We start from the raw sequence: 56,140 nt of genomic DNA, 5'->3' as shown, positions 1-56,140 counted from the left end.
CTTCGCACCGTCGATCACGTACTCGTCACCATGGCGTACCGCGCGGGTCCGCATCGCCGCCGGGTCCGAACCGGCGTGCGCCTCCGACAAGCAGTACGCACCCAGCAGCTCGCCTCCGAGCATGTCGGGCAGCCACTGCTGCTTCTGTCCCTCGGTGCCTGCGGTGAACAGGCCGAAGCACGACAACGCATGCACGCTCGTGCCGACCCCCACCGACGCCCACGCCGACGCGATCTCCTCGACGACCTGCAGATACACCTCGTACGGCTGACCACCACCGCCGTACTCCTCCGGATACGGCAACCCCAGCAGGCCCGCCCGACCCAGAGTCCGGAACACCTCACGCGGGAACGATGCCGTGCGCTCCGCCTCGTCCACCCGCGGACGCAGCTCCCGCGCCACGATGTCACGCGTCAACGCGATCAGGTCTGCCGACTCCTCCGTCGGCATCAACCGCTCAACAGGCATGACGTCCTCCACGGTGGTGTACCAGATCGGATAACTTGGTACAGTCTAGAGTATGGCCAAACCTGCTGTCACCCGCGGCCGCCGTCGCGAGGCGGTCATGGACGGCCTCGTGGACCTGTTCCTTGCCGAGGGATTCCTCGGGTTCAACATCGGTGATCTCGCCAGCCGGCTCCAGTGCTCGAAGTCCACGCTGTACGAGATCGCTCCGAGCAAGGAGCAGCTGATCACTGCGGTGGTTCGAGCCTTCTTCAAGCGCGCCACGGCGCGGGTGGAGGCCGAGGTCGCACAAGAGTCCGATCCGGTCGCCAGGATCGGCACCTATCTCGACGCGATCGCGCGCGAGCTGGCACCCGCAACGGACGAGTTCTTCGCCAACCTCCAGCAGTTCGCTCCGGCACGCGACCTCTACTCAGAGAACACTGCGATCGCCGCTCGGCGCGTCCAGGGTCTCGTCCGGGAGGCCACGGTGCCCGACACACCGGTCAACGCTGCCTTCGTCGGGATGGTGACCGCACAAGTCATGGAGAGCATCCAGCGAGGCGAGATGGAGGCCATGACCGGACTTGACGACGCGACCGCCTACCACCTCCTTGCCGACCTGATCGTCAAGGGCATCGCGGCTCAGCCCGACCGGAAGTCACGGTGACCCGAGTCCGGAACGCAGCACGCCGGCCATCACGAACGTCGAGAGCTCGTCGACCACCTCCGCCGTCGCCTCCGCCGAGCGGAGCCGGAACCACTCCGGGACGTAGGCAAGGACGCCGATGATCGAGTACTGGATCATCGTGACGTCCATCTCCCGCAGCTCTCCTGCGACGGCCCCTTCGCTCAGCAACCCCTCGGTGATGTCGCGATAGGTGTCGATCCGCTGACGAAGGTCCTTGACCTGTTCGTCCGAGAGGTTCTTCTCGATCCACGGAATCTCGTGAAAGAAGACCGCCAGCTCGTCAGAGACACCTGCCACGCGCTCAACCTGCAGCCGGATGAGCTCGCGCAGGCGCTCGTACGGCCGCGCGTCGGAGGACACTCGGGCAGCGAGGGCGATCGTCTCGTCGACCTGATCAGACAGCAGCTCGTAGAGGATCGCACTCTTCGACGGGTAGTAGTGGTAGAGCGTGCCCTTGTTCAGGCCCACGGCGTCAGCGATCAGGTCCATGGTCGCGGAGCTGTAGCCGTACTCGCGAAAGATCCGGGCAGCGGTCGCGCGCACGTCGTCACGCCGGGAGATCCTGGGCATCTGCTTGCACCTGGTCGTCTGGTGACGGGCAGGTCCACCGCGCCACTCCGTGAAACCAACCGACTGTTCGGCTGGTACAAATACCCTACCAAGACTTGAGACCAGGATGGGCGGCGTCAGACTGTCGAGACGACGGCTCCCCAATCCGGCGATACGATCGCGGACGGCGGCGACGCGGCCAACCCGCGCAACGTGGCAGCTCGCACATCCGCAGTGACCCCGAGGAAAGGAACGACATGCCGAGAGTTTCACGACGTGCCGATGTGCGCTCGACCGCTGCCCAGCTGTTTCGTGAGCACGGCTACAGCTCCGCGACCATGGACCTGATCGCCGACACGGTCGGGCTGAACAAGGGCACGCTCTACCACTACTACCCCTCGAAGAGCGCGATTCTGTTCGAGCTGCTGGCCGACCAGCTCGACACGACGATGGAGCTGCTCGCGAAGGTCCCCGCGACAGGCACGCCGACGGAGCGGTTCCGCGAGCTCATCCGGCTGGAGGTGACTCAAGCGGCAGGAGCGTCGGACGAGCTCGTGGTGTTCTTCCAAGAGCTGCCCTGGGTGGAGCGGAATCTCCCTGCCGAGCAAGCGAGCGACGTCCTCCGGCGGGTCGACAAGTACCGCAGCTTCTCCCAGAAGCTTCTGAAGGAGGGCATCGACGCGGGCGAGTTCCGGCCCGTCAACGTCAGCATCGTGCACTACTCGATCGTCGGCGTGCTGGCCTACATCCCCAACTGGTTCCGCCCGCGCTCCGGACGAGGCAAGGCCGCGCTCGTCGAGGAGCTGACCGAGTTCGTCCTGGCCGGGGTGCTCGCGACCCGAGACTGACCGGCTGACCGCGCAACCTCAGAGAGTCTCGCCGCCGTCGATCGCGATCACCTCGCCGGTGACGAAGCCGGCCGTCTCGCTGCACAGGTAGGCGACGAGGTCAGCGAACTCCTCCAGCTCGCCGGTCCGCCGCACGGCGACCCGTTGGATCATCTTCTCGTGAGCACGTACGTTCTCGAACTGCTCGCGGGTCATCTCGGTCTTGAAGTGCCCGGCGGCCACCGCGTTGACGGTGACGCCATATCGCCCCCACTCTCGCGCGAGCGAACGCGTCAGCTGGACGAGCGCACCCTTCGCGGTGTCGTACCCGACCGTGAACGGCACGGATCGACGCACGACGTTGCTGACGACGTTGACGACCCGCCCAGTCCTTCGTTCGAGCATCCCCGGGCCGAACGCACGAAGCATCCGCATCGCGCCGCCCAGGTGGACCTCCATGACGCTCGCCCACTCGTCATCGCCGATCGGCGAGTCGAATCCGGGGTATGCCCCCTCTTGGCCCGGAAGCGGGACGAAAGGTTTGTAGAGCAGGTTGCCCGCGTTGTTCACGAGGATGACGACCCGGCCGAGATCGCGTTCGATCTCGTCGCGCGCAGCGTCGACCGCCTCCGTCGACGTGACGTCGACGGACAGACCACGAGCCCGCACGCCGCAGGACTTCGCTTCGTCGGCCACCGCCGAGACCTCGTCGAGCGAGCGGGCGACCACGGCGACGTCGATCCCTTCGCGCGCAAGCCGGAGGGCCGTGGCTCGACCGAGTCCTCTGCCGCCTCCCGTGACCACGGCCACGCGCGCAGTCGTCACCACAAGCTCCCTTCGACGCCTTCTTTGCGCACGACCAGTGCATGGTGAAGCTCCCGCAGGCGAGCAGACCGCTGACCCGACCGCAGCTGCATCGCCTTTGCGCGCCTGAAGTGGTGGTGAAGGATGTGCTCGACGGTCGTCCCGACGCCGCCGTGCACCTGCGCTGCTGTCAGCACCACGTCGACGTACGCCCTGCCGGCAGCAAAGACCGCCGCCTGCGCGATGGCCGTCTCGTCAGCCCCAGGCTGCGCCCGGTCCAACGCATCGTCGCAGAGCAGCTGAGCACCGTCGGCGGCGATCACCATCCGCGCGAGGTGGTGGCGAACCGCCTGGAACCTGCCGAGCGGCTGACCGAACTGGTGACGCTCGAGCGCGTACTTCGCCGTACGCTCGACGACGTCCTGCGCACCGCCGACCATCGCACTGGCCCGCAGCAGGTCCGCACGCGCGAGAGCGTACGCGGCCTCCGTCGCCGAGACGTTCGTCGACCGCACGACATCCTCCGGGAGCTCCAGTCCGTCGAGGTCGAGCCTGACGATCCGCTCGTTGTCGATGCTCGGGACTTCGACGGCTCGGTCGCCGAGGAAGTCCGCCGGCACGACTGCGCCGATACAGTCCTGCCCGACGGTCGGGAGTACGAGCACGACCCAGTCCGCCTGCGCGAGCCACTCGACGACAACCGGACGCCCACTGAGGACGAAGCCGCCTGCGGCCACGTCAGCGACGACCGCCCGGTCAGGGGGCGCGACCAAAGTCGCGATCTCTCCGTCGCCGATGCGCGACAGCACGTCGTCGTACGTCTTGTCAGCGCCGAGGGCGGACATGGTGGTCGCCGCACGCAGCGTCTGGAGCAGCGGGCTCGCGTACGCGGCCCTGCCGCACTCGCGAGTGATGAGCGCCGCATCGACGAGGCTGCCGTCGGCGCCACCGACACGGTCGGGCAGATGCACACTGCTCCAACCCAGGTCGCGCATCCGGACCCACCGGAGCGGCTCGAATCCCGTCGCGGACTCCTCCTGCTCGTTCAGGTAGCTGTTGTCGACGAAGTCGCGCAGGAAGGCACGCGCGGTCGCCTGGACCTGAGCCTCCTCCGGCGAGAGCGTGAACGCGGTCATCGCGGCATCCCCAGCCCGTGGTTGGCAATGATGTCGAGCTGGATCTCGTTGGTCCCGCCCCCGAAGCGCCACACCGGCGACGACTGGAGGCCGTGCTCGAGGTGGCCACCCGCGGGCGCGTAGGGCGAGCCCGTCGCGATCGTCCCGTCCTCCCCGACGAGGTCCAGTCCGGTGTTGCAGATCCGCTGCCGCAGCTCGCCCCACCAGATCTTGTTGGCCGAAGCCTCGGCTCTCGGCACCTGGCCTGCGGCAAGCATGCCTGCGCCCCGCAGCGCGAACAGCCGGCAGATCTCCACGTCGACGGCGTGCTCACCCATCCGCTCCTGCAGGGCGTACGCCTGCGGGGTCTCGCCTTCCAGCAGCCCTTGCGCGTCCGCCCAGCCCGCGAGCTGCTCGAGCTCCCAGCGGGGCTCGTTGTGAAAGAACATCCGCTCGAAGTTGAGCGCGCAGACGATCGCCGCCCAGCCTTCGTTCTCCTCGCCGATGCGCTGGCTGGCGGGGATGCGAACGTCGTCGAGGAAGACCGAGGTGGTCCGCTCGCCTCCCTGGGTGATGATCGGTGTGATGGAGATTCCGGGCGCGTCCATCGGGACGATGAAGAGGCTGACGCCGCGGTGCTTGTCCTCGGGCCTGCCCGTGCGAGCCGCCAGCCAGTAGTGCGTGGCGACGTCGCCCCCGGTCGTCCAGATCTTCTGCCCGTTCACCACGTACTCGTCGCCGTCGCGCACGGCTCGCGTCCGCAACGACGCGAGATCGCTCCCTGCGTCGGGCTCGCTGTAGCCGATCGCGAACACCTGATCGCCGTTGATGATCCTGGGGAGATAGTCCGCCTTCTGCGCCTCGCTCCCCATCAGCATCAGCGTCGGACCGATCACGTTGAGGGTGAGGAGGCCGTTCGGCAGCCGGCGGCTGTAGAGCTCCTCGGCGAAGAGCCAGTGCTCGATCTCGGTACGACCCTGGCCGCCGTACTCGGTGGGCCAGGACACCCCGAGCCATCCGTCTGCGGCGAGCCGGCGCAGGAACCGACGGCCGTTCTCGCGCGGCTGCATGGGGTCTTCGATGTTCTCCGCCCGCGTGGCCGCGACCAGCTCTGGGTCGAGCCCGTCGAGATAGGACCTGAGGTCAGCGAGGAACTGCCGCTGCGTCGGACCGATGACCGTCTTCAAGTGCGCCTCCACGACTGCTCGATACACGTCAGGCTAGAGGGGGGATGCAGCCCTAGTCAACCAACTGGTCGGTTGTGTAGCCTCGGCCGCGTGAGAGACCGCGGGTTCCACCACATCACTCCAGCCGAGATCGCCTGGCAGCTCGACCTCGGAGCGAACGACCCCGACTTCGTCGAACTGTTCTGGCTCGATGCGGCCCTGGACAACGGCTGGCAGGTCGGCATCGGCTTCTACCGCAGCCGACCTCACGACGACGGCCGGCCGGCGATCACCGTCAACGTCGTACGGCCGGGCAAGGAGTACGTGGAGGTCCATGAGACGTACGACGCAGGCGCCTTCACACCGACGGAGTTCGGCGGGCAGTGGGGCGACGGCAACGTCCTGGTGGGTGAGCTCGACTCCCTCGGGAGGCCCGAGTCCGTACGCCTGTCGGTCGCGATCGACGGCGTACAGATCGAGCTCGCCGGCCCGGTGGTCTGCTCTGGCGTGAAGTTCACGTCCGCGACGCCTGGCTACACGCACCACCGCGCGGAGACCGGCACGGCGGTCGGCTGGTGGCCCGTCGCACCTCGTACCGACGTCACCGGGCGGCTCGCCGTCGGCGGCGAGGAGGTGGAGGTGACCGGCGCCGCCCACCTGGAGAAGCAGCTGTCGTCGCTGCCGCTGGCGGGCAGGCCGGGCGCCCCCTCAGCCCAGTCCGTATGGACGTGGGGCCACTTCACCTGCGGTGACTACACGGGGATCTGGACGGACTCGGCGGCCTCGGCCCAGCTCGGCTACCGGCACTTCACACCCTTCGTTCTTTACCGCGGGAGCGAGCCCGTCCTGAGCACGTTCGCGTTCTCCAGCAGCGTCGAGCGCTTCGTGACGCAGCCGAGCACGGGGCTCCCGCTCCCGCAGGTCGTGACTCTGAAGGCGTCGGACGGACAGCGCGACTTCTTCGCACGCCTCGTCGACGGCCAGGTCAGCGACCAGTTCGAGCTGAACGGCGTCGCCGGGGCGTACTACTGCCGCCAGGCCGGACGCATCGAGGCAGAGATCCACCACTGGGGCGCGCTCACCCGCCTCGAGGGCGAGGCCGTCCACGAGTGGGGAACCCAGGCAGGCAACTTCCCGTTCGTACGACTGTGAGCGCGATCACACACTGATATTGACCATCCAGTTGGTTGGTTGTACGGTCGCGCCAGGCATCGCGCGAGCGGTTCGACGCACGACTGGAGGCGGGATCAGAGATGACGGCCGTACGACCGGAACAGCGAGACTCCTACGACGACATCGTCTGGGACGGAGTCCAGCACAGCTACCGGCCCGCCCCGGACTGGCAGACCCGGGTCTCCCCCTCCCTCGTCTTCGACACCCGGGTGGACGAGGACCTCGACCCGGTGACGTTCGAGGTCCTCCGCAACCGGCTATGGACGATCAACCTCGCCCACGCTGACACCCTCACACGGATGTCGGGGTCCCCGATCTTCCAGGCGTACGACTTCAACATGTCGATCCTCACCGAGGACGGCGAGAACCTGATGAGCGGGCCGTTCATCCAGTACCTGAACACGGGCTCCCCACTCCTCGTGCGCTACCTCATGGAGCGGCTGAGCGACAGCCCCGGGATCGAGGAGGGCGACATCTTCCTCGCGAGCGACCCCTGGATCGGCGCGTCGCACCAGATGGACGTGTGCATCGCAGCGCCGGTGTTCGTCGACGGGAAGCTGTTCGCCTGGGTGTCGAACGCGGCGCAGCAGTACGACCTCGGCGGCATCGTGCCCGGCGGCTGGCCGCAGAACGCTCCGGACATCTTCAGCGACCCGATCATCTTCCGACCGTTCAAGCTCGTCGAGCGCGGCGTCCTGCGCCCCGACCTCGAGGAGATGTACCGGCGGCAGTCGCGCCTGCCCGACATGGTGGCGCTGGACCTGCGTGCGCAGCTCGCCGGGTGCCGGTTCGCGGCCCAGCGTCTCCAGGAGACCTGCGAGGAGTTCGGTGCGCCGACGGTCAAGGCCGCCATGCGCAAGATCCTGGACAACGCCCAGTCCGCGTTCGCGCGCAAGCTGGAGCGGATCCCGGACTGCACGTTGAGCGATGTCCTGTACTTCGACGAGAAGCTGCCGGGTGACCGGACGACCCACCGCGTGCAGTTCAACATCACCAAGCAGGGCTCTCGCCTGATCATCGACAACGTCGGCACGGAGGACCAGAGCGAGGGCCCGAACGGGTTCACCTACATGAACTTCGCCGGGATCGTGCTGGGGGTGATCGCCCAGACGACGCTCTACGAGCAGACGTTCGCCATCGGCGGCGCCGAGCGCCAGATCGACTTCCGCCCGATCCCCGGCACGCTCAGCTGTTGCGACTACCCCGCGGCTGTCAGCGGCAGCGTCCTCAACGTCAGCAGCGCCTACATGCGACTGATGAACATGTTCTCCCGCCTCATGGCCTGCGACCCCGACCTCGTGGGCGACGTCGTCGTGTCCGGCCCTGACATCCCGTTGACGGTCATCTCGGGCAGCGACGAACGCGGCTACCCGTTCGGCACGGCCCTGACGGAGGCGTCCGGCTTCGGTGGCGGCGCCCGGTCGTACACCGACGGGGTCGAGACCAGCGGCGCGTCGTACATCCCGCTCATCCGCATGCCCAACATCGAGTCGAGCGAGCAGTTCTACCCGTTCCTCGTGATGTACCGGAAGGAGGCGCCCGACACCGGTGGTGCCGGGCGGTGGCGCGGCGGCGTCGGCATGGAGGTCGCGATCACGCCGTACCGGTCGCACGCGATCGACATCGTGACGAACGCCGGCGGCCAGGGAGTCTCGACCAATCAGGCGGTCGGGGTCTTCGGTGGCCTTCCGTCGCCGACGGCCTCCTACCAGGTACTCGTCGGCACGGACGTCCGTGACCACTGGGCGCAGCAGCAGGTGCCGAGAGACGTCGCCGACCTGTCCCGTCGCGAGACCCTCCGCCTGCGCGGCAAGTCCAACGGCACGCCGCTGAACGCCGAAGACGTGCTCCTGCTCATCGTCTGCGGCGGCGGTGGCTACGGCGACCCGCTCGACCGCGAGCCCGAACGCGTCGCCGACGACGTGGCTCAGGGATACGTGTCCCGGGCCGCGGCGTCCGAGCTGTACGGCGTCGCAGTCGATGACAGCGCGGCGCTCGACGCCGCCGCGACGGCGGCTCGGCGCGAGGCGATCCGGGCGGAGCGGGCGCGGTGGCGGACGGTCGCGGACGTCTTCGGCCCCGGGACGAGCGCAGACACCTCGCCGTCGACCGGGGAGCCGACCAGGCTCGTCCACGAGTCCGTCGCCGTACGCGACGAGGGCGAACGGCGGGTGCTGGCCTGCGCGAGGTGCGATCGCGTCCTCACCGACTACCGCGACAACTACAAGCTGGGGCTGCTGGTCGACCAGGCCGAGCTCACGACGCTTCCGCGGGTCGAGGACCCACGGGTGCTGCTCGACGAGGACATGGTCCTGCGTCGGTACTGCTGCCCGGGATGCCAGACCCTGATGACCGTCGAGGTCGCGCGCGCGACCGAGCCGGTGCTGGCCGAGATGGTGTTCACCCAGGAGGGATCACGATGAAGGACCGCTATGTGATCGGCGTCGACATCGGCGGCACGTTCACCGACTGCGTCGTCGTCGACGACGACGGCCGGATCACGATCGGCAAGGCGGCGTCCACGCCTCCGGACTTCCACGAGGGCTTCATCAACGCCATCGGCGTCGCGGCGACGCGCATCGGGATCAGCGCCGACGAGCTGATCGCGCGTGCCCGAGCGATCGTGCACGGATGCACGGTCGCCACGAACGCGCTGGTCGAGAAGCGGACGTCGAAGACCGCGCTCCTGACGACGGCAGGCCACGGCGACACGCTCTTCTTCATGCAGGCAGGTCATCGCCTCGCGAGCCTCGACGCCCGCGAGATCGCGCACCTCGCGGGCCACACCAAGCCCGAGTCCCTCGTCCCGAAGTCGTTGGTGGTCGAGGTCGACGAGCGCGTCGCCGCCGACGGCACGGTCGTCGTCGAGCTCGACGAGTCACGCGCGAGAGAGCTCGTCCGCGACCTGGTCGCCCAGGGCGTCGAGTCGTTCGCCGTCACGCTCCTGTGGGCGACGGCCAACGACCGGCACGAACGGCTCCTCGGGCAGATCATCGCCGAGGAGGCGCCGGACGCGTTCCTGTCGCTCAGCTGCGACGTCAGTCCCCGCCCCGGCGAGTACCAGCGCACTGTCGCGACGGTGATCAACGCCATGATCGGTCCTGTCACAAGCACCTATCTCAAGCAGCTCGACGCGCGCCTGCAGGCGCACGGGTACGACGGCGCACTGTCGGTGATGAGCTGCACGGGCGGCCTGATCGACGCCGACCTGGCAAGCTCCCTGCCCCTGCTCACGATCGGATCGGGGCCCGTGGCCGGGCTGATCGGAGCCGGCCGTCTGGCCCGCGCCTCGGCCGACGGTCGGGACGAGAGCCAGATCAACGTCATCACCGGCGACATGGGCGGCACCACCTTCGACGTCGGCGTCATCCGCCGAGGCCAGCCCGTCAGCCGGGCGGAGACCCGCCACGGCCAGTACGAGTACTTCGTGCCCACGCTGGACGTCCGCTCGGTCGGCTCGGGCGGGGGCAGCATCGTCGCGTTCGACGACGCCACGCAGAGCCTGCGCGTCGGTCCGCAGAGCGCCGGCGCCGTCCCCGGGCCCGCCGCGTACCTCCGCGGCGGGGAACAGGCCACGGTCACGGATGCGGACCTGGTGCTCGGCTACCTCAACCCCGAGTACTTCCTCGGAGGTGATCTCGCGCTGGGGGTGCAGGCGGCACGCGACGCACTCGAGAGCGCCGGCCGACCGCTCGGCTTCTCCGTCGAGCAGACGGCCGCGGCGGCCGCCCGCATCGTCGACGACCAGATGGCCGACGCGATCCGGCTGTCTAGCATCCAGCAGGGATACGATCCGCGCTCCTGCGTGATGTACGCGTACGGCGGAGCCGGCGCCGTCCACGGTCCGCAGGTCGCCCGCAGCCTCGGGATCCGTACGTTGGTGGTCCCGCTGGGCGACCTGGCTGCCGGCTGGTCGGCGTTCGGGGTCGCCGCCTCCGACGCCGTGCTCGTTCAGGACATGCCCCTGACGCTCGCGTCGCCGTTCGACCCCGACGCCCTGAACAAGGCGTGGAAGCAGCTCGAGGACGACGTCCGCTCAGCGATGCCGGCGGCGATGCGGGAGTCGGACCCGATCCTCGAACGCTCGGTCGAGCTGCGCTTCACGATGCAGGTCAACCAGCTGCGCATCCCGGCGCCCGACGGCGTCTACGGCCCGGACGAGGTCGCCCAGGTGCTGAGGACGTTCGAGGAGGAGTACGAGCGGCTCTACGGTCAGGGAAGCGGATATCCCCTCGCCGGCTTCATGATCACTTCCCTGCGCGTGAGCGCGAGGGCCCGGCTCACCGCGGTCGAGCTGACCGCGGCAGAGGCGGGTACGCCGCACGACGCGGCGCCGGAGGGCGTACGCGACGTCATCTGGTACGAGCTCGGTCCGCAGCCGGTCCCGACGCCGGTCTATCGCGGCGACGCCCTCGTGAAGGGGTCGTGCGTCACCGGGCCGGCGATCGTGGAGTTCGTCGACACGACGCTCGTCCTCCGCCAGGGTCAGCGGGCGATGGTCGACCCGTACGACAGCATCGTCATCGCGACGTGAGCAGGGCGGCCGCCCTCTCACGCCTGCCAGCGTGGAGGGCGCCGCTCCGCGAACGCGACCGGACCCTCGCTGGAGTCCGGGTGGTCCCAGTGGGCCTGTACGGCGGTCCACCCGCGTTCCATGAACGGCCCCAGGAGCGCGGCCTCGACGTCGCGGATCGCGCGCCGCGTCGCGGCGACGGCCGCGGGCGACGCTGCGACGATCTGCGCGGCGAGCTCGCGCGCGCGGACGTCCAGGTCGTCGGCCGCGACGACCTCGGTGACCAGGTCGATGCTCAGCGCGTCCTTCGCGGTGAGCCGCTCGGTCTTGCCCAGGAGCGCCAGCCGTAGCAGCCGCGGGACCGGCACCCGGAACGCGAGGGAGACGGGCTCGAGGGCGCTGACCTGGCCGACGCTGACGTGGGGGTCGACGAACGACGCCGCTTCGCTCGCGATCACGATGTCCCCGTCCGCGACGAAGTGCAGACCGCCACCCGCGCACACGCCGTTCACGGCGACGATCACCGGGACGTCGAGGTGCGGCCCGGGAAGGAACGCCAGCTCGTCGCCGACGCCGTCGCCGCGCGGTCGCCGCGCACCGGCGAGGTCGGAGACGTCCGCGCCGGCGCAGAACGCGCGCCCCGCCCCGGTCAGGACCACCACGCGCACCGAACGGTCCTGCGCCGTCTGCTTCCACAGCTCAGTCAGCTCGCCGGTCATCTCCCAGTCGAACGCGTTCAGCTGCGCCGGCCGGTTCAGCCGCACCTCCAGCACCGCACCGTCGCGTACGACCTCCATCGTCTGCCAGGTCACCCGTCGCCCTCTCGTCGTCCGAACGTGCTCAGCGGTCACGCGGAAGCCCGAGCACGCGCTCGCCGATGATGTTGCGCTGCACCTCGGAGGTGCCGCCGTAGATCGTCGCGGCCAGCGACTCGATCCTGTCCTCCATCAGCTGCGGCTCGCACAGTCCCGCGAGACCGGACGTCTCCATCGCGAACCGCGTCGCCCGCTGCGCCGCCTCGGATCCGAGCAGCTTCAGGAGGAAGAACTCGGCCGGTTCGTTGCCCTCGAGCCGCTCGAACACCGTGCGCAGGCCGGTGAAGCGTACGGCCTCGGCGTCGGCCAGGAGCCGGCCCAACGCCGTCATCTCCTCGTCGTCGAGATCGGTCCGCCGCAGCGATGGATCGACCACCTGAGCGATCTCGACCCAGTTGTTCACCCAGATCATGTCGCGCTCGTGCTCCAGGCTCTCCGACGCGACCCGCCAGCCGCCGTTCAGCGGACCGAGCAGGTTCTCGACGGGGATCTCGACGTCGTCGAGGAAGACCTCGCAGAAGGCGTCGACCGACTCCGCGGCACGCCTGATCGGGCGGACCTCGACCCCGGGACTCTGCAGGTCCAGGATCAGGCAGGAGATGCCGGCATGGCGGCGCGCCTCGGGGTCGGTCCGCACGTACAGCGTCGCCCAGCGGGACTCCTTCGCCTGCGTCGTCCAGATCTTCGACCCGTTGACGATGAACCGGTCACCGTCTCGTCGGGCCTGCGTCCGCAGCGAGGCGAGGTCGGACCCCGCGCCGGGCTCGGACATCCCGAGCGCCCACCACTCGTCTCCGCGCAGCACAGGCCGGAGCAAGCGGTCCTGCTGAGCGGGCGTACCGAACCGGCGCAGGCCCGGCGCGACGACGCCGACGCCCTGCACGTTGTGGATCACGGGGACACGTCGGCGCGCACCCTCGATGCGCACCGCCAGAGAGTCACCGGCGGACAGGCTCTGCCCGCCCAGCCCCGGCTCCCAGTCGGGGACGAGCCAGCCCGCCTCGAAGGCCGCGACCTGGAAGTCGGTACGCAGTCGGTCGTCGTGCCGATAGTGGTTCGTACGGCCGGCGTAGTCCTCGGGGAGCACGTTCCGGAGGAACGCGTCGTACGCCTGGAGCACGTCGTTCATCGCAGTGCCTCTCGCCGGGTGGCCGCCGCGCGGCGGTAGCAGGCGGCAGCCGATCCCAGGACCGGCGCGGTCTGCTGCGCCCGCCGGAAGTAGAGATGGGCGTCGGCCTCGAACGTCATCCCCATCGCCCCGAGCACCTGCACGTACGCCCGCGTGGCCTCGACCGCTGCGTCCGTGGCTGCGGCCTTGGCGAGCAGGGAGAGCTCGGCGCCCGAGACGTCGTCGGCGGCCCCGTCCGCGAGCGTCACGGCGGCCGCTCTCGTCAATGAGCGCGCCCGCTCTACGGCGACGTACACGTCGGCGAGCCGGTGCTTGACACCCTGGAAGGCACCGATCTTCTTGCCGAACTGCTCACGCTCCACCGCGTGCTCGACTGCCCGGTCGAGCGCTGCCGCAGCCACGCCGGTCAGGTCGGCGCCGAGCACCGTCCGAGCACGCGCCAGGACGTCGTCGGTGGGGATCGCCAGCTCGGTGACGACCTCCACCGCCACGTCGTCGCGACGGAATACCGCCAGCGGACGGCTCGGGTCGACGTGGCGGTGAGCGACGGCGGCGTGGGCCGTGAGGTCGCCGCGTGCGACCACGACCCCGGCTCCCGTGACGTCGACGAGCACGAGGTCTTGAGCGACGACGCCGTCCAAGACGGTCACCGTGCGGTCGGCAGCCCGCTCGAGGGTCGGGTCGCCGACGACGGCCAGCGCGGCCATCCGCTCGCGGTTGATCTCGCCTGCGCCGGCGGCTGCGAGCGTCTGCCACGCCATCACCGTGCTCAGCAACGGCAGCGGAAGCAGCTCACGGCCGGCCGCCTCCATCAAGGCCACGGTGTCGACGAAGGTGCCCGCTCCGCCCATGGACTCGGGCAGTCCGATGAGCGGGTAGTCCGCCCCCGCGAGCTCCTTCCACGACGTGATCGGCTGCTCCGCGTCGTAGCAGGCACGGACGGAGTCGAGGCCGAACCGCGACGAGAGGTGCCCACGAGCCGCCGCCACGAACTCACGCCGGTCCGAAGAGTGCACGAGCTCGTGCCACCGGCTCGGGTCGGCGACGTCGGGCGACGACGCGACGGCCGCGCTCACCGGGTCAACCTCTCGGCCAGTCGACCGAGCGCCGCATGCGTCTCGGGATGATCGAACAGCACGAGGTGCGTGGCGTGCTCGGCCCGCAGCTGTTCTGCCATCAGGCTCGTCATCGATCGCCGTAGGAGACGCTTGGTCGCCCTGAGCCCCATCGGCGGCATCGCCGCCACCCGGTCGGCGAGCTCGAGCGTACGGTCGAGCAACGTGTCCTCGGGCGCGACCTCGTTGACCAGGCCGAGAGAGAGAGCCTCGTCGGCGCCGACCACGCGTCCCGTGTACAGGAGGTCTGACGCGGCCGACAGCCCCACGAGCCTCGGAAGGAGCAGGCTGATGCCGAGCTCGGGGGCCAGCCCGAGAGGGGCGAAGCCGGCACCCAGACGCGCCTGCTGCGACGCGACCCTCAGGTCGTGCAGCAGTGCGATGCCGAACCCACCGCCGACCGCGGCACCGTTGACGGCTGCGATCGTGGGCTTCTCCAGCCGCCACATCAGGTCGGTCCAGCGTCCGGCGTTGCCCAGATCGTCCAGGTCTCGCTCGTACGCCGTCAGCTGCGGCAGGCCCTTCTTGCCGCCGAGCTCGGTGCCGGAGAGGAGCTCGCGAGCACCCGTCTCACCCATGTCACCGAGATCGGCCGCATCGGCACCGACACAGAAGCTCGCTCCTGTGGCCGCGGTGACGACCACGTGCACCGAGTCGTCGTTCGCCGCCTCCGTGAACGCGGCCGCCAGCTCCTGGAGCATCGTCCCGCCGATCGCGTTGTGCCGCTCGGGGCGATTGAGCGTGAGCAGCATGATCGACCCGCGCCGTTCGACCAGGACGTCACCGTGCGTGCTCACGAACCCACCTGCTCCCGGCGCCCGCGGCGGGTCGCCACCAGCCCTCGGGCGTGCAGGTCCCACATCGCGTCCGTCACCCCTTCGTCGCGCAGCACGTGCTTCATCACGCGGCTCAGCGCGTTGACGGGGAGGTCGGTGCGCAGGTCGACGTAGCGAGGCACAGCGAAGTACGGCAGCTTGGAGGTCGCGAAGGCGAAGAACTCCTCGGGCGTGAGCGTCGCCTCGTCCTCGAGGACGAGGCTCGCCTTGATCTCGTCGTCACCCACGTCGGCGGGGACCCCGGAGATGGCGACGTCCCTGACGGCTGGATGGCTCCGGAAGACTCCTTCGAGTGCGAGGGCGGACACGTTCTCTCCCCGCCGACGCAGGACGTCCTTCTTCCGGTCGACGAAGGTCACACATCCGTTCTCGTCCAGGCGACCGTGGTCTCCGGTGTGGTGCCACAGGTTCGCCCAGGTGCTGACGGTGATCTCGGGCTTGTTCCAGTAGCCGCTGTACATCGCGTGGGGCACGCGCGGTCGTACCGCGATCTCACCGGCCTCACCGAGTGGCACCTCGTTGTCGTCGTCGTCGACGATGCGGACCTCCAGGAGGGGTGAGACCTGGCCGGACGTCGCCCTGTCACGGAAACCGTCCGGTGCGCTGTTCGTGATCGGGACGCACTCGGTCTGCCCGTACCCCTCTGACATGACCGGGGTCGCGAACCGCTGCTCGAACGCACGCTGCTCCGACTCTCCCAGCGGCACCCACACCGCCAGCCGGAACGGGTGAGCCGCGTCCTCGGGCCGCTCAGGCTGCGCGAGAAGCATGTGCGCCATCGGGCCGACGCCGACGAGCATCGATGCGTCGTCGGCAGCCGCCTCGGCGATGAAGGTCGAGGGGTGGAACTCTGGCGCGATGCTGATCGACGCGTCGTTGACCAGCACGGACATGAACGCGACCATCTGGCCGCTGGTGTGGAACATCGGAAAACCGGTGAACATCCGGTCGCCTGGAACGACCCAGCCACGCATGCCGTACGCCTGCCCGACCGACACGTAGTAGCCGGTGCTGAGCATGCAACCCTTTGCCGCAGCCGTGGTTCCGGAGGTGTACATGATCGAGACGAGGTCGCCGGGCGTCGAAGGCGCACGCGTGACCTCGCGCCTGCCGAACAGCTCCTCGTACGCGACCGTCCCCGTCCGTGCGTCGTCGACGAGCACCTGGTGTCTGACGGGCGTCGCGTCCAGCAGGCTGCGCGCCGCCTCGTCGCCGCTCGCGTCGGCGACGAGCACCTCGGCACCGCAGTCGGCCAGCTGGTACTCGAGGAAGTCGCCCTTGAGGTAGTAGTTCAGCGGCACCTGGACGGCGCCGAGCTTCGCGACCGCGAGCAGGATCTCCACCGTCTCGATCCGGTTCGGCAGGATCGTGGCGACCTTGTCTCCTCGCCCGATCCCCAGGTCCGCGAAGCCGGCCGCCAGCCGATCGGTCCTGTCGTCAAGACTGGCGAGACTCATCCACGCGCCACCGCACCGGACGAATTCGGCGTCGGGGTCAGCGTCCAGCCGCCGCTGGAATGCCTCGACCACGGTCATCGGTGTCGTCATGCCACGTCCCCTGTCGCCTTCAACCTGAAGATCTCCTCAGGGGCAACGCCCCATTCGGTGAGCACGGTCTCGGTGTGCTCCCCCGGCTGGGGCGGCGGTCCGGCGATGCGTGCGGGTGTCCGCCCGAACCGTGGTGCGGGGCTCGGCTGCACCACGCCGAAGCTCTCCGTGAACGTCTCGCGTGCGACGTGGTGCGGATGGTTCGGCGCCTCCCACGGCGAGAGCACTGGCGCGAAGCATGCTTCGGCAGACTCGAGGACCTTGCACCACTCATCACGCGCACGCGTGATGAACGTGGCGGCGAGGTCCGCCCGCAGGCCTGTCCAGGTCTGCTCGTCCGCCTGGTCGCTGGGGTCGAAGTCGAGGCCCAGCGCCGCGACGAGGTTGGCGAAGAACTTCGGTTCCATCGCGCCGACGGCGATCCACTTCCCGTCCGCGGTCTCGTACGCCTCGTAGTACGGCGTACCCGTGTCGAGCAGGTTGTTGCCCCGCTCCTCGCCCCAGAGGCCCGCCGCACGCATCCCGTACAGGAACGCGTTGAGCGTCGCGGATCCGTCGATCATCGCCGCGTCGACCACCTGCCCCCGTCCGGAGGCAGCACGTTCGGTCAGGGCGGCGCAGACCCCGAGTGCGAGGAACATGCCACCGCCGCCGAAGTCTCCGACGTACGTCAGCGGCGGCACGGGCGCCTCGCCGTCACGTCCGATCGACCACAGCGCCCCGGACAGTGCGATGTAGTTGATGTCGTGGCCGGCGTACGACGCCCAGGGGCCCTCCTGTCCGTAGCCCGTGACCCGGCCGTACACGAGGCGCGGGTTGCGCGCGAGACACACGTCGGGTCCGAGACCGAGGCGCTCCATCACGCCGGGCCGGAAGCCCTCGATCAGCACGTCGGCCTGCTCGACCATCTTCAGGACGAGCGCGACGCCTTCGTCGCTCTTGAGATTCACCCCGACCGAGCGCCGGCCCCGGCTCAGCACGTCGACGGCGGCCGATGGCGGGGTCTCGGACGTCACGTTCTCGACCCGCTCGACCCGCACGACGTCGGCGCCGAAGTCGCTGAGGATCATCCCGCAGAACGGCCCCGGACCAAGACCCTGGACCTCCAGGACCTTGACTCCGCCCAGCGGGCCCGCTGCAACGGCGCTCATCGCCGATCACCCCGGCCGAGCGTCAAGCCGAGGGCATCGAAGTCGATCGTCGCCTCGGTGTCCCACTCCTCACGCAGCTTGTGCTTGAGGATGCGGCCCACAGCGTTGACCGGGAGGGCGTCGATCACCTCCACGTAGCGCGGGATGGCGTAGTACGGCAGGTGCTCGCGCAGGTACGCGAACAGCTCTGCCGCGTCGAGGTCGTAGCCGTCGGCGAGGACCAGACAGGCCTTGATGTCGTCTTCCGAAAGGGCGGAGGGGACAGCGTGGACCGCGACCTGGGCGATGCCCGGGTGCGCCACGATCGCCAGCTCGAGCTCGACCGACGAGACGTTCTCACCACGCCGGCGCAGGGCGTCCTTCTTGCGGTCGACGAAGTAGAGCATCCCGTCATCGTCGAAACGCCCCAGGTCACCGGTGTGGTGCCACAGGTTGCGCCATGCGTGGAGAGTCTCTGCCTCCTTGCGCCAGTAGCCGGAGAACAGCGAGTACGGCTCCCGCGGACGCACGACGATCTCACCGGACTCGCCCGCCGGGAGCACCGTGTCGGTGTCGTCGACGACCTCGACGTCGAGCCACGGGAGTCCCTTGCCGCAGCTCGGCTGGTCGCGACCTGGACGAACGCCCCCCATCGTCGCCGGGAGCACCTCGGTCTGACCGTAGCCCTCGGCAAGGACGTCCACGCCGAAGCGCTGCTCGAACGCGTGCTGTGCCTGAGGTGCCATCGGGATGAACACGGCCCGCTCCAGCCGGTGACGGCGGTCGTCCTCGCTCGGCGGCGTGGCCAGCAGGGCTGCACCGATCGCGCCGACCGCCCACAGCTGAGTCGCCTCGATCTCACGTGCACGAGCGATCAGCGTCGAGGCACTGAACGCAGCCTCGAAGTTCACGCGGCACTCGGCGACGAGCGCGTCCATGAGCGCGCTCATGCCGAACCCGTGGTAGATCGGAAGGGTCGTGATCGAGGTGTCGGTCGGCTTGAACCAGTCGAACATCATGTGGGCCTTGGGCATGTGCAGGAAGTAGCCCTGGTTGATCATGCAGCCCTTCGGCAGGCCCGTCGTGCCGGAGGTGTAGAGGATGCTCAGCAACGAGTCGGGAGTCGGGCTGTCCCAACGTCGGTCACCGTCGGTGTAGAGCTCAGTCAGTCGCGCGACGTCGGCGTCGGTCTCGTCGAGCGCCACGACGGTGGTCGACATCCCCGAGTCCGCGATGAGCTTGCGCGCCATCTCGAAGGCGGCGGCATCGACGACCAGGACCGACGGGTCGGCGTCGGTGAGCTGGTAGCGCAGGAACTCTCCCTTGAGAAAGACGTTCAGCGGCACCTGGATCGCCCCGAGCTCGGCGCACGCGAAGAAGAGGTCGATCGCCTCGGCACGGTTGGCCATGATCGAGGCCACGCGGTCGCCCGCCCGGACGCCCAGGCCGTACAACCCGTTCGCCAGCCGCTGGGCGTTGGTCTGCACCTGGCCGACCGAGATCCACCGGCCGTCGATCCCCACCAGGTGGGCAGCGGGATCGGCGTCGACCCGCTCCGACAGTCGCGCTGCGACGATGCCCGCTCCGGAATGACTCACAGATCCTCCTCGTACACCAACCGGTTGGTGGGGTACGCTACCGCAACCGGCGAGATCAGCCAACCAGCCAGCCCGGAAAGAGGCGCCCATGGACGTCCGGCACACCGGCAGGGTCGCCCTCGTGACCGGCGGATCGCGAGGGATCGGCCGCGCCGTCGCGCAAGAGCTCGTCACGAGCGGCGCACACGTCACCATCACGGGCCGCAGACCAGAGGCGCTCCAGGAGACCGCGGACGCCCTCGGCGAGGACTGCACCGCGATTGTGTGCCATGTGGCGGACCAGGGTGCGGCGCAGGAATGCGTCCGCTCGGTGGTTGCGCAGCACGGACGCATCGACCTGCTGGTCAACAACGTGGCCGTCAACCCGCAGTGGGGGCCGACGCTGGGCGTCGACGTCGGCATGGCCGCGAAGATGGCCGAGGTCAACCTGTGGGCACCGCTGTGGTGGTCCCGGCTCGTCCACGAGGCGAGCATGCGCGAGCACGGCGGAGCCATCGTCAACGTGACGTCGCTCGGTGCACTCGTCACCACACCGAGCACCGGCTACTACAACGCCACCAAGGCGGCGCTCAACCATCTCTCCGATGCACTCGCCGTCGAGATGTCACCGAAGGTCCGTGTCAACGCGGTGGCGCCTGGGCTGATCGACACCGAGATGGCAAGCCGGATCCCGGCCGACGACCGAGCCGCGCTGACGGGCCAGGTCCCGCTCGGTCGGCTGGGACGACCGGAGGACGTCGCGGCCGCGGTGTCGTTCCTGCTGTCGGAGAGCGCCGCGTGGATCACCGGGACGATGCTTGTCGTCGACGGCGGCGCACGCCACTACCGGGGAGGCGCCCCGTGAGGTTCGGACTCGCGCCGCCGAACTACGCGCGCTGGTTCGACCGGACCGCGATCGCCGACGTCTGCACCCACGCGGAGCAGGTCGGCTTCGACAGTCTCTGGTTCGGCGACCACGTCGTCCTGCCGCGGGCCGAAGCCGACGTCTTCGGAAACGCCTACCTCGACGTCTTCCCCCTCCTCGGCCACGTGGCCGCGCTCACCGACCGGATCACCCTCGGCACCAACGTCCTCGTGACCCCGTACCGGAACCCGATCGTGACGGCGAAGGAGGTCGCGACCGTGGACCAGCTGTCGGCCGGACGGCTCGTCCTGGGCATCGGTGTCGGGCACGTCCGCGGTGAGTTCGACGCGCTCGGCGTCCCGTTCGACGAACGCGGACGACGCACCGACGAGTACCTGGAGGCGATGCGTGTCCTGTGGGAGCAGGACTGCGCCACCTACCAGGGCAGATGGGTCAGCTTCCGCGACGTCTGCCCGCTGACCCGCCCCGTCCAGCAGCCCCTTCCCATCCTCGTCGGCGGTGACGGGCCTCGTTCGATGCGGCGCGCGCTCCAGCACGGAGCCGGTTGGGCGCCCGGGCAAGGCACGGTCGACCAGCTCGAGCACAAGATCGACCAGCTTCGCGCCATGGCGAGCGACGCCGGCGCACCGTGTCCCCCGGTCGTCGCGCGATGGCTGATCCACCCGATCGTGGCCGGTGCCCCACGCCCGCCGATCCCGCACCGCGGCGAGCTGCGCCGACCTCGGCTGGATCCCGCCGAGGCGCGTGAGCAGCTCGACCGCATCAATGCCCTCGGTGTCAGCGAGGTGATCGTGGACATTCCCGCGCACCGCGAGTCCTACCGAGCAACCATCGATCTGCTCGCCGAGCAGATCCTCCGCTGAGAGCACCGTCGAGAGAGAGCGAGACCGCTCATGGCCCGCACCGATCCGTACCGCGTGGTGGTCTGGGGACCCGGATACACCGGCTCTCAGGCGCTGCGTGAGATCTCGCGCCGCCCAGAGCTGGAGCTCGTCGGATGCCTCGGCTACTCCGCGTCGAAGGTGGGCAAGGACGCGATGGCCTACATCGGGGAGGAGCCGTGCGGCATCACCATCACCGACGACAAGGAAGCGGTGTACGCCCTCGATGCCGACATCGTCCTGTACGCGGGCGCCTCGCTGCCCGACCAGTCGTCCCTCCACGACGAGATCACCCGGCTTCTGCGTTCGGGCAAGAACGTCGTCACCACCACCGCGTTCTTCTTTCCCTGGCAGCACGGCGAGGAGTACGTCCGCCCGCTGGAGGAGGCGTGCACACAGAGCGGCACGACACTGCACGGCACTGGCGTCCACCCCGGGTGGTTCGTCGAACGCTTCGCGCTCACCAGCGCCAGCCTCTGCACCTCGGTCTCGTCGATCAGCGTGCGGGAGATCTGCGACCTGAGCCACCACGCCGGGGAGATCATCGCCGCCATCGGGTTCGGCCGAGACCCGCGCACGTTGGGCTCGCGCACGCGCAAGGAGATCCTGAGCCGCTACTACTTCGAGTGCATCGCAGGTCTCGCCCACCAGCTCGGTCTCGCGCTCGACCAGCTCACTGCCGACATCTCGTACGTCCCCAGCACCCGCGCGTTCGAGACCGCGGGAGTCGTCGTAGCCGAGGGCACCGTCGGCGCGGTCGACGGCACGTGGGCCGGCGTGGTCGACGGGGAGCCCGTGATCTCGATCCGCGAGCTCTGGTACCTCGACCCGGCGCTGGTCGATCCGGACATCACGCTGGTGTCGCCCGACATGTACGAGGTGGAGGTGAAGGGCCTTCCTGTCGACGTCCGAACCAGGGCCGACCTGTTCACCTCCGAGCTTCACGACGTCTTCGGGGTCGACGACCGCCAGTCTGCGGCCAACCTGGCCACCGCGGTCCAGCTGGTTCAGGCCGTCCCTTCGGTGGTCGAGGCGCCACCTGGGATTCTGCTGGCACCGGGGTTCGCCTACCCGGCGGCAGACCTCCGCACGATCAGCGACCCGCTCGCGCGTCGACCGCGCCCGGTTCCTACCAGCATCAGGTGACGAGCTGTCAGTACGACCGTGGCAGGCCGAGCGTGTGTTGCGCGACGTAGTTCAGCACCATCTCGCGGCTCACCGGCGCCGAGCGCATGAGCCGCGTCAGGCCCCAGAGGTCGGCGATGCCGTACTCGCTGGCGAAGGCGTTGCCGCCGTGGACCTGCACCGCCTGGTCGAAGGCGAAGAGCACGGCGTCAGCCGCGGCGAGCTTCGCGACCGAGGCCGACTCGCCCACGCTCGCCTCGCCGTTGTCGAACTCCCAGGCCGCCTTGTACGCCATCAGGCGCGAGAGCTCGAGGCCGATCTTGGCCTCGGCCAGTGGGTGGGACACGCCCTGGTGCGCGCCGATCGGCTGCCCCCACACCTCGCGACCCTTCGCGTACGCGACGGCCTTGCCCATGAAGTAACGGCCCAGCCCGACCGCCTGCGCAGCCACGTTGATCCGCTCGGGGTTGAGACCGGAGAAGATCTGGAGCATCCCGCGCCCGGGCTCGCCTCCGACGATGCTCTGCTCGGGGACCTCTACGGAGTCGAGGAGCACCGAGAACTGGCGATCAGGTTCCTTGATCTCCATCGGGATCGGCTGGTACTCCAGACCCGGCCGATCGGTCTCCACGATGAAGAGGCCGAGCTCTGCTCGCCCATTCGCACCGGTCCCGGTCCGTGCGACGACCAGCACGGCGTCAGCGACGTCGATGCCGGTGATGTACTGCTTCTCCCCCGACAACCGCCAGGAGCCGCCTTCGAGCCGTGCTGTGGTCGCGAGGTTCGGAGCGTTCGATCCCGATCCGGACTCGGTGATCGCGAACGACATCTTCTCTCTGCCCGAGGCGAGTGTGGGCAACCAGCGGGCCTTCTGTGCGTCGGTCCCGAAGTCGTTGATGATCGGACCGCACATCCCGGCGACGATCAGGAAGATCAACGGGCATCCCTGGGCAGCCAGCTCCTCGATGACGATCGCCATCTCATAGATGCCACCACCACCGCCGCCGTACTCCTCGGGCAGGTTGACACCGCCGAAGCCCTGTCCGAAGACGGTGTCCCACAGCTCGTCGACGAACACTCCCTTCGTGCTGCACTCGACGAAGTAGTCGTGGCCGAAGCTCGCGCCGATCTCCGACACCGCCTGACGGATCGCTGCGTGCTCCTGTGATTCCCGGAAGTCCATGTCCACCTCTTCTGACCGGCGTTGACGCCCTCCACCTTGCCAGCCAACCAGTCGGTTGACTAGGGTGTCACGAGAGGGATTGCTCACGGAGGGCGGGAGAAGCCATGAGTGACATCGCATTCGCCCTCGAGAACCACGTCGCGACCATCACGCTGTCGCGTCCCGACCGGCTCAACGCGCTGACCGACACGATGATCGACGACATCGTCGCGGCCTTCGACCGGTGCGACGCCGACGACGAGGTGCGCTGCGTCGTGATCACGGGTGCCGGTCGGGCGTTCTGCGCCGGCGCGGACCTCAGCGCGGGAGCAGACACGTTCGCGGACTGGTTCGGCACGAGTGGCGCGTCCCGGCCGGATGCGGCTCCTCCGGCCCCTCCACGTCGAGACGCGAACGGGATCCTCGCGCTGCGGATCTACGACTCTCTCAAGCCCGTGATCGTCGCCCTCAACGGCCACGCCGTCGGTGGAGGCATCTCGTTCACGTTGGCGGCGGATCTCCGCCTGTCGACGGACACCGCACAGATCGGTTTCGTCTTCACCGCCCGCGGGCTTGTCCCAGAAGCGTGCTCGAGCTGGTTCCTGCCCCGGCTCGTCGGCATGTCCACCGCCCAGGAGTGGGTGCTCACAGCACGCATGATCACCGCGCAGGAAGCCCAGGCCAAGGGACTGCTGCACGCCGTGCACCCCGCAGACCGACTGATGGAGGAGACGTACGCGATCGCCCGTCGTCTCAGTGCGAGCGTGGCCCCCGTCTCCGTCGCACTCTCGCGCCGCATGCTGTGGCGGTCGCTCGAGCTCGCCCACCCGATGCAGGCGCACGAGATCGAGACGCATGCCCTCGCGTCTCGCAGCGCGAGCCTGGACGTCCAGGAAGGCGTCGCCTCGTTCTTCGAGAAGCGCGCTCCACAGTTCCCGGACCGCGTGAGCACCGACCTCCCCGACGTCTTCGCCGCCGTGCCGGCACCGGCCTACGCGGCCCCGACGATCACAGGACGCTGAGGCGGCGATGTCCAGCAAGGTGATGTCAGCGGAGGACGCCGTCGGTCTCATCCGTGACGGCGACGTCGTCGGTCTCCAGTCCGGGCCCACCCAGTGCGCCCCGATGAGTCTGGTGCGTGCGGTCATCGCCGCGGGCCTGCGCAACCTGCAGGTCGTCTCGCTCAGCGGTTCGATGGCGCTGGACTGGTTGGCGACCGCCGGCGCCCTCGACCGGGCCACCTTCGCCGCGGCCACCATGGAGAGCCATGGGATGTGCCAGAGGTTCCGGCGTGCTGTCGAGGCCGGCGACATCACGGTCGAGGAGCTGTCCGAGACAGCGTTGCTCGCACGGCTCGGCGCCGCTGCGCGAGGGCTGCCGTTCCTGCCGACGCGCGGCATGCTCGGTACGGACCTGCTGAAGGTCGGCAACCCCAACGTCGCCGTGATCGAGGATCCCTTCGGCGGCGGCCCCGTGGTCGCGTGCAAGGCGCTTCGTCCCGATGTCGCGATCCTTCACGCGCACCGCGGGGACGTACGAGGCAACATCGCGGTCGAGCACGGACCACGGCATCCGATGACGGTCCTGCTGCCGCGTGCCTCGCAGCGCGTCGTCGTGAGTGTCGAAGAGATCGTCGACACCGAGCAGCTCCGGCGCACGCCCCAGCAGACGATCTTGCCGAGCTTCGCGGTCGACGCCGTCGTCGAGGCCCCGAACGGGGCTCATCCGACCTCGCTGTTCCCGGTCTACGACTACGACACCGCGTTCTTCGAGTCGTGGACCGCGGCCGCGTCCGACCAGGCGAGCGCCGCGGAGTTTCTCGCGCGCTGGGTGATCTCACCGGCGTCCCACGACGACTACCTGGCCCTCGTCGGTGAGCGCCGCCTCGCCGACCTCACCATCGGGCGGTGAATCGATGACCACTCTCGTGCCCGATCCGGCCGACTACACCGTCGACGAGCTCGTGGTGAGCAGGATGGCGGCCGAGTTCCGCAACGACGACCAGGTGCTCAACGGGCTCTCGTCGTTCGTACCGGTGTGTGCCATCGAGCTCGCCCGGCGAACGCATGCACCGGATCTTGCGTGGGTCGCCGGCGGATCGGGCGTGGACCCTTCGAGTCCACGCCTGACGGCGTCAACCTTCGAGTGGCCCATGTGGGACAGCGCGCTGATGTACGTCGATGTCGCCGACGAGCTGTGGGACTGGGTCTCCGACGTACGGCGGTTCCGTACGTTCTGTGTCGGTGCGGCACAGCTCGATGCGTTCGGCAACGCCAACAGCTCAGTCATCGGCGACTTCCATCAACCCCGCGTACGGCTGCCCGGCTCGGCGGGTCTGGCCGACATGGGGTCTCTGAGCAAGCGGTTGATCTACTTCGTGCCCGACCACTCTCCCCGCAGCCTCGTCGAGCGCGTCGACTTCCGGTCAGCGATCGGCTATCTCGACGGGCACGGCGAGCGCGCCCAGCTCGGGCTCGCGGGCGGACCCGAGATCGTGATCACCAACCTCGCAGTGTTCGACTTCGAGCCGACCTCGCAGCGGATGCGGCTGCGCACCCTCCATCCTGGGGTCGGGCTCGAGGACGTCCTCGACGCGACCGGGTTCGAGCCAGTGGTCGCGGCCGATCTGGGTGAGACTCCCCCGCCCTCATCCGCAGAGGTCAGCCTGCTCCGGACCACCATCGACCCGCACGGCTACCGCAAGCGCGGCTTCCGGTAGCCGGCGAGTCTCACTCCTCGGCGGCCGCCTCGCGAAGCAGGAACCGGCGAACCTTGCCCGAGGCCGTCATCGGGAACTCGTCGACGAACCTCCACGACGTCGGGATCTTGAACCGCGCCAGCTCGCCAGCGAGATACTCCGACAGCGCCTCGCCGGTCACCGAGCTCCCTGGACGGCGTACGACGACGCCGACCGGGCGCTCTCCGTACCGCTCGTCAGGTGCTCCGACGACCACGACACCTGCCACGTCGGGATGCTGCGCGACGATCTCCTCCACCTCGGCGGGATAGATGTTCTCGCCGCCTCGGATGATCACGTCTCGCGCGCGACCGCGGAACGAGATGTTGCCGAACTCGTCCATCGAGGCGAGGTCGCCGGTCTTGAGGTAGCCGTCCGCCGTGGACGCAGCGGCAGTCTGCTCGGGCATGTCCCAGTACCCCATCATCACGTACGGCGACTTCACGACGATCTCTCCCGGCTCGCCCACGGGGACGACCTCACCGCTGTCAGGGGCGACGATCCTGAGGCTGACTCCACCTGCGGGCCGCCCCACCGTCGTCGAGATGATCGAAGCCTCGTCGGTCGACGACGTGGTGGTGATCATCGGGCTCTCCGACTGCGCGTAGGTGTTCACGACCGGAGCTCCGAACAGCTGGGCGACCTCCTCGATGAGGTACTCCGGGACCTGGGCGCCCCCCACCGAGACAGATGCCAGGCCGTACTGCTGCCCGCCACCCTCCTTCAGTCGCGCGACAAGGTCGATCATCATCGTCGGCACGCCGCCGACCCGGGTGGCGACTCCTGACTCGAGGAGCCGTACGACGTCCTCGGGGATCCAACGCTGGAGCAGGACGATCGCTCCGCCGTCCGAGACGCCGCCCAGGATCACCGAGCACGAGCCGCCGACGTGGTGGTACGGCACCGGGTTGCAGTAGCAGTCGTCGTCGACGATCACCTCGGCACGGTTCCGCTGATAGGCGCAGTTGAGGGCGGACCGCTGCGAGAGCACCGCGCCCTTGGCGCGGCCAGTCGTCCCCGAGGTGAACTGGATCAGGAACGGATCCTCGGCAGAGACCTCGGGAAGCGGGTGCTCCGGCTGGCCGGCTACCCACTCGTCCAGCTCGCCCATGGCGACGACGTCGATGCCTCCGGCGAGCGGCTTGACGCGCTCCGAAAGGTCGTCACCGCGCGCATCTGTCCCCGCGAAGACGAGGGTCGGGGTCGTCAAGGCGATCGCGTGGCGCACCTCGCCGTCCGACCATGCAGTGTTGAACGGCGTGAGGATGACACCAGCGAGTGCAGCCGCGTACTCGAGAACGATCCACGAGAGCTCGTTGCGAGACCAGATCGCCATCCGCTCGCCCTTGTCGACGCACCCGGCGATCGCATGGGCGGCCCGGGTCGCCTGCGCAGCGAGATCGGCATAGCTGAGCGAGCGCACCTGGCCGTCGACGAGCCAGTGCACAGCCGGGCGTTCACCCTGTTCGGCCGCACGGCGCAGGAGAATCTCACCGATCGACTCCTCGAGAAGGTCCGGGCTCTCGTCGGCGTCCCATTGCGAGAGCGGCCCCACGCGTCGCCGCTCCGACTGCATCGTTCCCGTCATCGTCGTCTCCCTGGTCGTGTGACTCGTCAGCGCCCGCTGAAGACAGCGGAGCGCTTCTGGGCAAATGCTGCAAACGCCTCGGCGACGTCGGCGGTGCCGGTCGCCACCGCGGCCGCGCTCGCCTCGGCATCGAGCTGGTCGTCGAACCCCCTGCTGAACGAGGCGTTCAGGAGCTGCTTGGTCAGCCGTTGCGCGATCGGCGGGCCGGCGGCCAGCTGTCGCGCGAGCGCGCGTGCCCTTTCGAGGAGCTCGCTCTCGTCGAGCACCTCCGTGGCGATGCCGAGATCCAGCGCCGCGACCGCGTCGACGGGCTCGCCGAGCAGCGCAAGCCGCTTGGCGGCGTGAAGGCCGACGATCCGCGGCAGCAGCCACGAGCTGCCGAAGTCCGGAACGAGCCCACGCTTCACGAAGACCTGGCAGAACGTGGCCCGGCTTGACGCCAGCACCAGGTCAGCAGCGAGCGCGATGCTCATCCCGGCGCCGTACGCAGGCCCGTCGACTGCGGCGACCACGGGCTGCGGAATTCGGTGGAGCGCGAGCGCGGCCTCATGGATCCGACCCATGATCGCCACCGTGGACTCGTCCGGCACCTCCTCGGCGAGGTACGCGCCCGCGCAGAAGGCACCGCCAGCCCCGGTGATCAGTACCGCACGATCGGCTGAGGTGCTGGCGATCCGTCGCAGGACCTCACCCAGGTCGGCGAACTCCGCCGGCGAGAGGGCGTTGCGCCGCTCGGGCGCGCTGAGAGTGATCTCGACGAGACCATCGTCCCTCACCACTTCGACACTCATGGTGCTTCCTCCTCGGCGGTCAGGACGATCTCGCCGCCCGTCAGCGCCGGTGCGTCGTCCCGGCTGGCGACCTTGGTCGCGAACAGTATCCGGTCCGACTGCACCCAGACCGCCGTTCGCAGAGTCTCGCCGGGAAAGACGACACCTGCGAAGCGCGCTTCCATCGAGCGCACGGACGCGACGCGTCCGCCAAGCACTCGATCGACGATCGCGCGACAGACCAGTCCATAGGTGCACAAGCCGTGCAGGATCGGCTGCGGGAACCCTGCCGCCGCGGCGACAGCCGGGACGCTGTGCAGGGGATTGCGGTCGCCGAGCAGGCGGTACAGCAGCGCCTGCTGTGGCAAGGTGCTCGTCTCGATGCACTGGTCAGGCGCGCGGTCCGGCGGTCCGGGGGGCCCCGAGGGCCCGCGATCGCCACCGAACCCACCCTCGCCTCGCGAGTACATCCGCATGCTCGAGGTCCACAGCGGCTCGCCTTCGGCGTCGACGGCCTGGCTGTCGACGACGATGACCGCGGCCGAACCCTTGTCGTGCAGAGCCGTCACGCCGGTCGACACCTCAGCCTTGCCGTCGCGCGGGATCGGGTGATGGACTTCCACACGCTGGCTCGCGTGCAGGATCGTACGCAGATCCACGTCGACCCCAGGGAACCGAATCAACGGTGGAGCGGTGGCTCGCAAGGTGGGCGCCACGACGGCGAACGTCGGGAGCACCGCGTCCCCGCTCTCGGTCGCGTACGCGAGCTGACGCTCGTCAGTCGGGTCCGACCCGGCTCCGAGGGCGAGATGGTAGAGCAGGACGTCGGACTCCTGCCAGCTGATCTGTTCGACCGTGGGTGCAGCGTCGAGGGCTGCGGCGGGGTCGATCGGCATGCGCTTGGCTCCTTGGGTGGATCGGATCAGGGGGTGGGTGCAGCTTCTGACGCAGCGGAGTTCGTCTCCTGCCGGACGACGAACCTGCGGACCTTTCCCGAGACGGTCATGGGCAGCTGGTCGACGAACCGCCAGGCGACCGGGATCTTGAACCGCGCGACCTTGTCGGAGAGGTAGTCGGCGAGGTCGTCACCGGAGGCGCTGCTGTCTGGCGCGAGCACGACGGCGGCACCCACCCGCTCGCCGAGTCGTTCGTCGTCGATGCCGACGAGCACCGCGTTGAGCACCTGCGGATGCTGGACCAAGAGGTCCTCGATCTCGGCGGGGTAGATGTTCTCACCGCCTCGGATGATCACGTCGCGCGCACGGTCTCGGAACTCGAGGTAACCCCATTCGTCCATGACGGCGAGGTCGCCCGTGCGCAGGAAGCCGTCGGCCGTCATGGTCTTCGAGGTCTGCTCGGGATCGTCCCAGTAGCCGCTCATCACGTTGGGCGACTGGACCTGGATCTCCCCTGGGACACCGATCGGGCAGATCTCACCGGTCTCGACGTCGGCGATCCGGACGGTCGCTCCCGGAAGCGGCCGACCGACGGTCCGCGCGATCGTCTCTGGGTTGTCGGCCAGCGAGGTCGACGAGATCAGCGGACACTCGGACTGGCCGTACGAGATCACGGTCGGTGCATCCAAGGTCTTGCGGATCCGCTCGACCAGCGAGCGTCGGACCGTGGCCCCTCCCAGCGAGACCGACACCACCCCGGTCTGTGAGGCCTCGTCGCCGAGTCGGTCGAGGAGGTCGACCAACATCGTCGGCACACCGCCGACGCGGGTGACCACTCCCGTACGAAGCAGCGCAGTTGCCGCGACAGGGTCCCAGCGGTCGACCATCACGAACGCGCCACCGGTCATCAACCCGCCGAGGATGACGAAGCATGAGCCACCGACGTGGTGGTACGGCACGGGATTGAGCCACACGTCGTTCGGGGGGGTCACGTCGTGCAGGTTGCGCTGAAGCGCACCGTTGATCGCGCCGCGGTGGCTGACGACCGCACCCTTCGCCCTCCCGGTCGTACCCGAGGTGAACTGGATCAGGAACGGATCCGTGGGACGAAGCTCGGGGAGCGGACCCGGAGGTTGATCGCGCGCCCACGACAGCAGCCCGTCGAGACTGTGCACCGGGATCGCGCCTGCCAACGCCGACGCCCTCGGGAGGACCTCGTCACCGTTCGCGAACCTCCCAGCAAACATCAGCCCGGGCGTCGTGAGCTGGAGCCCGTGGACTGCCTCGTCGTCGCTCCACCCGGTGTTGAGCGGCGTGAGCACGGCGCCGGCGAGGGCGCACCCGTACAGCAGGACCACGTAGGGCACGGAGTTGCGCCCCCACACGGCGACACGACTTCCTGGTTCGACCGACCCGGCGATCGCCCGCGCCACGAGCTCGGCGTCATCTGCCAGCTGGGCGAAGGACATCTGCTGCCACGCGTCGTTCGCCCACCACGTGACGGCCGGGGTGTCCGCAAGCTCGGGGAGGCGACGGGCGAGGACGCCGGGAATGGTGTCCTCGGCCACCTCCCCCAGGAGGTCGGCGGTCCACAAGGACGTCGGGCCGACCTGTCGTTGATCAGCGAGGCTCGTGCGGGGTCTGCTCGGGCCCATGGCTCACTCCGGGATCTCGACGGCTTGGCCCGGGATGCTCCACTCCGACAGGTCCATGATCGTGTCGACGTGCTCGGCGATGTCATCGATCGACGCATCCGGGTTCTCGTAGCCCTTGGTGACCGCGATGAAGTTCCTGGCGAAGCTCCCGGCAACCGCGAAGAAGATCTCGCCCGACACCGAGCACGACTCGTGGCACAGATAGCCGACCATCGGCGCGACACGGTCGGGCGACATCTTGTCGTGGAGGTTCTCGGGAAGCATTGCTCTGGTCATGTCCGTCGCAGCTCCCGGGGAGATCACGTTGACCTTGATCCCCTTGCGCGCCCCCTCGACCGCGAGCGTCCGCGCGAGCCCGACGACCGCCGCCTTCGCGGAGGAGTAGTTGGCCTGGCCGAGGTTGCCGAACAGCCCCGCGACCGACGTCGTGAGGACGACCCGTCCGTACTCCTGCTGGCGCAGGTGCGGCCATGCAGCCTGCGTGAGGTCGAACGCACCATGGAAGTGGACAGCCAGGACCTCTGACAGCTCGTCGGCCGACATCTTGGCGAAGGAGCGGTCTCGTACGACCCCGGCGTTGTTCACGACGATGTCGACGCGACCGAATGCGTCCAGGGCGGTCTGGACCATCGCCTCGCCCGCACCAGGCGAACCAGCGGCCGCGTTGTGGGCGACCGCCGTTCCCCCTGCAGACTCGATCGCCTCGACCACGACCCCGGCGGGCGTCTGACCACTGTCGTTCTTGACGTCCAGGTCGTTGACCACGACCTTCGCGCCACGGTCGGCGAGCAGTCTCGCGTAGGCGTTCCCCAGGCCTCCGCCGGCGCCGGTCACGATCGCCACTCGGTCGTCGAAGCGAAGCTCTGACATCACACTCTCCTCGGCACTGCTGCGGTCAGGTCACCGCGAGTTGGCCCGAGTATAGCCAACCAACTGGTCGGCAGGTAAGGTCCTGGGACATGAAGAACGCAGTCGTCGTCGACACGGTCAGAACCCCCCGAGGGAAAGGCAGGCCCGGAGGGGCGCTCAGCGAGATCCATCCGCAGGAGCTGCTCGCCGGAGTGCTGCGCGAGCTGGAGCAGCGGAGCTCGCTCGACACCTCCGCCGTCGCCGACGTGATCACCGGCTGCGCCAACGCGCTCGGGAGCCACGGCGACAACGTCGGCCGCTTGGCCGCTCTGGCCGCGGGCTGGCCGGTCACCGTTCCTGGCATCACGCTCAACCGTGCGTGCGGTTCGGGCCAGCAAGCCATCAACGACGCCGCGATGATGATCGAGGCCGGCCAGGCCGACGTGGTCGTGGCGGCCGGCGTCGAGATGATGTCGCACTACCCGCCGCCGACACGTCTGACTCTCGACGGCGGCAACGAGCGCCTGCGTGAGCGCTATCCGATCATCCCTCAGGGCATCTCCGCCGACCTCATCGCGACGATCGAGGGGTTCAGCCGTACCGACGTCGACGACCTTGCTGTCGAGTCCCATCGCCGCGCGGCCGAGGCCATCGCCGGCGACCGGTTCGCGCGCTCCATGATCCCGGTGATCGCGCCGGACGGCTCAGTCGTCCTCGACCACGAGGAGCTCCCCCGTGCCACGACGGCCGAAGGGCTCGCCAAGCTCAAGGCATCGTTCGGCGAGCTCGGGAGCCAGACCTTCGAGGGGTACGGCGAACCGTTCGACACCATGGCCGCTCGGGTCTATCCGGAGGTCGGCGGCATCGAGCACGTCCACCACGCAGGAAACTCCTCCGGCCTCGCCGACGGGGCTGCCGCCGTGCTCGTCACCAGCGAGGCGTACGCGCGAGCACAGGGCTGGAGTCCTCGTGCCCGGATCGTCTCTGCGGCGAGCGCCGGCGCTGAGCCCGTCATCATGCTCACCGCGCCCGGCCCGGCGGCCGAGCGGTGCGCCTCGCTCGCGGGCATGTCGTTGCACGACGTCGACCTGTTCGAGGTCAACGAGGCGTTCGCGTCCGTCGTGCTGCGCTTCAGCCGGGAGACCAAGGTCGACCTCGACCGCATCAACGTCAACGGCGGCGCGATCGCCCTCGGCCACCCGATCGGCGCGAGCGGACCGACCCTGATGGCGACCCTTCTCGACGAGCTCGAGCGCACCGACCGGGAGACGGGGCTGGTCACGATGTGCACCGGCGGCGGCATGGGCACCGCCACCGTCATCGAGCGGATCTGAAGTGCGCCCGACGGCGCGCCCACCGACGACATGAGAGCAGTCCTCGTCACGGACCGGACCGGACCGTCCGGCGTGCGCGTGCACGACGTACCCGAGCCCGAGCTCCAGCCGGGCCACGTCCTCGTCGAGGTCAAGGCGGCGGGTGTGACCTTCCCCGACCTGTTGCTCACCCACGGGCGCTACCAGGAAGTCCCGGACCTTCCCTTCGTGCTCGGCGGTGAGTTCGCCGGCGTCGTCCGGAAGGCGTCGTACGGATCCGGGCACAAGGTTGGTGACCGGGTGGTCTGCTCCAGCTATCGCGGATTCGCCGAGCTCGTGTCGGTGCCGAGCGGGCGCGTCATGCCGCTGCCGGCCGAGGTGCCGTACGAGATCGGGGCCTGCCTGCCGGCGAACTACCTCACGATGGTCTTCGCGCTGCTCCACCGAGGTCGCCTGCAACGCGGCGAGCGGGTTCTGGTGCACGGCGCGTCGGGCGGTGTCGGTGTGGCCGCGATCCAGCTGGCGCTGGCGCTGGGCGCGTCGCAGGTCATCGCCGTCACGTCCAACCTGCCCTCGGCGCTCGACCCGCGCGTTCACGTGGTGCCGGCCGAGTCGTTCGCGGCGCACACGGACGCGCTCACCGTCGGAGCCGGCGTCGACGTGGTCGTCGATCCGGTCGGCGGGGAACGACTGGCGCGGTCGCTCGCCTGCATGTCTGCCGGCGGCCGTGCGCTGGTCATCGGTTTCGCCGCAGGCACGATCCCGACGATCTCGGTCGACGCTGCCCTCGAGCGCAACATCGACCTCGTCGGGGTCGGCTGGGGCAGCTACCTCGAAGGGAATCCCGACGAGCTGCATCGGGTATGGGACCAGCTGATGGGCCTCATGCGTGAGGACCGGACGATCCGGCCGGTCATCGACCGGATACTCCCCCTCGAGGGCGCCGAGGAAGCGCTAAGAATGCTCGAGGCACGTCAGGCGCGCGGGCGGGTGGTTCTTCGCCCGTCACCGGCCGCGACCAGGTCACACGGCATCGCCGACTCGTGATCCGCCACCCAGCGTCGGTGCGAGCGAGCTCGTCGTCGTACCAGGCGTTCCCCTCGCGTCCCCGCCATCCGTCGTCCGAGAGGGACGCCAGACGCCACGACACGTACGAGAAAGCGCCCGCCACGTCCCCGTCGACCGTGATCACGTGGTTCGACACGGCGTGCAGGGTGTGGTCGTACCGCTCGTGCAGGCGGGCAAAGTCCGACACGAAAGTCTCCCGAAGGTCCCAGACCCCACCCTCGCCGTAGTCCGCGCGCACGTCCTCGGCGAAGATGTCGGCGAACAGGTCCCACCTCCGACCGTCGACCGCGAGCCCGTACAGGTTGAGGAGCTGCTGGATCAGCAGCTCGTCGCTCGGCACAGTGCCGATCCCCCTGACCTACGCCGGCGCCACCTGCCGGGACTCCTCTGCGATCCGGCGCGCCTCCGCGTAGACCGCCTTGCCGTTCGGACCGCGCGGCACCGTCTCCACGATCGCGATGTGCCGCGGTGCCTTGTAGCTCGCCAGGCGATGCTTCACATGGCTGATCAGGTCGTCGAGGCCAGCCACGGGGGCGTCGGGATCAAGGCTGACGACCGCCGCCACCGTCTGCCCCCATTCCGGATCCGGAAGCCCGATCACCAGGACGTCGGCGACGCTCTCGTGGTCGAGAATGACTCCCTCGACCTCCTCGGTGAAGATCTTCTCCCCACCTGACGTGATGCACAGCGAGTCGCGGCCCATCAGCTGGATCGTGCCGTCCTCGAGCACGATGGCGCGGTCACCGGGCACAGATGCGCGCTCGCCGTTGACGAGGGGGAACGTCCGCTGGGTCTTCTCCGGGTCCTTGTAGTAGCCCAGCGGCAGCCGTCCGGTGACGACGAGCGTCCCCACGACGGAGGAACCGGGCTCGACCGCCACGCCGTCATCGTCGAGCACCGTCGTGTTCGCCCCCGGGCTGAACCGACCGGTTGGCGGGATGTTGCCCTTGGTCGCCATCGACCATCCCATGCCGAAGCCCTCTGACGACGAGAATCCGTCAAGGATCGCCGCCTCCGGCCAGAGCTCGAGCAGGCCTTCCTTGCTCGCCTCGCTGAGCATGCCTCCCGAGGAGAGGAGGTGACGGACCGAGGACACGTCCCAGCGGTCGGGATCCTCCGCGCGCGTGGCGAGGATCCGTCGCGCGAAGACCTCGCCGGCGATGGTGAGACTCTGCACTCGGTGCCGGTCGATCGTGTCGAGCAGCTCCACGGGATCCAACGTGGGCGAGACCAACGACGCCACAGCACCGCCCTTGTGCATGGCCATCGTCGCGCCGAACCAGCCACTGCCGTGCATCATCGGGCTGCACGAGATGTGGACCGGACCGGGCTCGACGAGCGTGCGCCGGATACTCGCCTCGAGGTCATCGAGGTCGAACGAGATGCCCGCGACGTCGTTGATCTGCCGGAGCATGTCGATCACCCGCCACATGACACCCTTCGGCATGCCGGTCGTCCCGCCGGTGTAGAGGAGGAACAAGTCGGCACCCGAGCGACCCCACGACGACCGGACCTGCCCCGCATCGGCCGCAGCCGCCTGCTCGTAGGGGACCGCCCACGGGGGACACTCCTCGGTGCCGTCGTCGACGTGGAGGTACTGACGGACCTTGCCCAGCCGCCCTCGCAGCGCCGCCATCGTCTCCGTGAAGGCGCCGTGAAAGACCACCGACGTCACGTCGGCGTCCTCGAACAGGTACTGCAGCTCCTCGTCGCGATAGCGGTAGTTGGTATTGATCGCCGGGATGCCGATCTTGAAGGCCGCGTGCTGGACCTCCAGGTACTCGGGGCTGTTGCGGAGATAGAGCGCGACGCGGTCGTCATGGCTCGCACTGCTGTCGAGCAGCGTGCGTGCGACGCCGTTCGCGCGGGTCTCGAACTCGGACCACGTGAACGTCCGGTCGCCATGCGCTTGGGCCAACGCGTCGGGCAGGTGTGCGGCGATCGTCTCCCAGACGGTCGCGATGTTCTCGAGCTCGGGCGAAACCATGGTGAATCCTCCTGCGAGATGGGGCCGATCGGTCCGTCAGCGCGACGACGTCCGTGGCGGGCGGGGTAGTCCCAGGCGTTGCTGGGCGATCACGGTCTTGAGCACCTCGGAGGTGCCGCCGTAGATCGTGGCGATCTGCGACTCGCGGTAGAGGTGCTGCAGCGCAGCGGCCGCAGACTCACGAGTGCTGTCTGGGTTCGCGAGACCGTCGACCCCCGCTGCGTCGAGCAGGGATCCGCTCGCGCGCTGGAGAGCCTCCGTGCCGTAGACCTTGGCGATGGTCCCCTCGACCGCGCCGGCCTCCACCGACTGTCGCGACCACGACGCGTACGCACCGAGGAGCCGGGCGACCTCCGACGACGTCGCCGCGCGCCCGAGTCGGGCCAGAACGCTGGGATCGTCAGACCGTCCCGCGTCGCGGGCCCACTGCACGCCCGCGGTCACGAGGCGGCGTAGCTGCGCGGCGAACTCGCCTCCGCGTTCGAAGGCGAGAGCGACGTTGACGATCTCCCAACCCTGACCCTCGTCCCCGAGCCGGGCAGAGTCGTCGATGCGGAGGTCGGAGTAGTACGTCACGTTCGTTCGCTGTCCGCTGAGCGTGAAGATCGGTGAAGCGGAGAAGCCGGGCGAGTCGGTCGGCACGAGGAACAAGGTCAGGCCGGCATGCTTCGGCGCGTCCGGGTCGGTCCGCGCCAGGAGGAAGACGTAGTCGGCGGCGCTGCCCATCGTCGTGAAGATCTTCTGGCCGTTCACGACCCACTGGTCTCCGTCACGGACGGCGCGGGTTCGTACCGACGCGAGGTCCGAACCTGCACCTGGCTCGCTGTAGCCGAGCGCAAGCACGATCTCGCCCCGGCAGATCGGCCGCAGGAACGCGGCTCTCTGCTCGGGAGTCCCGACTCGTCGGATCGCCTCACCGATGATCTGTGTGATCGCAAGGCCCTCGACCGGCGCGCCAGCGGCTGCCAGCTCCTCGTAGACGACGTCGCTGAGCGCGCGGGGCCACGCCTGGCCACCCTCCTCCCGCGCCCAGTGAGCACCCACCCATCCGCGCTCGGCCATCGCCTGATGGAACTCGTCGTCGTGGTAGTTGCCGGACTCGGCGACACGCGCCTTGACCGCCGGTGTGAGGTGCCCAGCGACGAAGTCCCGCGCCTCGGCGCGCAGCCGATCTGCGCGTGTGTCGGTTCCGAAGTGCATCACGCCACCCCTGCCAGGGCCGCCGCGCCGACCGACGCCCACAGCGTTTCAGGATCGCCGCCATGCAGGGACAACCCCTTCGCGCGCCGCAGGTAGAGCTGCGGGTCGTACTCGAGCGTGTAGCCATAGCCGCCGTGCACGTGCAAGCAGACCTCCGCCGTCCGTACGGCGACCTCCGCGGCGTTCGCGAACGCCGCCGTCGCCGAGGTCGTCCAGTCCGAGACGCCTTCGTCGTGCCGCCACGCGGCCGCACGGGTCAGCAACCGGGCTCCGTCGACCTCCAGTGCCACCTCGGCCAACGCGTGCTGGATCGCCTGGAACGAACCGATCGGGACGCCGAACTGCTCGCGCACGATCGCGTAGTCGACGGCGATCTTCAGGGACCGCTCGGCGACTCCCACGCACTCAGCAGCGGTCATCGCGTACCAACGGGCGACACCGTGACGCCAGGCGTGGGCCGCGCCGTCTCCGCGGGCCAGCACCCGCATCTCGACCGCGTCGCCGCCGAGGTGCCAGGTCGCTGCACCGGTGAACCCGAGGTCTTCGACGGGTTCCACGACAGCGCCTCGCGCCAGGACGAGCTCGTCGCCGTCGAGCACGACGAGACCGTCGGCTGCCGCTGCGCCCTTCACTGCGTACGCGGTCTCGCCGCGGACGGGCCGCGGGCTGAAGGTCACCATCCCCGCGACGCCCGACGTGCGCTCGGGCCTCGTCCCCAGACGGCTGGCCTCTGCGATCGTCAGCGTGGCGACGGCAGCCTCAGTCAGCGGCACACTGGCCAAGTGACTTCCGAGTCGCTCGGCGACGAGGACCAGATCGAGCAAACCGCTCGAACCACCCTCTCCGACGGCCTCCGCCAGCCCGAGCGCACCCATTCCGACGAGCACCGACCAGAGCTCGGGATCGAACCCGGCCTTCTCCGCGGCTCGCACCCGCGCACTCGAGGACTCACGGCCGAGCGCTTTCTCGAACGCGGCGACGATGTCGCGCTGTTCCGCGGAGAGCTCAAAGTCCACGCCGACTCCCTCGTCGTGCCGAGACTCGGCGGCCTCGATCATGGTATCTGTATACCCAACTGTCTAGTTGGTTGACAAGGGTTGGTCCGTCGCGACCCCTGTGGGCGCGAGTGCCTGCTCGAACGTCGACACCAGCCCAGCGAACATCGCGTGCGCAGCCTCGTAGCTCGGCGGCACCCGCAGACCAGTCCTGAAGTCGCTGACACCGACGGCGGCCAGGCTCGCCACATCGGCGAAGAGCGCGTCGTGGTCGATCTTGCGGTCGTCGGTGAACCGCGGCGGCAACGCGTAGGCGACCTGGAGCCGGTCGAAATCGCCCCCCTCGGCCTCGACGAGCGCTCGCATCTCACTCAGGTGCGACGCATAGTCCTCTGCAGGCACACCCCACGGGATCCAGCCGTCCGCGTACTGGGCGAGACGGCGCGCGACGAACGGCTTCACGCTGCCGCCGAGCCACACCGGCACACCGCCCGCGCGCGTCGGCTTCGGCATCATGTGGATGCCCTCGAAGCTCACGTGCTGGCCCGCGAAGCTCGCGACCGGAGCTGTCCACAGCTCTCGACAGACCGCCAGCTGCTCGTCGAGGATGCTGCCTCGCCTCACGTAGTCGACGCCGAGCGCCGCGTACTCCGCCTCCTGCCACCCGATCCCCACGCCGAGCTCGAACCGACCGTGCGACATCGCGTCGATCGTGGCCGCCATCTTGGCGAGCAGCACGGGCGGACGCAGCGGCGCGACCAGCACGTTGGTGCCGATCCGGACGCGCGAGGTCACGGCAGCCATGGCCGAGACGACGGTGAGCGCCTCCATCCACTCGCCGTCCGGGCCCGTCGGCTGTGCGCCGCCGGCTCGCCCCCCACGCCTGGGATCGGAGTAGTCGCCCAGGTCACTGCCGAAGACGACGTGGTCGCTGACGTAGATGCGGTCGACGCCCGCATCGTCGGCGGCGCGCGCCTGATCCAGCACGTGCCGCCAGTCGTCCGGCGCCGATGACGCGTAGTTGCGGACCGATACGCTCAGCTGCGGTCGCCGCGAGACATCCGCGAAGGCGCTCATCGCTGGTCCGGTCGCAGCTCGATGAACAGTCCCGTCGCTTCGGCGCACACCCGGTCTCCGTCGCTGAGGGTCCCCCGCAGCGTGCGCTTGCGGCCTTCCTGGTGCGCGAGCCGGACACGGACGTCGAGCACGCGGTCCAGCGGCGTCAGGCTGCGGAAGTCCACCGTCAAGGACGCCGTACGAGAGCGCTCACGCCCGCCGAGGTCCGAGGTGACACCGAGGGCGTCGTCGAACATCAAGGCAATGGCACCACCGTGCACGACGCCGTTGTTCCCGGCATGGAACCTGCCGAACCTCGTCGTGGCCGCAAGCTCGTCGTCCTCGAACCGGTCGACCCACAACGGTGGGCTGAAGGTCTGACCCCTGGTCGCGGAGGTGAGGAGGCGACCGAAGATCTGCTCGCTTCCGGACACCTCGTACGGCTCGAGCAGTGCGCGCGCTCGCTCCATCAGCGCCGTCGCCTCGGCGACCACGTCCTCGGGCGGAACCGCGCTGGCGAGCGCGTCCTGAAGTCTGCCCAGACTGGCGGTCATCTCGCGCCACCCCGGCGCCATCTGCTGGATGGCCGTCTCCGCCCAGCTCTTCCAGTGGGGGCTCAGCACTGCGATCCGGTTGTCGTCGTTCACGCCGGCGTCACCCGAAGAACTCGTACGAGGGGTCAGAATCACCGCGCCGGCCACCTGGGTAGCCCCCGCGCTCGGTCGTCTTCTCCCACTCGGGACCACCGAAGTGGTTGCGCGTCCAGTCCGAGACGACGGTACGTCGCAGGATTCCCCAGACGCCCTCACGACGCTCGAGCTCGTCGAGATAGCGGCCCGACATGACGGCCAGCTCGGGATGGCCGTTGTCGGCGTGAGGATGGCAGGCAAGGAAGTAGACCTCGGCGCGAGCACGGTCGCCGTCGAGCTCGATGTAGTGGTTGGTGATGTGGTGGTTGCCGACGTGGTCCCAGACCGCCTTCGCTCCGTCGACCACGACCTGCGCGAACTCGCGACCCGGGCCGTCGAACGGACCGTGGTGGTCGGTGCCACCCGCGACGTACACCGAGCGGATGAGATCGAGATCGGCCCGGTCGACACCTCTCGCGTAGCGGAAGAGCAGCTGTCGGATCTCTTCATGGTCACGCAGCTGCCCCACCTCACGTCGCAGCTGCTCAAGTTCGTCTTCCATGGCCAACCTGCCTGTCAAGGAACGCGCCGTCAGCGCTTCGGCTGCTGCGTACCCTACCAACTAGATGGTTGGAATAGAACCGTCTCGCGACGCTACGTCGAAGGTCCCACTGAAGCCGGAGCGGTCGATCGCCTCGACGAGCAGGGCAAGGGTCCTGCCCTGCCCGAATGGTCGGATCAGCGTCGGTGTCAGGTGCCGGTCGACCACCGTCAGGTCGTGCTCCTCGCACAGCCCGATCGCGCCGAAGACCTGGTGCGCGTTCCGCAGCACGCTCCCCGCGGCCTCCAGCATCGCCAGCCGCACAGCGAGGGCGTCAGCGACGCTCGCGCGGTCCCGCCGCACTTGGAACCACGTGAACGTGGCCATCTCGTCGAGGCCGTCGACGGCGACGGCGATGTCCGCGAGCCGCCAGCGGATCTCGCCGAACGTGGCGATCGCCTTCCCGAACTGGCGGCGCTGGGTGGCATAGCGGGCGGCGTCGGTCGCGACCGTCTGCAGCGCACCCGCGACCCAGAAGGCATCGAGCACGTACGACATCAGGACCGCCGACTCGGTCACGGCAACCCCACCAGCTCCGTCGCCGGACGCGAGGGCCACGGCTGTTCCGAAGGGGTCGAGCGGGGCGCGTACGGCAGCCGAGGTGGCGGAAGCACGACGCACTCCCCCTCCGTTCGCGTCTACCGCGATGGCGTGGTCGAACAGGTCCGCGTGCTCCAGGAAACCTGTGTCTCCATCGACGACGTAGAGGGCGTCGACGTCGGAACGCATCGCAGCCGGCACCGACAGGACACGAGCGACCGGATAGGGCGCGACCACCTCCCCGCACGCGCGTACCGCCAGCACGGCCGCCGACGACTCCACCTCCTCACCCCACGGATCTAGGTCGAGGATCCCGAGCGACTCCAGCGCAGGTCGCAGCTGCTCGACCCGCACTGCCGCCTTCTCCTCTGCGGCACGAGCAAGCTCCACGCCACCGAGTCCGGCCAGCGACGCCCGTACGGCGCTCTGGAGATCGCGCGCCTCCGATGCCCACGTACGTTTCACTGCTTCGCCTCCTGCATCAGCGAGCGAGCCACCAGCATCCGCTGGATCTCGATGGTTCCGGACGCGATCGTGGCCGAACGCGCGTAGCGGTAGACGTCCTCAGCGTGCGAGAGCAACCCGCCGGAGGCTGGCCGCAGCCCTGCTGGGCCGAGGATGTCGAGAACCAGGCCGGCGACCTCCTGGTCGAGCTGGATCGACGCGATCCGCGCGCCTGACGCTGCACGGTCGGTCAACCCGCCCTGCTCCCGCAGCGCGATGGCACGGTGGTTCAGAAGCCTCGCGGTTCGTGCATGCACCAGCGCGCGGGCGAAGTCGGCACGCGAGGCCGGGTCCGCGTCGCGGGTGGTCTCGGCGAGCTCCGCGAGAAGGCGCTCGTCTCGCGCGTACCTCGGGATGCCGACGCGTTCGTGGTTGAGGACGTACTTGATCACCTGCCAGCCTTCGTCGACCTCGCCGAGCACGTCGGCAGGCGTCGCACGAACCTCGTCGAAGAAGACTTCGTTGAGATGCTGCTCCCCCATCATCGAGGCGATCGGGCGGACACTGATGCCCGCGCGGTCCATCGGCAACAGGAAGATGGTGACCCCGCGGTTCTTCGAGCGGCCGTCATGGCTCGTCCGGGCAGCGAGAAAGCACCAGTCCGCGATCGGTGCGTACGACGTCCAGATCTTCTGACCGTTGACGACCCAGCCGTCATCGTCAGCCGTCGCGGGCAACGACAGCGACCCGAGGTCGCTCCCCGACTCGGGCTCACTGAACCCCTGGCACCAGATCCGTCTCCCGGCCGCGATCGGCGGGAGGTGCGTCCGCTTCTGCGCTTCGGTGCCGAACGCCATGAGGGTCGGACCGACCCAGCTCAACCCCATGTACTGCGGGCCGCGGGGCTCGAGGTGGGCCCACATCTCCTCGCGGAGCACCGTGGACTCCCACACCGATGCGGCAGCGCCCCCGTACTCGACGGGCCAGTCGATGGTGAGCAGGCGCTCCGCGGCGAGCCGGTCCAGCACGGAGCGGACGACACGCCGAACCTCGGGATCGTCGCTGAACGGCCCCGCCCAGTCATCCGGGAGCAGCTCTGTCAGCAGCTCGCGCAGGCGGGCACGAAGCGCATCGGCGGGGTCACCCAGGTCGAGATCCACATCCACTCCCTCGTTCGCTTATGATATAGATCATTTATATCAGCCGGGATGGTTCAGGCAAACCTCTGCCCGAACTTCGACGACGCGTCCATGAGCAGACGGGAGATCGGCATGGCGATCGGTCTGACACTGAGCGATCCGAGACTCGTGGTGACGGAGGCGAGGCAGGCCGAGGCCGCGGGCTTCGACCTGGTGGCCGTGGGCGAGCACGTGTTCCACCACGGCGGTGCCCCGAACCCGTACGTGCAGCTCGCAGCGGCTGCCGCTGCGACGACACGGATTCGGCTCCTCAGCAGCGTGAGCCTGCTTCCCCTCTATCCAGCAGCGCTGGCCGCCAAACTCGCGGCGACCCTCGATCTCGTCTCGGGCGGACGCTTCGATCTCGGCGTCGGCGCCGGCGGAGAGTACGAGGCGGAGTTCGCGGCCGTCGGGGTGGACCCCGTGACGAGGTTCCGCAAGCTCGACGAGTCGCTCGACGTCCTCCAGCGGCTGTTCACCGGCGAGCGAGTCTCCTACGACGGCGAGTACACCGTCCTCGACGACGTCGCCCTCGATCCGCCTCCCGTCCAGGACGGAGGTCCACCGATCTGGCTCGGCGGCCGGGGCGATGGCGCCCTGCGTCGCGCCGGTCGCTTCGCGCAAGTCTGGATGCCGTACATGGTCACGCCCGACCGGCTCGCGGAGGGCCTGGTGACGGCGAGGCGACAGGCAGAAGAGGTGGGACGCGATCCCGCCTCGATACGTGGTGCGCTCTTCGCGTTCGTCTGCGTCGACGACGACGCGGTCTGGGCACGACAGACAGGCACCGCAACCGTCAGTCGCACCTATCAACAAGACTTTGCACCGCTCGCAGCTCAGTACCTCCTGCTCGGCTCCTCCGACGACGTCTGCTCCCGTATCGCCGAGTTCACCGGAGCAGGCGCAGAGACGATCGTCCTGCAGGTCGCCGCCACCGGCCCTGTCGACCGTCGACGCGTCATGCAGACCCTGATCTCAGAGGTCCTGCCGAAGGTGGCCGCTTCATGACTCGTTCGCACGCCTACCTCGACTCCGACGGCCCCGTCGCCCAGCTCGTCCTCAACCGGCCCGACAAGCTGAACGCCATCGACACGCAGATGCTGCACGACATCGAGGCCGCTGTCGTACAGGTCGAGAAGGATCGCTCCATCAGGTCGTTGGTCGTTCGGGGCTCTGGCCGCGCCTTCAGCGCCGGCGCGGACCTCGTCGCCGGTCGCGCCCGCGTCGACGATCCGGACGACCTCAGCGCCCACGCCGACCTCTGGCGACGGGCGCTGGACCGGTTGGCGGAGTGCCCGGTGCCGTCTATCGCCGCCGTCCACGGTGTGGCGGTGGCCGGTGGGTTCGAGCTGACGCTGGCGTGCGACCTCGTCGTCCTCGCGGACGACGCGCACTACGGCGACGGACATTCGATCTGGGGCCTGATGCCGAGTGGAGGTGCGTCCCAGCGGCTCCCGAGGATGGTCGGGACGCGGTTGGCCGCCTGGATGCTGTTCAGCGGCGAGCCGGTCGATCCGGAGCTCGCCCGCGCCTCAGGCATGGTCAATGCGGTCGTCCCTGCAGACCAGGTGCTCTCGACCAGCCTCGACATGGCCCGCACCCTCGCCGAGCGCAGCCCAGCCTCGATAGCCGCGATGAAGCAGGCGATCAGGGGTGGGCTTGACGCAGGTCCACTCGCGGCGGGCCTCGATCTCGAGAAGACCCTGCTCACCGCGCACATGGAAGGGCCCGACGTCCGCATCGGCATCGATGCCTTCGTCGATCGGACCAAGCCGGTCTTCAGCCGCGAGTGACGGTCCGGACCGGGACCTGCCGCCGTCCGCCGTGCTCGTCGAGAACGCGCACCTCACCACCGGACGACGCGACGAACCGCGATGTCGCCTTGAGGTGGGCTCGGGTCAGTCTCAGAGCCTCGCCTGCATCGCCCTGCTCGATAGCGTCGCTGATGCGTAGATGAGCGCGGACGACCTCGCGTCGCAGCGCGATCGCCGGGTACTGGCCCTCGACGACGGCCGAAGCCGCCCAGGTGAGCTCTTGGGTGTTCCACAGACCCTCGATGACGCCGACCAGGATCTGCAGGGTCTCGTTGCCTGCCGACATGACCAGGTGGTGGTGGAACTGGGTCGAGAGCTCGGTGAACTTGAGGCCGTCCTCCAGCTGCTCCTCAGCCTCCCGGGTCAGAGCGCTCAGCTCACGACCGATCTTGCGATGGTTTCGCCGGCGGGCGGCATGCTCGGCCGTCAAGGGCTCGACGAGGTTGCGGGCCTCGGCCAGGTCGGTGAGCGAGGTGTGACGCGAGTGCAGCAGCAGGCCGACATGGTACGCGGCGCCGGCAGGCTGCGGATGAGTGATGAGGATGCCGCCGCGCTTGCCCCGACGGACCGTGATCAGTCCCTCGGTCTCCAGGATGCGAAAGGCCTCACGCAGGCTCGGCCGGCTGACCGGGAACTGCTCCAGCAGCGCCGCCTCCGGCGGCAGCTCGGACCCGTCCACGAGGTCACCGTCGAGGATCCGCGATCGCAGCTGTGACGCCACCGCCTCCGCGACGCTCGGGGTGTTGAGCCGCTGGGGCTGGGGCATGGGGCGCGCCACCGTGGGCTCGCGCCCGTTGCCAGCCATGGGTTTCCTCTCCGGCGGCCGCGGAGCCCGCCTCGTACGCACTCTTGCTCGGTCACCGACACTAGCGCCTGGCGACGTCGTCACGACGAGTAGATGCCTCGCGCCACGTCTTCCACCGACAGGTTGGCAGCTGCGTCACGGAGCGTGACTCGGCCGCGTTCGAGAACGATCACCTCGTCGGCGATGCCGCCCAGCACCTCTTCGACCAGCTGCTCGACGAGCAGGATCGCCATACCCTCGTCGCGCAGCCGCTCCAGGCACTCGAACACCACGTCGACGAAGACCGGGGCGAGGCCCGACGACGGTTCGTCGACGAGCAGCACCTTCGGCCGCGACGCCAGCGCGGTCCCGATCGCCAGCATCTGCTGCTGACCACCTGAGAGGTCGGCTGCCCGCTGGTCACGGCGCTCCCCCAGGATCGGGAACCGGTCGTACAGCTCCGTCAGCGCGCTGTCGAGCTGCGCACGCTTCAACCGGTTGCCCCGGAGCCCGAGGAGCAGGTTCTCGCGCACGGTGAGATCGCGGAAGACCCGCTTGCCCTCCTGAACCACCGACATGCCCCGGGGAACCCGCCCCCACGGAGGAGTCTCGGTCACGTCCTCCCCGAGCAGCCGCACGCTGCCGGAGCGCAGAGGGAGGAGTCCGCACACTCCCGAGATCAGCGTCGTCTTGCCTGCGCCGTTGCGCCCGACGAGCGCGGTGATGCTGCCCGCCCGAAGCTTCAGCGACGCGTCCCACACGGCGACGAGGTCGCCGTACGCCACGCTCACGCTGTCGACCTCGAGCTCGAGAGCAGCTCCATGGTTGTCCACCGTCATCATCTGACTCCCGTCTCGTTGACGTCCGCGCTCGGCTCGACAGTCGACACGACGTCTGCGGCGGGCTCACCGCGACGCCCGAGGTAGCTGTCGATGACCCGCCGATCACGACGTACGACCTCTGGCGGACCAGAAGCGATGACCGTGCCGAGCTCCATCGCGAAGACCTGGTCGGCGGTCTCCATCACGAACGGCACGTTGTGCTCGACCAGGACGACCGTGCCACCTGAGTCGCGCGTGCGACGCATCAAGAGGTCGAGCTCACGCAGTCCTTCGTCGTCCAGGCCGGCTGCCGGCTCGTCCAGCAGCAGGACGTGCGGCTCACCAGCGACCGCACGCACGACCTCGAGGAGCCGGCGCGTGCCCAGCGGGAGCGACTGCGCGTCCTCGTTCGCGAGGTGGGCCAGGCCCGCGAACGACAAGGCTGCGAGTGCGGCCTCGCGATCCTTGCGGCGAACCCGGTAGTGGACCGGCAGGCGCAGGATCGCTGCGATCAGGTTGAGGCCACCGTGGCGGAGCCTGCCGGTCTCGACCACCTCCAGGACCGTCATGCGCTTGGGGATGAGCGGCGTCTGGAACGTACGGCCGACGCCGAGGCGTGCGACCTTGTTGGCCTTGAGCCCGACGAGCTCGACGTCGTCGAGCTTGATCGTTCCCGCGTCAGGGTGCAGCACGCCCGACACGGCGTTGAGCAGGGTCGTCTTGCCAGCCCCGTTCGCGCCGATGATCGCGGTGATGGTGCCCGGTTCCACAGTCAGGTCCACGCCGCTGAGCGCCTTGAGACCAGCGAACGCCTTGGTCACCCCGCGAATCTCGAGTCTCTGCCCTGGGATCGAGAGTGCCGCGTGGCTCGCCTCCTCCTCGACGCTCTCGATCTGAGACGGGCGGGCGAGGTATCGGCGATCGACCTTCGTGATCACCCGGCGAGCGATGCCGGCGAGACCTGCCGACAGCGCGATCCCGACCACGATGAGGAACACGCCGTACGCCGCGACTGAGTAGCGCTCGAACGATGCGGCCTGCAACGGTCCGAGCACGAGGATCGCTGCGCCGACCGGCGCGCCCCAGACGCTGTCGGCCCCGCCGAGGACGGTGGCGGCGAGCAGGGCGATCGTCAGCGTCATCGTGAACGAGTCGGGGCTGATGAACCCTGCCATGTAGGTGTAGAAGACCCCGGCGATGCCCGCCGGCAGTGCACCGATGACGTACGCCTGGACTCGCAGCCGGTAGACCGACCCACCGAGCGTCTCCGTCAGAGTCGGGCTGGCTGACAGCACTCGCAAGATCGTGCCGAAGCGCGACACCACCATGTTCCGGAAGATGATCATCCAGATGAACGTCAGAGCGATCGTCACCTGGAAGAACTCCGGCCCGTACAGCACTCGCCCGAACAACGTCGGTCCGATGATGCCGGGGAGCCCCGCGCTGCCACCGGTGACACCGTGGAAGATCGAGACCATGCTGGGGATCAGCAGGATGAAGAAGAACGACACCAGCGCCAGCGACCAGTGGCTCAGGCGCAGACCGGGGATGCCCGACACCAGCCCCGCGATGGCCGCGACCACGACCGCGGCCCCGATCGCGAGCAGGATGTCGGTGTAGCCCTCGTTGTACAAGATGGCGGCCACGTAGGCGCCCGCCGCGAACACCGCAACCTGTCCCAGCGCCAGCTCACCGGCATAGCCGAAGCTGAGGTTCAGTCCGCTGCAGACGAGCGTGTAGACCGCGATCAGCATCACCTGGCGCTGCCAGTAGAGATCCAGTCCGAACAGTGGCAGCTCGATCACGAGGATGAACACGAGCACAGCGACGAAGGGCGTGCTGACCGTGAGGGTCCGAAGCTTGCCGAGCATGGGTCACACCGTCCTGACGCCGCGTTGACCGAAGAGGCCGCTGGGTTTGAGAAGCAGGATGAGCAGGAGCAGCCCGAAGAGCAGCAGCGGCGGGTACTCGACACCCAGGTAGCGGTTTCCGAACGCCTGGACGAGTCCGATGACCATCCCGCCGACGATCGAACCCAGAAAGCTGCCGAACCCGCCGACTGCCAAGGCGACGAACCCGAACACGGTCAAGGTGATGGTGATCCCGACGCTCGCACCGGTCTTCGGTACGAGCACGGGGCCAAGGAGGCCGGCCAATGCGCCAGCGAGGGCGAACGACCCGGTGCGCAACGCCGCAACGTTGATCCCCCGCACCTTGGCCGCGTCCGGATCGCTGGTGGCGCCACGAGCAGCCAGACCCCACAGGCTTCGTCGGGCGAAGAGATGGAACCCCACGCCGACGCCGACCGCCATGACGATGAGCCAGACGTCGACCGGTGAGATCCGTCCGCCGAGGAGGGTGAACGACTCCTGCCCACCGAAGAAGGGAACGGACCGCGGCTCGTCACCCCAGGTCGCCATCAGGACGCCTTCGATCACGACGAGCGCACCGACTGTCGTCACCAGCAGCGCGTGCGAGTCCTTGGTGATGACCGGCCTGATCGCGACCAGCTCCTCCACCACCGCCACCAGCGCCCCGAGGACCGCGCCGCACAGCGCCGCTGCCCACCAGGGCATGCCCTGCTCGACCATGACGAACCAGGTGAAGAAGCCCGCGAGGACGACGAGCGCGCCGTGGGCGAAGTTGAACGTCCCACCGAACGTCATCGTGATGTTGTAGCCGATCGCGATGAGTGCGTAGACCGCACCGACCGACAACCCAGCCCAAACGACGGTCATGAGTGCACCCCTGTCATACGGAGGTCAGCGTGGCCAGCGGGTTCGCCGGTTCCCCGAACCATATGACGTCGGTCACTCCAAATCAACTAAATGATTAGGATCCGAACTCGTGAACTTCCCTTGACGCTCGTCGAGCGCTGTGGTTATGGTCACATCTGAATCATATAGAGGTTATATGGTCACGTGCTTCGCGGGAAAGGATCTGCAAAATGAGGTTGGAACGCACTGCGCTGTTCGGCACACTCGCCTCCGCGCTGCTGGTCGTGAGCGGCTGCGCCAGCTCCGATCCCGGGGGTTCGGACTCGTCCTCCGATGCCGAGGGCCCGATGGTGATCGAGAGCTTTCAGGCCCTCAGCGGGCCAGTCGCCCCTGTCGGTGAGGCGATGTCGATCGGCAACAAGGCGGCGGTCTCCGTCATCAACGCCGACGGAGGTGTTCTCGGCGAGCCGCTGGAGCTGAACATCACCGACAGCGGCGGCAGCCCCGACCAGCTGGCGGCCAAGCTGCAGGAGCTCCTCGCCGGCGGACTGCCTCACGCGGTCCTGCCGGGCAGCGCGTCGGAGATCCCGGCCGGAATCCCGATCCTCGACAACGCGAAGGTGTTCACGTCGCAGCACTTCACCGCCGACACCTTCAACGATCCGAAGGAGTATCCACTCGTCTTCGGCAACGCTCACACCATTCCCGACTACGTCGCGAGCTTCGTCGCCAAGCTGAAGGAGGACGGCTACGCGAGCGTCGGCGTGCTGAACTCGGACGACGCCTCCGGCCAGGCGTTCCAAGCGGTGGCCAAGCCAGCGCTCGAGGAGGCGGGCATCGACGCGACCTTCTCAGCGGTCTCCCCGAGCGCGGTGGATGCCACCCCCCAGATGCAGCAGGTCCTCGCCGACGACCCTGACGCTCTCGTGCTCGCGGGCTACTTCCCGGGCGCCACGGCGGTCGTCGCGGCACGCGCCAAGCTGGGCACCGACATCCCGACCATCTCCGCGCAGACCTTCTCCGCGAACAACCTCGACTCGATCGCCGAGCCTGCCGCGCTGGAGGGCATCGAGTTCCAGCAGCTGGCGGCCAACGTCAAGGGCACGCCGCAGACCGAGTCCGAGGCCTTCCAGAAGTTCTACGAGGCGGTGAAGAAGGAGGCCGGAGGAACGCTCCCGTTCCCGATCAACACCTACCTCGTCGCCTATGACGACGTCATGCTCGCCGCTTACGCCGCCGAGCTCGCCGGGAGCTTCGATCCCGAGAAGATGACGGCGGCCCTGGAGAAGGCGACCCCGGAGGACATGCCCAACTACGTGATGCCGGTGGGCTTCTCTCCCGAGAACCACTTCCCGAACGTCACCGAGGAGGACTTCGTCTTCGTCCCGTACTCACCGACGGAGAACGGCCTGGTCGTTCCGTCGGGCGGCTGACCGGTCCCACCCGAACCCGGACGAGCGGGGCTGCTCCGAGCGGAGCAGTCCCGTTCGCGCGTTCGTCGACTCTCAAGGGAGTCCCTCTCTCTCCAAGGAGCACACCGATGGGAATCACCCTCGACCCAGAAGAACGGGCTGCGCTCGTCGGCACACACGGCGAAGGAGTCCTCGCCACGACGACACCCACAGGCGCCCCGGTTCCCCTCCCCGTCTGGTACGTCGTCGTCGACGACGTCCCCTACGTACGCACGCCGCGCTCGTCGAAGCGGCTCCGGCACATCGAGAAGAATTCTCGGGTCTCGCTGCTCGTCCATGCGGGCGTCGCATGGCGTGAGCTCCGCGGCGTCCTCATCGGCGGGCACGCCGAGATCGTGGAGGATCCCGCCCTCGCGGCAAGGATCGAAGAGGTCTTGAACGAACGCTTCGCCGACCTGCTCCCTCCACCGCTGCCTGCCAGGGTCTCCGGTGCGTACGCCGAGACCGTCATCCTTCGCATATCGCCCGACCGCGAGCCCGTGAGCTGGGACAACCGGAAGGTACGGCTGTGAGCGACCGCCTGCGCCGGCTCACGACCTACGCGGTCCTGATGGCGGCGGTCACGGCGTTCGCCCTGCTGCAAGCCATGGTCATCCCGGTTCTTCCGGCGATCCAGCACGCGCTCGGCGCCGACGCCCGCAGCGTCTCCTGGGTGGTCAGCGCATACCTGCTCTCCGCAGCCGTCGCGACGCCGCTCATCGGTCGCGTCGGAGACGTGTACGGCAAGAAGCAGGTCCTCGTCGCCGTCCTCGCGGTCCTGTCCATCGCCTCGCTCGTCGCCGCGTACGCACCGTCCCTCGAGGTGATGATCGCGGCCAGGGTCCTGCAGGGCGTGGGCGGGGGAGTGATGCCGCTCTCGCTCGGCATCGTCCGCGACGAGTTCAGTGCCGAGCGCACGTCCGCCGCCGTCGGCACGCTCGCCGCCCTGGGCGGGATCGGCGCCAGCGTGGGACTGGTTCTCGCGGGTCCGCTCGTCGAGCTGCTCGGCTATCGCGCCTTGTTCCTCGCCCCCATGACGCTGACGGCGATCACCGCCGTCGTAGCCGCGGTCGCGGTCCCCCGCTCGCCGAGCGGTTCCGGCTCCCTGTCGTGGCTCCCGGCGCCGTTCCTCAGCATCGGCGTCGCGGCGTTCCTGCTCGCGACGACCCAAGGGACCGCGTGGGGGTGGCTCGCTCCGCGCACGCTCGGGCTCTACGCGACTTCAGTCGTGTTCGGCGCACTCTGGATCCGGCTGGAGCGGCGCGCGGAGCATCCCGTCATCGACCTCGACATGCTGCGGCTTCCCGACGTGCGTTCGGCCAACGTCGTCTCCTTCCTCCTCGGCCTCGCCATGTTCGGCGTGTACTCGTACGTGCCGCAGCTCCTGCAGACACCACGAGGGACGGGCTACGGCCTGGGAGCAACGGTGTCCGAGTCGGGCCTCGTCCTCGCCCCGATGGCAGTCTGCGTGTTTCTCGGCGGCATCGTCGCGGCGCGCCTGACCCGCCGGTTCGGTCCGCGCCGCGTGGTGACCGGTGCAAGCCTCGTCATGTCGCTCGCCCTGCTGACCCTCGTCGCCGCACGCTCGCAGACGTGGGAGATCGCCCTGACGCTCACGGCATACGGCTTCGCGCTGGGCATCAACCTGGCCGCCCTCTCGACCGTCGTCGTGGTGGCCGTGGACGCGGGGCGGACCGCCGTCGCGAGCGCCGTGAACTTCAACGTCCGCAACATCGGAGGCGCGGTCGGGGCGGCGTTGATGGCGACCGTCGTCACCGCCGGTCTGCGGGCTGACGGCGTGCCGCGGGAGTCCGGATACACCGTCGGCTTCGTGGTGCTGGCGGTGACGATGCTCTGCGCGAGCGTGCTGGCCATGACGCTTCCTCGCGACCGGGCACACCTACCGTCTGCTCAGGTCACCTCGACCGCGACCTGACGGCTGATCGCCGTCGCCGGCTCAGAAGGTCTCCGGGATGCCTGTGCCCACGACCGGCGGCGCATCGGGCGACGAGACGTGCTCGACCTGTTCGAGGACCCCGAATCCGGTGATGCCGGAGTACGCGACGTCGAACGGCGTGTACGCGCGTCGGACCCAGCCCTCGTCGCCCTCGCGCTCCTGGACGAACGCGACATGCTGGTCGAGGCTGCGGTAGCTACCGAGCACCGTGACCCCTGGGTCCCCGTCGAGCTGACAGATCATCCGCAGCGGCACTCGACGCGCGGGGCCGTCGATGCGGAACGTCGACACCGTCATCGACTCCGTGGCCGTGTGCCGCTGCAACGCGGCGGGCCCGACACCGTCCGGCGTCTGTGGCGCAGTGGCGAGCAGCGACGAACCGTCCTGGAACGCCGCCTGGAGCCTGGCGCCGTCGTCGTCGTGGTGGGCGCCGAGACTCCTCTCGCCCACCCATGCCTGCCCTTCGACCCGGTAGATCACGCTGCCCGCCGCGACGGTGCCAGAAGCCCTGAAGACCTGCGAACCCTGCAGCCCACCGTCGGTGAAGGGGCGTTGTCGCGGGACGGGCAAGGAGAGGGGCTCCAGCACGAGATCCAGCGTGAGCGGCACCCGGAACGCCGCGGACTCGCTGTCCTCCGCCAGGTGCTCGGCCGGCTCGAGGTCCTCCGACGTGTGCGCGGAGACACGGACACGCTGAGCGCGGCCCTCGGTCGTCCAGCTCAGGTCGGGGCGGTGACCCGCGTCCCCGAAGCCGGCGTTGAACCAGAGCGTGACGCCGTCGGCCAGGAACAGCAGGGCTCGGTCCAACGACACTCTGACGCCTCGGGACACGACGATCGTGAGAAGCGCCCCGGACACGTCGTCCATCAGGACCAGCTCGACCGTACGGGCGGTCGACCTGTCGTCCGTCTCTGCGGTAGCCAATCTGGGCTCCTCCTCAACGTCGCCGGCGACGCACATCGTGTGCCGACCGCCGGTGCAGGTTTGACTCTGTCGCTACTCTGGCCCACTATAACCAACTAACCAGACAGTTGGGTTCAACGAGTTCGGAGACAGCGATGAAGGATTGGCCGTACGACGTATTTCCTACGGGGTGGTACCAGATCGGATACTCGGCCGAGCTCGCGCCGGGAGACGTGCGTCCGGTCAAGTTCTTCGACCAGGACCTCGTCCTCTTCCGATCGGACGACGGCGAGGTGTCGCTGCTCGATGCCTACTGCGCCCACCTCGGCGCACATCTCGGGCACGGCGGACGGGTCAAGGGCAACTGCATCGAGTGCCCGTTCCACGGCTGGCTGTGGAACACGGACGGGTCGCTCAAGGAGATCCCCTACGCGCCGAACGCGACGCGGAAGGTGTCGCTGGACCGGTGGCACACCGCCGAGGTGCAGGGGTTGCTGATCGCCTGGTACGACGGGCACGGGCGCCCACCGTTCTGGGAGTACCCGGGCGTCCCAGAGTTCGGTGATCAGGAGAACTTCTACCCGATCTACCCGTACGGCGCCGACCACGTCGGCGTGCGCAAGATCATCACGCAGATGCCGATCGAGAACACTCCCGACTACTTCCACTTCCCGCTCGTCCATGGCACGGGGCAACCCGGTCGGCCGCGACTCTGGGAGGAGCAGGGCGAGTACCTGCACACCCGCATGGGCTACTGGTTCGGGTACGGCAAGCAGGCGTCGTGGCTGACGCCCGACGGACCCGTGGACGGCGAGACCGAGACCGAAGCCTGGGGGCTCGGCCTGTCTCTCGCCCGCTTCCACATCGACGACTTCATCACCGCCCAGATGACCGCGACGACCCCCGTCGACAAGGAGCACTCGCAGATCTTCTGCACCATGGCGGTGTCGCGCGAGCCCGGGAGCAAGATGGACGACCCGCCGACGGGTCGAGCGGAGCAGATGCTGCGCTTCCAGGACGCTCAGATCCGTCGCGACTTCGCGATCTGGGAGAACCAGAAGTACATCGAGCATCCTCCGTACGCCGGTGGGGAGGAGATCTACTACTCGCGGTTCCGCCGTTGGTCGAAGCAGTTCTACCTCGACAAGCCCTACCGCGACGGCGCCACCCTCGAAGGCGACCAGCGCAAGGCCGAGGACTGGACCGTTCCCACGTACGACCACAACCCAGCGTGACCGGCCGAGAGACGGTTCGGCTCACCGACTTCAGAGAAGGTAGTCCACAACCATGAGAGATGCGGTGATCGTCGGCGCTGTCCGCACGCCGATCGGCAAGCGGAACGGCGCGTACGCCGATGTCCACCCGGTCGACCTCTCGGCGCACACGCTCCGTGCGCTGGTCGACCGCGTCGGACTGGACCCCGCGGCCGTGGACGATGTCGTCTGGGGCTGCGTCCAACAGGTAGGGGCGCAGGCCTTGAACGTCGGCAGGCTCGCCGTCCTGGCCGCAGGCTGGCCAGAGACCGTTCCTGGGACGACGGTCGATCGGCAGTGCGGATCGTCTCAGCAGGCTGTGCACTTCGCCGCAGCAGCGGTGGTCTCAGGGCAGGCCGACGTCGTCGTCGCCGGTGGGGTCGAGAGCATGTCGATCGTGCCGCTGGGCGCCACGTCGGTCGAGGAGTACGGGAGACCGTACGGACCGATGTTCGCGGCGCGCTATCCGCAGACCCCCGACCAGGGGATCGGCGCCGAGATGGTCGCGGAGAAGTGGGGCTTGTCTCGCGCGCAGCTCGACGAGTACGCCCTCCGCTCCCACGAACGCTCGGTCGCGGCCATCCAGAGCGGTGCGTTCGATTCTCAGTACGCCCTGGTGCCAGGGACAGGGCTCACCACGGACCAAGGCGTGAGGCCCGACACGTCGCTCGAGGTGCTGAGCTCGCTGAGGCCCGCGTTCAAGGAAGACGGCGTGATCCACGCGGGCAACTCCTCGCAGATCTCCGACGGTGCCGGCGCGCTTCTGATCACGACGAGCGAGAAGGCCAAGGAGCTGGGGCTTCGCCCCCTGGTCCGGCTCCGCAGCCTCGCCGTGGCGGGCGACGACCCGACCATCATGCTCACCGCTCCGATCCCCGCAACGGCGAAGGCCCTCGCGCGCGCCGGGCTCTCGATCGGCGACATCGGAGCCTACGAGATCAACGAGGCCTTCGCGTCCGTCCCGCTGGCGTGGTTGGCCGAGACGCAAGCGGATCCAGAGCGGCTGAACCCCCTCGGCGGCGCGATCTCGGTGGGACACCCCCTCGGAGGCTCGGGTGCTGCGCTGATGACCCGCCTCGTCCACTCCATGGTGGACAACGACATCCAGTACGGGCTGCAGAGCATGTGCGAGGGCGGGGGCATGGCCAACGCCACCGTTCTGGAACGAGTCTGACCGGGCCGATGGCGGGTGAGGGAGCCCCTCACCCGCCATCGGTCGCGTCCGGCGGCGGCCGCGTCAAGCCAGCGCGTACTCGTCGACGTCGTCGCCTCTCACGCTCAGGACGCGTCCCTCGAGGTCGAGCACCTCGAGGTGAGCACGAGTCTCCTGGACCGCCATCAGCTGGTCCATCGGCCCGAGATCGCTGAGGGCGCGCTCGCGCTTGGTCCAGGGGATCCGCTTCGCCACGTCGAACGCCGTTCGCGCCCCCGCCCCCACCGCGTCGCCGC

Annotated in this window: 52 protein-coding genes and 1 pseudogene (2 of these 53 running past the window's edge); 20 read left to right on the top strand and 33 right to left on the bottom strand. The window is 68.8% G+C overall.

Translation table 11 applies throughout. From position 1 onward, the window contains the following. Nucleotides 1–468: the start of an acyl-CoA dehydrogenase family protein gene (locus AB3M34_RS04010; protein ID WP_370617795.1), read on the bottom strand. Its footprint begins 675 nt before the window's first position; the window shows 468 of its 1,143 coding nt (coding positions 1–468); its start codon is at nucleotides 466–468; the stop codon falls past the left edge of the window. 52 nt (nucleotides 469–520) lie between these two features. Between AB3M34_RS04010 and AB3M34_RS04005 the strand changes: the two genes are divergently transcribed. Beyond that, nucleotides 521–1,114: a TetR/AcrR family transcriptional regulator gene (locus AB3M34_RS04005; protein WP_370617794.1), complete on the top strand. Its 594-nt coding sequence runs from the start codon at nucleotides 521–523 to the stop codon at nucleotides 1,112–1,114. On the opposite strand, the gene AB3M34_RS04000 is transcribed toward AB3M34_RS04005, so the two are convergent. Beyond that, on the bottom strand, nucleotides 1,106–1,705 hold the full coding sequence (locus AB3M34_RS04000; protein WP_370617793.1) for a TetR/AcrR family transcriptional regulator: 600 nt from the start codon (nucleotides 1,703–1,705) through the stop codon (nucleotides 1,106–1,108). The genes AB3M34_RS04005 and AB3M34_RS04000 overlap by 9 nt on opposite strands. A 236-nt stretch (nucleotides 1,706–1,941) precedes the next feature. On the opposite strand from AB3M34_RS04000, the gene AB3M34_RS03995 reads away from it, so the two are divergent. After that, entirely contained in the window at nucleotides 1,942–2,532 is a 591-nt protein-coding gene (locus tag AB3M34_RS03995) for a TetR/AcrR family transcriptional regulator (RefSeq protein WP_370617792.1), read from the top strand. An 18-nt stretch (nucleotides 2,533–2,550) separates the two neighbouring features. On the opposite strand, the gene AB3M34_RS03990 is transcribed toward AB3M34_RS03995, so the two are convergent. From AB3M34_RS03990 to AB3M34_RS03980, 3 genes are read right to left on the bottom strand one after another with little or no spacing between them, the layout of a single operon-like run. Continuing rightward, on the bottom strand, nucleotides 2,551–3,336 hold the full coding sequence (locus tag AB3M34_RS03990) for an SDR family NAD(P)-dependent oxidoreductase (protein WP_370617791.1): 786 nt from the start codon (nucleotides 3,334–3,336) through the stop codon (nucleotides 2,551–2,553). Then, a complete protein-coding gene (locus tag AB3M34_RS03985) occupies nucleotides 3,333–4,451 on the bottom strand; it encodes an acyl-CoA dehydrogenase family protein (RefSeq protein WP_370617790.1) in 1,119 nt (372 codons plus the stop codon). Before AB3M34_RS03985 ends, AB3M34_RS03990 begins: the two co-directional genes overlap by 4 nt. Beyond that, nucleotides 4,448–5,617 (bottom strand): acyl-CoA dehydrogenase family protein, encoded by a 1,170-nt coding sequence (locus tag AB3M34_RS03980; RefSeq protein WP_370617789.1) that lies wholly within the window; start codon nucleotides 5,615–5,617, stop codon nucleotides 4,448–4,450. The genes AB3M34_RS03985 and AB3M34_RS03980 overlap by 4 nt, the downstream gene beginning before the upstream one ends. A gap of 90 nt (nucleotides 5,618–5,707) precedes the next feature. Here AB3M34_RS03980 and AB3M34_RS03975 point away from each other — a divergent pair, with 90 nt between their 5' ends. From AB3M34_RS03975 to AB3M34_RS03965, 3 genes are all read left to right on the top strand, one after another. Then, complete coding sequence (locus AB3M34_RS03975) at nucleotides 5,708–6,748, top strand: hypothetical protein (RefSeq protein WP_370617788.1); 1,041 nt, start codon at nucleotides 5,708–5,710, stop codon at nucleotides 6,746–6,748. A gap of 101 nt (nucleotides 6,749–6,849) precedes the next feature. Next, nucleotides 6,850–9,192, top strand: coding sequence for a hydantoinase B/oxoprolinase family protein (locus AB3M34_RS03970; RefSeq protein ID WP_370617787.1), 2,343 nt, complete (start codon nucleotides 6,850–6,852; stop codon nucleotides 9,190–9,192). Beyond that, nucleotides 9,189–11,303, top strand: coding sequence for a hydantoinase/oxoprolinase family protein (locus AB3M34_RS03965; RefSeq protein WP_370617786.1), 2,115 nt, complete (start codon nucleotides 9,189–9,191; stop codon nucleotides 11,301–11,303). Before AB3M34_RS03970 ends, AB3M34_RS03965 begins: the two co-directional genes overlap by 4 nt. A 17-nt stretch (nucleotides 11,304–11,320) precedes the next feature. On the opposite strand, the gene AB3M34_RS03960 is transcribed toward AB3M34_RS03965, so the two are convergent. The 7 genes from AB3M34_RS03960 to AB3M34_RS03930 are packed head-to-tail and all read right to left on the bottom strand — an operon-like array spanning nucleotide 11,321 to nucleotide 19,452. Continuing rightward, nucleotides 11,321–12,094, bottom strand: a complete 774-nt coding sequence (locus AB3M34_RS03960; RefSeq protein ID WP_370617785.1) for an enoyl-CoA hydratase/isomerase family protein — start codon at nucleotides 12,092–12,094, stop codon at nucleotides 11,321–11,323. A 28-nt stretch (nucleotides 12,095–12,122) separates the two neighbouring features. After that, the gene (locus AB3M34_RS03955) at nucleotides 12,123–13,226 is read right to left on the bottom strand and encodes an acyl-CoA dehydrogenase family protein (protein ID WP_370617784.1); all 1,104 of its coding nucleotides are present in this window, start codon (nucleotides 13,224–13,226) and stop codon (nucleotides 12,123–12,125) included. Then, entirely contained in the window at nucleotides 13,223–14,302 is a 1,080-nt protein-coding gene (locus AB3M34_RS03950) for an acyl-CoA dehydrogenase family protein (RefSeq protein ID WP_370617783.1), read from the bottom strand. Before AB3M34_RS03950 ends, AB3M34_RS03955 begins: the two co-directional genes overlap by 4 nt. After that, a complete protein-coding gene (locus tag AB3M34_RS03945) occupies nucleotides 14,299–15,138 on the bottom strand; it encodes an enoyl-CoA hydratase/isomerase family protein (protein WP_370617782.1) in 840 nt (279 codons plus the stop codon). The genes AB3M34_RS03950 and AB3M34_RS03945 overlap by 4 nt, the downstream gene beginning before the upstream one ends. Beyond that, nucleotides 15,135–16,724 carry an AMP-binding protein gene (locus tag AB3M34_RS03940; RefSeq protein WP_370617781.1) on the bottom strand — a complete coding sequence of 530 codons (1,590 nt, stop codon included), beginning with the start codon at nucleotides 16,722–16,724 and terminating at the stop codon, nucleotides 15,135–15,137. The genes AB3M34_RS03945 and AB3M34_RS03940 overlap by 4 nt, the downstream gene beginning before the upstream one ends. After that, nucleotides 16,721–17,875 (bottom strand): CaiB/BaiF CoA transferase family protein, encoded by a 1,155-nt coding sequence (locus AB3M34_RS03935; protein ID WP_370617780.1) that lies wholly within the window; start codon nucleotides 17,873–17,875, stop codon nucleotides 16,721–16,723. Before AB3M34_RS03935 ends, AB3M34_RS03940 begins: the two co-directional genes overlap by 4 nt. After that, nucleotides 17,872–19,452, bottom strand: a complete 1,581-nt coding sequence (locus AB3M34_RS03930; RefSeq protein ID WP_370617779.1) for an AMP-binding protein — start codon at nucleotides 19,450–19,452, stop codon at nucleotides 17,872–17,874. Before AB3M34_RS03930 ends, AB3M34_RS03935 begins: the two co-directional genes overlap by 4 nt. 88 nt (nucleotides 19,453–19,540) lie before the next feature. Between AB3M34_RS03930 and AB3M34_RS03925 the strand changes: the two genes are divergently transcribed. Genes AB3M34_RS03925 through AB3M34_RS03915 form a run of 3 tightly spaced genes read left to right on the top strand, consistent with a single transcriptional unit; the run spans nucleotide 19,541 to nucleotide 22,344 of the window. After that, entirely contained in the window at nucleotides 19,541–20,296 is a 756-nt protein-coding gene (locus tag AB3M34_RS03925) for an SDR family oxidoreductase (protein ID WP_370617778.1), read from the top strand. Next, on the top strand, nucleotides 20,293–21,180 hold the full coding sequence (locus tag AB3M34_RS03920) for an LLM class F420-dependent oxidoreductase (RefSeq protein WP_370617777.1): 888 nt from the start codon (nucleotides 20,293–20,295) through the stop codon (nucleotides 21,178–21,180). The genes AB3M34_RS03925 and AB3M34_RS03920 overlap by 4 nt, the downstream gene beginning before the upstream one ends. 30 nt (nucleotides 21,181–21,210) lie before the next feature. Next, complete coding sequence (locus AB3M34_RS03915) at nucleotides 21,211–22,344, top strand: hypothetical protein (protein WP_370617776.1); 1,134 nt, start codon at nucleotides 21,211–21,213, stop codon at nucleotides 22,342–22,344. Nucleotides 22,345–22,351: 7 nt separating this feature from the next. On the opposite strand, the gene AB3M34_RS03910 is transcribed toward AB3M34_RS03915, so the two are convergent. Continuing rightward, complete coding sequence (locus AB3M34_RS03910; RefSeq protein WP_370617775.1) at nucleotides 22,352–23,506, bottom strand: acyl-CoA dehydrogenase family protein; 1,155 nt, start codon at nucleotides 23,504–23,506, stop codon at nucleotides 22,352–22,354. Between the two features lie 104 nt (nucleotides 23,507–23,610). Between AB3M34_RS03910 and AB3M34_RS03905 the strand changes: the two genes are divergently transcribed. Genes AB3M34_RS03905 through AB3M34_RS03895 form a run of 3 tightly spaced genes read left to right on the top strand, consistent with a single transcriptional unit; the run spans nucleotide 23,611 to nucleotide 26,204 of the window. Continuing rightward, complete coding sequence (locus tag AB3M34_RS03905; RefSeq protein ID WP_370617774.1) at nucleotides 23,611–24,507, top strand: enoyl-CoA hydratase-related protein; 897 nt, start codon at nucleotides 23,611–23,613, stop codon at nucleotides 24,505–24,507. Nucleotides 24,508–24,514: 7 nt separating this feature from the next. Continuing rightward, nucleotides 24,515–25,396 (top strand): CoA transferase subunit A, encoded by an 882-nt coding sequence (locus AB3M34_RS03900; RefSeq protein WP_370617773.1) that lies wholly within the window; start codon nucleotides 24,515–24,517, stop codon nucleotides 25,394–25,396. A 4-nt stretch (nucleotides 25,397–25,400) separates the two neighbouring features. Continuing rightward, nucleotides 25,401–26,204 carry a CoA-transferase subunit beta gene (locus AB3M34_RS03895; protein ID WP_370617772.1) on the top strand — a complete coding sequence of 268 codons (804 nt, stop codon included), beginning with the start codon at nucleotides 25,401–25,403 and terminating at the stop codon, nucleotides 26,202–26,204. A gap of 10 nt (nucleotides 26,205–26,214) precedes the next feature. Here AB3M34_RS03895 and AB3M34_RS03890 read toward each other — a convergent pair whose 3' ends face one another. The 5 genes from AB3M34_RS03890 to AB3M34_RS03870 are packed head-to-tail and all read right to left on the bottom strand — an operon-like array spanning nucleotide 26,215 to nucleotide 32,001. Continuing rightward, nucleotides 26,215–27,810: a class I adenylate-forming enzyme family protein gene (locus AB3M34_RS03890; protein ID WP_370617771.1), complete on the bottom strand. Its 1,596-nt coding sequence runs from the start codon at nucleotides 27,808–27,810 to the stop codon at nucleotides 26,215–26,217. A 26-nt stretch (nucleotides 27,811–27,836) separates the two neighbouring features. Then, a complete protein-coding gene (locus AB3M34_RS03885; protein WP_370617770.1) occupies nucleotides 27,837–28,601 on the bottom strand; it encodes an enoyl-CoA hydratase/isomerase family protein in 765 nt (254 codons plus the stop codon). Next, nucleotides 28,598–29,476 carry a MaoC/PaaZ C-terminal domain-containing protein gene (locus tag AB3M34_RS03880; RefSeq protein WP_370617769.1) on the bottom strand — a complete coding sequence of 293 codons (879 nt, stop codon included), beginning with the start codon at nucleotides 29,474–29,476 and terminating at the stop codon, nucleotides 28,598–28,600. The genes AB3M34_RS03885 and AB3M34_RS03880 overlap by 4 nt, the downstream gene beginning before the upstream one ends. 26 nt (nucleotides 29,477–29,502) lie before the next feature. Beyond that, on the bottom strand, nucleotides 29,503–31,131 hold the full coding sequence (locus tag AB3M34_RS03875) for a class I adenylate-forming enzyme family protein (RefSeq protein WP_370617768.1): 1,629 nt from the start codon (nucleotides 31,129–31,131) through the stop codon (nucleotides 29,503–29,505). Between the two features lie 3 nt (nucleotides 31,132–31,134). Further along, nucleotides 31,135–32,001 carry an SDR family NAD(P)-dependent oxidoreductase gene (locus tag AB3M34_RS03870; RefSeq protein ID WP_370617767.1) on the bottom strand — a complete coding sequence of 289 codons (867 nt, stop codon included), beginning with the start codon at nucleotides 31,999–32,001 and terminating at the stop codon, nucleotides 31,135–31,137. Between the two features lie 89 nt (nucleotides 32,002–32,090). On the opposite strand from AB3M34_RS03870, the gene AB3M34_RS03865 reads away from it, so the two are divergent. Further along, nucleotides 32,091–33,314, top strand: coding sequence for an acetyl-CoA C-acyltransferase (locus AB3M34_RS03865; protein ID WP_370617766.1), 1,224 nt, complete (start codon nucleotides 32,091–32,093; stop codon nucleotides 33,312–33,314). A 30-nt stretch (nucleotides 33,315–33,344) separates the two neighbouring features. After that, nucleotides 33,345–34,340, top strand: coding sequence for an NADPH:quinone oxidoreductase family protein (locus AB3M34_RS03860; RefSeq protein WP_370617765.1), 996 nt, complete (start codon nucleotides 33,345–33,347; stop codon nucleotides 34,338–34,340). Nucleotides 34,341–34,386: 46 nt separating this feature from the next. On the opposite strand, the pseudogene AB3M34_RS03855 reads toward AB3M34_RS03860, so the two are convergent. From AB3M34_RS03855 to AB3M34_RS03815, 9 genes and pseudogenes are all read right to left on the bottom strand, one after another. After that, nucleotides 34,387–34,701, bottom strand: a pseudogene (locus AB3M34_RS03855) (nuclear transport factor 2 family protein); the annotation flags it as partial. Between the two features lie 18 nt (nucleotides 34,702–34,719). Next, nucleotides 34,720–36,348 (bottom strand): AMP-binding protein, encoded by a 1,629-nt coding sequence (locus AB3M34_RS03850; protein ID WP_370617764.1) that lies wholly within the window; start codon nucleotides 36,346–36,348, stop codon nucleotides 34,720–34,722. A 36-nt stretch (nucleotides 36,349–36,384) separates the two neighbouring features. Then, the gene (locus tag AB3M34_RS03845) at nucleotides 36,385–37,548 is read right to left on the bottom strand and encodes an acyl-CoA dehydrogenase family protein (protein WP_370617763.1); all 1,164 of its coding nucleotides are present in this window, start codon (nucleotides 37,546–37,548) and stop codon (nucleotides 36,385–36,387) included. Then, nucleotides 37,548–38,606 carry an acyl-CoA dehydrogenase family protein gene (locus AB3M34_RS03840; RefSeq protein ID WP_370617762.1) on the bottom strand — a complete coding sequence of 353 codons (1,059 nt, stop codon included), beginning with the start codon at nucleotides 38,604–38,606 and terminating at the stop codon, nucleotides 37,548–37,550. The genes AB3M34_RS03845 and AB3M34_RS03840 overlap by 1 nt, the downstream gene beginning before the upstream one ends. A gap of 21 nt (nucleotides 38,607–38,627) precedes the next feature. Next, a complete protein-coding gene (locus tag AB3M34_RS03835) occupies nucleotides 38,628–39,620 on the bottom strand; it encodes a TIGR03619 family F420-dependent LLM class oxidoreductase (RefSeq protein WP_370617761.1) in 993 nt (330 codons plus the stop codon). Continuing rightward, the gene (locus tag AB3M34_RS03830) at nucleotides 39,617–40,246 is read right to left on the bottom strand and encodes a PaaI family thioesterase (RefSeq protein WP_370617760.1); all 630 of its coding nucleotides are present in this window, start codon (nucleotides 40,244–40,246) and stop codon (nucleotides 39,617–39,619) included. The genes AB3M34_RS03835 and AB3M34_RS03830 overlap by 4 nt, the downstream gene beginning before the upstream one ends. A gap of 7 nt (nucleotides 40,247–40,253) precedes the next feature. Beyond that, on the bottom strand, nucleotides 40,254–40,790 hold the full coding sequence (locus tag AB3M34_RS03825) for a nuclear transport factor 2 family protein (RefSeq protein WP_370617759.1): 537 nt from the start codon (nucleotides 40,788–40,790) through the stop codon (nucleotides 40,254–40,256). 60 nt (nucleotides 40,791–40,850) lie between these two features. After that, complete coding sequence (locus AB3M34_RS03820) at nucleotides 40,851–41,834, bottom strand: acyl-CoA dehydrogenase family protein (RefSeq protein WP_370617758.1); 984 nt, start codon at nucleotides 41,832–41,834, stop codon at nucleotides 40,851–40,853. Then, nucleotides 41,831–42,973 (bottom strand): acyl-CoA dehydrogenase family protein, encoded by a 1,143-nt coding sequence (locus AB3M34_RS03815; RefSeq protein ID WP_370617757.1) that lies wholly within the window; start codon nucleotides 42,971–42,973, stop codon nucleotides 41,831–41,833. The genes AB3M34_RS03820 and AB3M34_RS03815 overlap by 4 nt, the downstream gene beginning before the upstream one ends. A gap of 90 nt (nucleotides 42,974–43,063) precedes the next feature. Between AB3M34_RS03815 and AB3M34_RS03810 the strand changes: the two genes are divergently transcribed. Both AB3M34_RS03810 and AB3M34_RS03805 read left to right on the top strand, forming a co-directional pair. Then, nucleotides 43,064–43,999, top strand: a complete 936-nt coding sequence (locus AB3M34_RS03810) for an LLM class flavin-dependent oxidoreductase (RefSeq protein ID WP_370617756.1) — start codon at nucleotides 43,064–43,066, stop codon at nucleotides 43,997–43,999. Further along, the gene (locus AB3M34_RS03805) at nucleotides 43,996–44,784 is read left to right on the top strand and encodes an enoyl-CoA hydratase/isomerase family protein (protein ID WP_370617755.1); all 789 of its coding nucleotides are present in this window, start codon (nucleotides 43,996–43,998) and stop codon (nucleotides 44,782–44,784) included. Before AB3M34_RS03810 ends, AB3M34_RS03805 begins: the two co-directional genes overlap by 4 nt. Here AB3M34_RS03805 and AB3M34_RS03800 read toward each other — a convergent pair. The 4 genes from AB3M34_RS03800 to AB3M34_RS03785 all read right to left on the bottom strand — a co-directional run bounded on the left by AB3M34_RS03800 (nucleotide 44,771) and on the right by AB3M34_RS03785 (nucleotide 49,148). Continuing rightward, the gene (locus AB3M34_RS03800; RefSeq protein WP_370617754.1) at nucleotides 44,771–45,610 is read right to left on the bottom strand and encodes a FadR/GntR family transcriptional regulator; all 840 of its coding nucleotides are present in this window, start codon (nucleotides 45,608–45,610) and stop codon (nucleotides 44,771–44,773) included. The genes AB3M34_RS03805 and AB3M34_RS03800 overlap by 14 nt on opposite strands. 80 nt (nucleotides 45,611–45,690) lie before the next feature. Beyond that, a complete protein-coding gene (locus tag AB3M34_RS03795; protein WP_370617753.1) occupies nucleotides 45,691–46,422 on the bottom strand; it encodes an ABC transporter ATP-binding protein in 732 nt (243 codons plus the stop codon). Between the two features lie 5 nt (nucleotides 46,423–46,427). Then, a complete protein-coding gene (locus tag AB3M34_RS03790; RefSeq protein WP_370617752.1) occupies nucleotides 46,428–48,281 on the bottom strand; it encodes an ABC transporter permease subunit in 1,854 nt (617 codons plus the stop codon). A gap of 3 nt (nucleotides 48,282–48,284) precedes the next feature. After that, entirely contained in the window at nucleotides 48,285–49,148 is an 864-nt protein-coding gene (locus AB3M34_RS03785) for a branched-chain amino acid ABC transporter permease (RefSeq protein WP_370617751.1), read from the bottom strand. 209 nt (nucleotides 49,149–49,357) lie between these two features. On the opposite strand from AB3M34_RS03785, the gene AB3M34_RS03780 reads away from it, so the two are divergent. From AB3M34_RS03780 to AB3M34_RS03770, 3 genes are all read left to right on the top strand, one after another. After that, nucleotides 49,358–50,560: an ABC transporter substrate-binding protein gene (locus AB3M34_RS03780; protein ID WP_370617750.1), complete on the top strand. Its 1,203-nt coding sequence runs from the start codon at nucleotides 49,358–49,360 to the stop codon at nucleotides 50,558–50,560. A 107-nt stretch (nucleotides 50,561–50,667) separates the two neighbouring features. Next, complete coding sequence (locus AB3M34_RS03775; RefSeq protein WP_370617749.1) at nucleotides 50,668–51,111, top strand: pyridoxamine 5'-phosphate oxidase family protein; 444 nt, start codon at nucleotides 50,668–50,670, stop codon at nucleotides 51,109–51,111. Beyond that, nucleotides 51,108–52,514: an MFS transporter gene (locus AB3M34_RS03770; protein ID WP_370617748.1), complete on the top strand. Its 1,407-nt coding sequence runs from the start codon at nucleotides 51,108–51,110 to the stop codon at nucleotides 52,512–52,514. The genes AB3M34_RS03775 and AB3M34_RS03770 overlap by 4 nt, the downstream gene beginning before the upstream one ends. A 21-nt stretch (nucleotides 52,515–52,535) precedes the next feature. On the opposite strand, the gene AB3M34_RS03765 is transcribed toward AB3M34_RS03770, so the two are convergent. Further along, complete coding sequence (locus AB3M34_RS03765) at nucleotides 52,536–53,459, bottom strand: hypothetical protein (RefSeq protein ID WP_370617747.1); 924 nt, start codon at nucleotides 53,457–53,459, stop codon at nucleotides 52,536–52,538. 134 nt (nucleotides 53,460–53,593) lie between these two features. Between AB3M34_RS03765 and AB3M34_RS03760 the strand changes: the two genes are divergently transcribed. After that, nucleotides 53,594–54,673 (top strand): Rieske 2Fe-2S domain-containing protein, encoded by a 1,080-nt coding sequence (locus AB3M34_RS03760; protein WP_370617746.1) that lies wholly within the window; start codon nucleotides 53,594–53,596, stop codon nucleotides 54,671–54,673. Between the two features lie 52 nt (nucleotides 54,674–54,725). Then, on the top strand, nucleotides 54,726–55,865 hold the full coding sequence (locus tag AB3M34_RS03755) for a thiolase family protein (RefSeq protein WP_370617745.1): 1,140 nt from the start codon (nucleotides 54,726–54,728) through the stop codon (nucleotides 55,863–55,865). A gap of 63 nt (nucleotides 55,866–55,928) precedes the next feature. Here AB3M34_RS03755 and AB3M34_RS03750 read toward each other — a convergent pair whose 3' ends face one another. Further along, nucleotides 55,929–56,140, bottom strand: partial view of an MBL fold metallo-hydrolase gene (locus AB3M34_RS03750; protein ID WP_370617744.1) — the end only. Its footprint extends 802 nt past the window's final position; the window shows 212 of its 1,014 coding nt (coding positions 803–1,014); its start codon lies beyond the right edge, outside the window; the stop codon is at nucleotides 55,929–55,931.

This window comes from Mumia sp. Pv4-285, assembly GCF_041320275.1.
GTDB lineage: Bacteria > Actinomycetota > Actinomycetes > Propionibacteriales > Nocardioidaceae > Mumia > Mumia qirimensis.
The sequence above is the reverse complement of the archived record's forward strand: the minus strand, read 5'-3'. Positions and strand labels throughout refer to the sequence as shown.

Excerpts from the sequence above, each read along its gene's own strand:
- AB3M34_RS04005 (WP_370617794.1), top strand. The coding sequence starts at position 521 with ATGGCCAAACCTGCTGTCACCCGCGGCCGCCGTCGCGAGGCGGTCATG.
- AB3M34_RS04000 (WP_370617793.1), bottom strand. The coding sequence starts at position 1,705 with ATGCCCAGGATCTCCCGGCGTGACGACGTGCGCGCGACCGCTGCCCGG.
- AB3M34_RS03995 (WP_370617792.1), top strand. The coding sequence starts at position 1,942 with ATGCCGAGAGTTTCACGACGTGCCGATGTGCGCTCGACCGCTGCCCAG.
- AB3M34_RS03985 (WP_370617790.1), bottom strand. The coding sequence starts at position 4,451 with ATGACCGCGTTCACGCTCTCGCCGGAGGAGGCTCAGGTCCAGGCGACC.
- AB3M34_RS03970 (WP_370617787.1), top strand. The coding sequence starts at position 6,850 with ATGACGGCCGTACGACCGGAACAGCGAGACTCCTACGACGACATCGTC.
- AB3M34_RS03965 (WP_370617786.1), top strand. The coding sequence starts at position 9,189 with ATGAAGGACCGCTATGTGATCGGCGTCGACATCGGCGGCACGTTCACC.
- AB3M34_RS03955 (WP_370617784.1), bottom strand. The coding sequence starts at position 13,226 with ATGAACGACGTGCTCCAGGCGTACGACGCGTTCCTCCGGAACGTGCTC.
- AB3M34_RS03940 (WP_370617781.1), bottom strand. The coding sequence starts at position 16,724 with ATGACGACACCGATGACCGTGGTCGAGGCATTCCAGCGGCGGCTGGAC.
- AB3M34_RS03935 (WP_370617780.1), bottom strand. The coding sequence starts at position 17,875 with ATGAGCGCCGTTGCAGCGGGCCCGCTGGGCGGAGTCAAGGTCCTGGAG.
- AB3M34_RS03925 (WP_370617778.1), top strand. The coding sequence starts at position 19,541 with ATGGACGTCCGGCACACCGGCAGGGTCGCCCTCGTGACCGGCGGATCG.
- AB3M34_RS03915 (WP_370617776.1), top strand. The coding sequence starts at position 21,211 with ATGGCCCGCACCGATCCGTACCGCGTGGTGGTCTGGGGACCCGGATAC.
- AB3M34_RS03910 (WP_370617775.1), bottom strand. The coding sequence starts at position 23,506 with ATGGACTTCCGGGAATCACAGGAGCACGCAGCGATCCGTCAGGCGGTG.
- AB3M34_RS03905 (WP_370617774.1), top strand. The coding sequence starts at position 23,611 with ATGAGTGACATCGCATTCGCCCTCGAGAACCACGTCGCGACCATCACG.
- AB3M34_RS03900 (WP_370617773.1), top strand. The coding sequence starts at position 24,515 with ATGTCCAGCAAGGTGATGTCAGCGGAGGACGCCGTCGGTCTCATCCGT.
- AB3M34_RS03895 (WP_370617772.1), top strand. The coding sequence starts at position 25,401 with ATGACCACTCTCGTGCCCGATCCGGCCGACTACACCGTCGACGAGCTC.
- AB3M34_RS03890 (WP_370617771.1), bottom strand. The coding sequence starts at position 27,810 with ATGACGGGAACGATGCAGTCGGAGCGGCGACGCGTGGGGCCGCTCTCG.
- AB3M34_RS03885 (WP_370617770.1), bottom strand. The coding sequence starts at position 28,601 with ATGAGTGTCGAAGTGGTGAGGGACGATGGTCTCGTCGAGATCACTCTC.
- AB3M34_RS03880 (WP_370617769.1), bottom strand. The coding sequence starts at position 29,476 with ATGCCGATCGACCCCGCCGCAGCCCTCGACGCTGCACCCACGGTCGAA.
- AB3M34_RS03875 (WP_370617768.1), bottom strand. The coding sequence starts at position 31,131 with ATGGGCCCGAGCAGACCCCGCACGAGCCTCGCTGATCAACGACAGGTC.
- AB3M34_RS03870 (WP_370617767.1), bottom strand. The coding sequence starts at position 32,001 with ATGTCAGAGCTTCGCTTCGACGACCGAGTGGCGATCGTGACCGGCGCC.
- AB3M34_RS03865 (WP_370617766.1), top strand. The coding sequence starts at position 32,091 with ATGAAGAACGCAGTCGTCGTCGACACGGTCAGAACCCCCCGAGGGAAA.
- AB3M34_RS03860 (WP_370617765.1), top strand. The coding sequence starts at position 33,345 with ATGAGAGCAGTCCTCGTCACGGACCGGACCGGACCGTCCGGCGTGCGC.
- AB3M34_RS03850 (WP_370617764.1), bottom strand. The coding sequence starts at position 36,348 with ATGGTTTCGCCCGAGCTCGAGAACATCGCGACCGTCTGGGAGACGATC.
- AB3M34_RS03845 (WP_370617763.1), bottom strand. The coding sequence starts at position 37,548 with ATGCACTTCGGAACCGACACACGCGCAGATCGGCTGCGCGCCGAGGCG.
- AB3M34_RS03840 (WP_370617762.1), bottom strand. The coding sequence starts at position 38,606 with ATGATCGAGGCCGCCGAGTCTCGGCACGACGAGGGAGTCGGCGTGGAC.
- AB3M34_RS03835 (WP_370617761.1), bottom strand. The coding sequence starts at position 39,620 with ATGAGCGCCTTCGCGGATGTCTCGCGGCGACCGCAGCTGAGCGTATCG.
- AB3M34_RS03825 (WP_370617759.1), bottom strand. The coding sequence starts at position 40,790 with ATGGAAGACGAACTTGAGCAGCTGCGACGTGAGGTGGGGCAGCTGCGT.
- AB3M34_RS03810 (WP_370617756.1), top strand. The coding sequence starts at position 43,064 with ATGAGCAGACGGGAGATCGGCATGGCGATCGGTCTGACACTGAGCGAT.
- AB3M34_RS03805 (WP_370617755.1), top strand. The coding sequence starts at position 43,996 with ATGACTCGTTCGCACGCCTACCTCGACTCCGACGGCCCCGTCGCCCAG.
- AB3M34_RS03800 (WP_370617754.1), bottom strand. The coding sequence starts at position 45,610 with ATGGCTGGCAACGGGCGCGAGCCCACGGTGGCGCGCCCCATGCCCCAG.
- AB3M34_RS03790 (WP_370617752.1), bottom strand. The coding sequence starts at position 48,281 with ATGCTCGGCAAGCTTCGGACCCTCACGGTCAGCACGCCCTTCGTCGCT.
- AB3M34_RS03785 (WP_370617751.1), bottom strand. The coding sequence starts at position 49,148 with ATGACCGTCGTTTGGGCTGGGTTGTCGGTCGGTGCGGTCTACGCACTC.
- AB3M34_RS03780 (WP_370617750.1), top strand. The coding sequence starts at position 49,358 with ATGAGGTTGGAACGCACTGCGCTGTTCGGCACACTCGCCTCCGCGCTG.
- AB3M34_RS03775 (WP_370617749.1), top strand. The coding sequence starts at position 50,668 with ATGGGAATCACCCTCGACCCAGAAGAACGGGCTGCGCTCGTCGGCACA.
- AB3M34_RS03760 (WP_370617746.1), top strand. The coding sequence starts at position 53,594 with ATGAAGGATTGGCCGTACGACGTATTTCCTACGGGGTGGTACCAGATC.
- AB3M34_RS03755 (WP_370617745.1), top strand. The coding sequence starts at position 54,726 with ATGAGAGATGCGGTGATCGTCGGCGCTGTCCGCACGCCGATCGGCAAG.